Raw genomic sequence first — 57671 nt, 5'->3', positions numbered from 1 at the left:
GTTGCCGCCGTGGGTCTGCACGGCCTGGTCGACCGCGCGGATGGCGACCTCGGCGGCGGCGTACTTCGCCATGTTCGCCGACTCGCCCGCGCCGAAGTCGTCGCCGGAGTCGTAGAGCGACGCGGCCTTCTGCGTCATGAGCTTGGCCAGTTCCAGTTCGATCTTGATCTCGGCCAGCGGATGCGCGAGACCCTGGTGGGTGCCGATCGGCGCGCCCCACACCTTGCGCTCGTTGGCGTAGCCGACGGCCTTGCCCAGCGCGTACCGGGCGATGCCGAGCGAGAACGACGCGCCCATGATGCGTTCGGGGTTGAGCCCGGCGAACAGCTGGGCGATCGCCGCGTCCTCCTCGCCGACCAGCGCGTCGGCGGGCAGGTGGACGTCGTCGAGGAACAGGCCGAACTGCTTCTCCGGCGAGACGATGTCCATGTCGATCTGCTTGTACTCGAAGCCGGGCGTGTCGGTCGGGACGGTGAACAGCGCGGGCTTGAGCTTGCCGGTCTTCGCGTCCTCGGTACGGCCGACGACCAGGACGGCGTCCGCCTCGTCGACACCGGAGATGAAGACCTTCCGTCCACTGAGGACCCAGCCGTCGCCGTCGCGTTTCGCGGTGGTGGTGATCTTGTGCGAGTTCGACCCGGCGTCCGGTTCGGTGATCGCGAAGACCATCCGCCCGCTGCCGTCGGCGATCCCTGGCAGCCAGCGCTTCTTCTGCTCCTCGGTGCCGAACCGCGAGATCACCGTGCCGCAGATCGCCGGCGAGACGACCATGAGCAGCAGCGGACAGCCCGCCGCGGCGAGTTCTTCGAGCACCGCGGCGAGATCCGCGATCCCCGCTCCCCCGCCGCCGTACTCCTCGGGCAGGTTCACGCCGAGGTAGCCGAGCCGTCCGGCCTCGGCCCACAGCTCGTCGGTCTTGAGCCCGGCACGGGCCTGTTTCGCGTAGTACTCGTACCCGTACTTCTTGCCGAGTTCGGCGACCGCTGCCCGCAGCGCGACGCGCTCCTCGGGCTCGGTGAAGTTCATCGCGTTCATTCGTCGTCTCCTACCACCGCGAGGATCGTGCCCACTTCGACCTGTTGTCCGACCACCACCGGGAGTTCCGTCACGACGCCGTCGGCGGGCGCCGCGATCCGGTGTTCCATCTTCATCGCTTCGAGCCACAGCAACGGATCGCCGGTCTTGACGGTGTCGCCCGCCTCGACCGCGAGCCGGACCACCGTGCCCGGCATCGGCGCCACGAGCGATCCGGCCGCGAGCGCCGCGTCGGGATCGGTGTACCTCGGCACCACGACCAGTTCGACGGAGCCCTCCGGCGAATCGACGTACACCGTCTCGCCGTACCGGGCGACGGCGAACTTCCGCCGCACCCCGGAGACTTCCAGGACGACATCGCCGCTTTCGGCGGAGATCAGTTCGACGCCTTCGAAACCGTCGGCGCGCAGACCGTCCCGGCCGAGGCTGTAGACGACCTCGATCTCGTCGTCACCTTGGCGGAAGCGTTTGCGCTGCCCCTGGGAGCGGACGTTGCGCCAGCCGCTCGGCAGCCGCCGCTGCACCCGCGCGTCCGAGCGGTTCGCCGCCGCCCCCGCCAAAGCGGCGGCCAGCGCCGAAATCCGTACAGTGTCCACAGTGGCCAGTGGACGGGCCAGGTTTTCGAGTCCGTGCCGGTCGAAGAACGCGGTGTCGGTCTCGCCGTCGAGGAAGGCCTGGTGGCGCAGGACGTTCACCAGCAGATCGCGGTTGGTCACCACGCCGTGGATCTCCGCACCGGCCAAGGCTCCCGCCAGTGCCCGTGCGGCGCTACGGCGATCCGGGGCGTAGGCGATGACCTTGGCGAGCATCGGGTCGTAGTATACTCCGACGGCCTGTCCGCTGACGAAACCGGAATCCAGCCGGACACCAGGGCCGACTTCGAATTCCCGTTGTACGGCGGGTACTTCGAAGCGGTGCAAGGTGCCGCTCTGTGGCTGCCACCCCGCGGCCGGGTCCTCGGCGTAGAGCCGGACCTCGATCGCGTGACCGCGCGTCTCCGGCTCGTCGATCGGGAGGTGCTCGCCCTCCGCGATCCGCAACTGCAGCGAAACGAGGTCGAGCCCGGTCGTGGCCTCGGTGACCGGATGTTCCACCTGGAGCCGGGTGTTCATCTCCAGGAAGTAGAACCGCCCGTCCGGTCCGGCGAGGAACTCCACCGTCCCGGCGCCGACGTAATCGATCGCCTGCGCGGCCTTGCGCGCGGCGTCGAACAACGCCTCCCTCATGGCCTCGTCGACGAACAGTGACGGCGCCTCTTCGACGACCTTCTGGTGACGGCGCTGGATCGAGCATTCGCGCTCCCCCACCGCCCACACCGTGCCGTGGGTGTCGGCGAGCACCTGGACCTCGATGTGACGGCCGGTCTCCAGGTACCGCTCGCAGAACACGGTCGGGTCGCCGAACGCCGAAGCGGCCTCCGCGCTCGCGCCCTCGACGGCCTCGGCGAGTTCGCCGAGCGAGCGCACGACCCGCATCCCGCGTCCGCCACCCCCGGCGGAAGCCTTGACCAGCAACGGAAGGTCGGCCTCGGTGACCTCGGCCGGGTCCAATTCGGACAGGATCGGGACACCCGCCTCGGCCATCATCCGCTTGGACTCGACCTTGGAGCCCATGCTCTCGATGGCTTCCGGCGGCGGGCCGACCCAGGTCAGCCCGGCGTCGATCACGGCGCGGGCGAAGGCGGCGTTCTCGGACAGGAAACCGTAACCGGGGTGGATCGCGTCGGCGCCTGTCTCGACGGCCGCCTTGATCAGCAGCTCGGCTCGGAGGTACGTGTCAGCGGGCGCGTTGCCCGGCAGACGGACGGCGATATCCGCCTCGGCGGTGTGTGGCGCGTCGGCGTCCGCGTCGGAGAACACCGCGACCGTGCCGATCCCGGCGTCGCGACAGGTGCGGAACACGCGGCGGGCGATCTCACCGCGGTTGGCGACCAGAAGTTTCTCGATCATGCCGCTCACATCCTGAAGACGCCGAAGCCTTCGGCGCCCTTCACTGGTCCATTGTGGATCACGGACAGGCTGAGCCCGAGCACCGTGCGGGTGTCACGAGGATCGATGATCCCGTCGTCGTAGAGCATCCCGGAGAGGAACATCGGCATCGACTCGGCCTCGATCTGCCCCTCCACCATGGCGCGCATGGCGGCGTCGTGCTCCTCGTTGTACTCCTGCCCGCGCGACGCGGCGGCGGCACGGGCCACGATGGAGAGCACGCCAGCCAGCTGCTGCGGCCCCATGACCGCGGATTTCGCACTGGGCCAGGCGAAGAGGAAACGGGGATCGTAGGCACGGCCGCACATCCCGTAATGCCCGGCGCCGTACGAGGCACCCATGAGCACCGACAGATGCGGCACCTTCGAGTTCGACACGGCGTTGATCATCATCGCGCCGTGTTTGATGATGCCGCTCTGCTCGTACTCCTTGCCGACCATGTAGCCGGTGGTGTTGTGCAGGAAGACCAGCGGCGTGTCGATCTGGTTGGCGAGCTGGATGAACTGCGCGGCCTTCTGCGACTCCTCGCCGAACAGCACGCCCTGCGCGTTGGCGAGGATGCCGACCGGGTAGCCGTGGATACTCGCCCAGCCGGTGGCGAGACTGCTGCCGTACAAGGGTTTGAACTCGTCGAAGTCCGAGCCGTCGGCGACCCTGGCGATCACCTCGCGCGGGTCGAACGGCACCTTGAGGTCGGTGGGCACGATGCCGAGCAGGTCTTCCACGGAATACAGCGGCTCGGCGTAGTCCGGTTTCGGCGTCGGCCCCTGTTTGGTCCAGTTGAGCCGTTTGACGATACTGCGGCCGAGCCGGATCGCGTCCTCTTCGTCCGCCGCGAGGTAGTCGGCCAGACCGGACGTGCGAGCGTGCATCTCGGCGCCGCCGAGCGATTCGTCGTCGGACTCCTCACCGGTGGCCATCTTGACCAGCGGTGGCCCACCGAGGAAGACCTTCGCCCGTTCCTTGACCATCACGACGTAGTCCGACATGCCGGGCAGATACGCGCCACCCGCGGTCGAGTTGCCGAACACCAGCGCGATCGTCGGCACCTTCGCCGCCGAAGACCGGGTGAGGTCACGGAAGATCCGGCCGCCGGGAATGAAGATCTCTTTCTGTGTCGGCAGATCCGCCCCGCCGGACTCGACGAGGTTGATCACCGGCAGGCGGTTCTGCGCGGCGATGTCCGCGGCGCGGTAGCTCTTCTTGGCCGTCCACGGGTTGCTCGCCCCGCCTTTGACCGTCGGGTCGCTCGCCGAGATCATGCATTCGACACCTTCGACGACGCCGATCCCGGTGATCACGCTGGCGCCGACCTGGTAATCCGAACCCCAGGCCGCCAGCGGCGACAGCTCCAGGAACGGTGAGTCCTCATCTAGGAGGAGTTCGATCCGTTCGCGGGCCAGCAGTTTGCCGCGTTTGCGGTGGCGGGCGACGTACTTCTCGCCGCCGCCCGCGATCGCCTTGGCGTGCTCGCCGTCGATCTCGGCCAGCTTGCCGAGCATGGACTCGCGGTTGGCGGCGAACTCCTCGCTCCGCGTGTCCACAGTGGACCTGATCGTGCTCATGCGGTGTATCCCAATCGCTTCGCGGCCAAGCCGGTGAGGATCTCGTTGGTCCCGCCGCCGATGCCGAGGATGCGCACGTCACGGTAGTGACGCTCCACTTCGGACTCGCGCATGTAGCCGAGTCCGCCGTGCAGCTGCACGGCCTCGTTGACCACCCATTCGGCGGTCTCGACGGCGGTGTTCTTCGCGAAACAGGCTTCGGCGATGACCTCTTCGCCCGCGACGTGCCGCTGGGCGACCTGCCGGGTGTAGGTGCGGGCGACGTCGATCTTGCGCGCCATCTCGGTGAGTTTGTGCTGCACCAGCTGGCGGGAAATCAGCGGGCGGCCGAAGGTCTCGCGCAAGCGGCACCAGTCCAGCGTCAGGTCGAGTGCTCGCTGAGCATGCGCGTAGCCCTGCACCGCCAGCGACACCCGCTCGGTGACGAACTGGGTGGCGACCTGCGCGAATCCGCTGTTCTCGGCGCCGATCAGGTTCTCCGCGGGTACGCGTACGTCCACATAGGACAGCTCCGCGGTGTCCGAGCAGAGCCAGCCCATCTTCTCCAGTTTGCGGGAGACGGTGAAGCCCGGCGTACCGCGTTCGACCACGATGAGCGAGATCCCGTGGGCGCCCGCCTCGCCGGTGCGGACCACGGTGGTCACGAAGTCGGCGCGGCAACCGGAGGTGATGAAGGTTTTGGCCCCGTTGATGACGTACTCGTCGCCCTCGCGCACCGCGGTGGTGCGGATCCCGGCGACGTCGGAGCCGCCGTCGGGTTCGGTGACCGCGAGCGAGCCGATCTTGTGGCCCTCCAGGGTCGGCCGGACCCAGCGTTCGATCTGCACCGGATCGCCTGCCGCCGCGATATGCGGGACGGCGATGCCGCAGGTGAACAGCGAGGCGAAGAGCCCGCCGGAGCCACCCGCGTAGTGCAGTTCCTCGGCGATGACCACCGCGTCGAGGTAGTCGCCGCCGCCACCGCCGACCTCCTCGGGGAAGCCGACGCCGAGCAGTCCGAGCTCCCCGGCCTTGCGGTGCAGGTCGCGGGGCAGTTCGCCCTCGCGTTCCCAGTCTTCGAGGTGGGGCAGGATCTCGGTTTCGGCGAACCGCCGCACGGTCTTGCGCAGTTCGTCGCGTTCCGGCGTGGCGAAGGGGTCGGTCACAGGAGGGCCTCCGGGATGTCGATCTCGCGGGAGCGCAGCCATTCCCCGAGTGCCTTCGCCTGCGGGTCGAACCGCGCCTGCGACGCGACACCCTCGCCGAGGATGCCTTCGACGACGAAGTTGAGCGCCCGCAGGTTCGGCAGGAGATGCCGCCGGACCTCGAGGTCCGCGGTCTCCGGGAGCAGCAGTTTGAACTCGGTGACGGTGAGCCGGTGCGCGAGCCAGCGCCACGCCTCATCGGAACGCGCCCAGACGCCGACGTTCGCGTTGCCGCCCTTGTCCCCGCTGCGGGCGCCGACCACCCTGCCGAGCGGCGCGCGGCGAACCCGCGCCTGGGTGAACGGCGCGGGCAGCCGGTCGTCGTCCACATCGGACAGTGGCAGGGTTTCGGCGGCGGGTGCGATGTCGCGGCGCGTTCCGTCCGGAAGGACGGCGACGTGCGGCACCTCGTGCGCGTCGACGAAAGCGGGCCGGTACACGCCGTAGGGCGAAGCGGCCGAGGGCGGCGCGGTGACGTGGAAGCCCGGGTAGCTCGCCAACGCGAGTTCGATCGCCGCGCCGCTGAACGCGCGCCCGGCGACCTCAGGATCGGCGTCCTTCACCGCGACGTGCAGCAGCGCGCTCGCCTGCTGCTCGGTTTCGGCGTCCGGCCGGTCGGTGCGGGCCAAGGTCCACTGGACGTCCGCCGGCGGCCTGGCCTTGAGCGCGCCTTCGAGTTGTTCCTTGACCAGTGCGGCTTTCTCCTCGATGTCGAGTCCGGTGAGGACGAACGTCGTCTCGTTGCGGAAACCACCGAGCCCGTTCAGACAGACCTTGAGGGTCGGTGGCGGCGGCTCACCGGTCACGCCGCTGATCCGGACGCGGTCCGGGCCGTCCTCGGAAAGCGTCAGCGTGTCGAACCGCGCGGTGACGTCCGGCCCGGCGTACCGGGCGCCGGTGATCTCGTAGAGCAGTTGCGCCGTAACGGTTCCCGCGGTCACCACGCCGCCGGTGCCGGGGTGTTTGGTGATCACGCTGGAGCCGTCGGCGGAGATCTCGGCGATCGGGAACCCCGGGACGCCGATCTCGTGCTCGGTGAAGAAGGCGTAGTTGCCTCCGGTGGCCTGCGTGCCGCATTCGATCACGTGCCCGGCGGCGACCGCGCCCGCCAGCGCGTCGTAGTCGTCGCGTGCCCAGCCGAAATGCGCGGCGGCCGGGCCGACGATCACCGACGCGTCGGTGACCCGCCCGGTCACCACGATGTCGGCACCCGCGTTCAGGCATTCCGCGATCCCCCACGCCCCGAGGTAGGCGTTGGCGGTCAACGTCTTGCCGAAGCCGAGTTCTTCGGCGCGCTGGACGAGGTCGTCCCCCTCGACGTGCGCGATGGCGACGTCGACGCCGAGTTTCGCGGCCAGTTCGCGAAGGGCGTCCCCGAGACCGGCGGGGTTGAGCCCACCGGCGTTCGCCACGATCTTGACGCCCTTTTCCTTCACCAGCGCGAGATTCTGGTCCATCTGGCGCAGGAAGGTCTTGGCGTACCCGCGGTTCGGGTCCTTCATCCGGTCCCGGCCGAGGATGAGCATGGTCAACTCGGCGAGGTAGTCGCCGGTCAGCACGTCGAGCGGGCCGCCGGTGAGCATCTCGTGGACCGCGGAGAACCGGTCGCCGTAGAACCCGGACGCGTTGCCGATCCTGATCGGAGCCTGGGTCATGCGAACTGCCCCGGTTTCCGCCCGGCGCCGGGCGGCCCGGCGAAGGCCTGCGCGATCCCGAGCCATTCCTCGACGTCCTTGCCGGTGGCGACCAGGTCGGTGTCCGCCGGGTGACGGCGCTGGGTGATGACGAGACAGAAGTCGGCGGCGCTGCCGGTGAGCCGCTGCCCCGCGTCCTCGGGCCCGAACGCCCAGGTGGTGCCGTCAGGCGCGGTCAGTTCGACACGGAATTCCTCGGCGGGCGGGGAAAGCGAATTGAGTTTGTAGGCGAAGTCGCGGGTGCGGGTGCCGAACCGGGCGATATGCCAGATCCTGGCCGTGTTCTCCCGCTTGACACCGAGCGCGTCGTAGATGTCCTGTCCGTGCGCCCAGGTCTCCATGAGGCGCGCCGTCACCATGGACGCGGCGCTCATCGGCGGGCCGTACCAGGGGATCTTCTGCCCGTCGGGCACCGCCGCGAGTGCGTCGGCGAGTTTCGCGCGGCCGGCGCGCCACTCCGCCAGCAGTTCACGCGGCGGCGTCTTCGCACCCTCGGCCGCGCCGTCGTCGACGTAGGACTCGCCCGTCGCGAGCAATCCTTCGATCTCGGCCTGCCACTCGGCCTCGGAGCCGCGCGCCGCGATCAGCGCCTTCTTGTCCGTCCAGGCCAGATGAGCGATCTGATGGGCGATCGTCCAGCCTTCGGCCGGGGTCCGCCGCGCCCACTCCGACGCGGGCAGATCCGCCACCACGTCGTCGATGGCCTGCGATTCCGCCGCGAGATCCCCAAGGATCACGCCAAGGTCAGCCATGCCCGCCTCCTCGCGTCCCCCTCAGGCTGGCACCCCGCGTCGGAAAAATCAAGCACGCCTGATTGTTTTTATCCTGCCGGACGCTCAAGTACATGAAGGCCCCCTTCCTGTACCTAGGCGCAAGGAAGGGGGCCTTCATGTACTTCGGCGGCCGTTTGTGACTGGTGGTGCTGCTGGGGCGCAAGTGGCGGCGAGCGACCCTACTTCCCCGCCCGCTCGAACTCCCGGATCAGCACCGGGTACTGCTCTCCCCCGTGCCCGGCGGCGATCGCGCGGTCGGCCATCGCCTTGAACAGCTTCGGCATCTCAGCGTTCACGCCCAGCGCTTCACATTCCTCGACGAGATGGGCCATGGCCCGCGCGTCGGTCTCCAGCGCGGCGACCTCGGCCGGGAAGGAATCCTTGTCGACCTGTTCGGCGTACCCGGGCAGCCAGCCCGCCACCCCGACGGCGAGCTGCTGCGCGAAGGGCGCGTACGTCGCGGCGTCGACACCGGCCGTCTTGAGCATCGCGGTCCCCTGGAGCCATGCGTTCAGGACGCTCCACATCATCGTCAGGCCGGCGACGTCGTACAGAGACGCGAGCCCGTGGTCCTCGCCGAGGTAGCTGATCGTACCGAGCGCGCCGAGCTCGAAGTCCGGCCGCGACCCGCTCAGCAGGATCACCGCGTCGGCGGTCCCGATCGTCGACGGGATGGCCATGATCGCGCCGTCCACGTACCGGGCACCCTGTTTTTCCGCCCAGGCGGCGGTTTCCCGCGCCTGGGCGGAGTCGCCCGAGGTCAGGTTGACCAGTTTCGTGCCCTCCAGCGCGACGTCGCCGAGCAGTTCACGGACGGCGGAGTAGTCGGTGAGGCACAGAATCGTGACGCCGCCCGAGCCGAGCGCGTCGCCGATCGTGGGCGCGAGTCGCGCCCCTTCGGCCACGAGCGCGTCCGCCTTGGCGGCCGTCCGGTTCCACACGTTCGTGGGATGCCCCGCCTTCAGGAACGCGCGGGCGAGCGCGGTGCCCATGAGACCGAGGCCGACGACGGAAATCGGAGTGTTCGTGTTGTCTGTCATGGCACGATCGTCAACGTTGATACCGGTATGAAGGTCAAGTGGGGAAAGCGATGAAGATCGGTGAACTGAGTCACCGGACGGGCGTCAACGCCCACCAGTTGCGCTACTACGAGGCACAAGGCCTCTTGGAGGCGAGCCGCGGCGCGAACGGCTACCGCGAATACGACGAGTCGGCGTTGCTGCGGGTGAAGCAGATCCGTCATCTGCTCGCCGCCGGCCTGTCGTCCGAAGACATCGCGTACCTGCTCCCCTGCGCGATCGGCGAGGAACCCGAGCTGATCGGCTGTCCCGAACTGCTGGCCGCGATGCGCGAGCGACTCGGCCGCCTGGACGAGCAGCTGGCCAAGCTGACCCGGTCGCGCGACGCGCTGGCCGAGTACATCGTCGTGGCCGAACGCGTCGGCGGCGAGACCTACCCGCCCTTCGACGGCGCCGTCGCGTGAACGAGGCGATCCGACTGCGGGAGCAGGGCACCGATGAGGCACGTCGGCGGCTGATCGACCTGGCCGGGCGGAACCCGCGGGACGCCGTGATCGCCTACCAAACGGCCTGGGCCCACGATTCCGCCGGGCTGGAGGCCGAAGCGGCCTCGTTCTACGAACAGGCACTCGCGGGCGAAGGTCTGTCCACAGAGGACAGGCACGGCGTGTTCGTGGGACTCGGCAGCACGTATCGCGTCCTCGGCCGGTACGACGAGTCGCTCGCGACCTTGCGGCGCGGCCTCGGCGAGTTCCCGGACGACCCGGCACTGCGGACGTTCCTCGCGATGGCGCTCTACAACGTCGGCGAGGCGCGCGAGGCGGCGGGAACCCTGTTGAAGGTGCTCGCGGCGACCAGCGCGGACGACGGGGTCCAGCGGTACCGGCGAGCGGTCGAGTACTACGCGGACCATCTGGACGACGTCGATTGAGTCTTATTGACACCTTGTCAACGTAGCCTTACTTTCACGTCATGAGCGCGTACGCCGAAATCACCTACGAGGTCGCCGACCGCATCGCGACCGTCACGCTCAACCGGCCGGAGGCCCGCAACGGCTACACCATCCGGATGGCCGACGAACTCGGCGACGCGATGGACCGGGCCGACCGCGACGAGGACGTCCGGGTGGTCATCCTGACCGGCAACGGCAAGGATTTCTCGGTGGGCGCCGATCTCACGCAGGGCGGCTTCGACTTCGACCCGGAGACCGGTCCGGACGCGGCCTGGCAGGAGCCGGCGGGACGCTGCTCGAAACGGATCTTCACGATGAACAAGCCGGTGATCGCGGCCCTGCGGGGCGCGGCCGTCGGCGGCGGCGTCACGATCACGCTGTCGTGCGACTACCGGCTGGCGTCCACGGATTCCCGGTTCGGTTTCGTCTTCGTCCGCCGCGGGATCTACCCCGAAGGCGCGTCCGCGTGGTTCCTGCCACGGCTCGTCGGGATGGGCACGGCACTCGACTGGATGGTCAGCGGGCGCGTCTTCGGTGCCGAGGAAGCGAAAACCGCCGGGCTGGTCCACAGTGTTCATGAGCCCGAAGAAGTGCTCGGCAAGGCTCGCGAACTGGCCATCGAGATCGCCACGACCACGTCGCCGGTGTCGGTCGCGGTGACCCGGCAGCTGCTGTACCGGATGGCCAGCGCGGAATCGCCGTTCCCCGTGCACGAACTGGACTCCAAGCTGATCGGCGGCCTGGGCTCCAGTCCGGACGCCGTCGAAGGCGTCGTGTCCTTCCTGCAGAAACGACCACCGGAGTTCTCCATGCGCGTCGACACCGACCAGCCGGCCTGCCTGCCGTGGCGGAACTCGTGACCGCCTATCCCCCGGAGCCCTGGAACCTGGCGGGTCAGGCATACCTGTCGATCTGGCGTGTCCCGGTGAACGAACTGCCCGAACTGCCCAGCGGCGCCGAGCCGATCACACTGGGCGGCCGCGCCCAAGTGTTCACCGCGTGGATCGACTACCAGGAGCCCGGGCAGCTCCAGTACCACGAACTGCTGGCGACCGTCGCGGTCCGCGGCGAACGTCTCTCCAGCTCCATCACCGACATCTGGGTCGACAGCGAGGTCTCCCTCGCCGGCGGACGCGCGCTGTGGGGCATCCCCAAGGATCTCGCCGCGCTCGACTTCACGCACGGGCGGACCTTCACGGCCTCGGCGGCCACCCACGAAGACTGGATCGCGACGGCGGCGTTCACCCCCCGTCCGAGCCTTCCGGTGCGGATGCCCGCGGCCTTCGACGTCGTCCAAATGCTGGACGGACGTCTCAAAAGAAGCCCCGTCCGAGCGACGGCGAACCCGCGTCCCGCGGCCGCCGATTGGCGGATCAACGAGTCCGGCCCATTCGGCTTCCTCGCCGGTCAGCGGCCCGCGCTGAGCGCCTGCCTGCGCGACTTCAAGATCGTTTTCGGCGGCTGACCGGCCGCTCAGCGTGATCGTCTAACCCGCCAGGGTGAGCCGACGACACGCCACCCATTGGGGCACGTGCAGCCTCCGACCCCTACATGTAGTCTCTGGGGACCGGTACCGCCCAGCGACGGGGAGACCGCTCGGGAGCGGTTGCCGGACAGCTTTGTGAACGTGCAGCGCACGGCCTTATGCGGCCTTGTGGTGCTTCAACGCGCCTTTTTTAAGAGACACAGTGGAGACGACGCATGTCATTGGAAACCGGTCAGCGGCCGCCCTCGTCCTCGGACACCACGCCCGCGACCGTGCGAGTCATCCGGCGGGACGGCAGCGTGTCCCCCTTCGACGCGAACAAGATCTCGGTCGCCGTGACCAAGGCCTTCCTCGCCGTCGAGGGCGGTGACGCGGCCGCCTCGTCGCGGATCCACCACCTGGTCAAGGAACTGACCGAGCAGATCGAGACCACCCTGCTCCGCCACGCGGGTCCCGAGACCGCGCTGCACATCGAGCAGATCCAGGACATCGTCGAGCTCGCGCTGATGCGCGGCGAGCACCACAAGGTCGCCCGCGCGTACGTCCTGTACCGCGATGAGCGCGCGAAGGCCCGCGAGGCCGAGAAGCCCGCGTCATCCGACGTCGCCATCAGCGTCAAGACGGCCGACGGCTCGCTCCGTCCGCTCGACTGGGCCCGCGTCTCGCACGTGGTCGGCGAGGCCGTCGCCGGGCTCGAGGACGTTTCCGCCGAGCCGGTGCTGGCCGAGGCCAAGCGCAACCTCTACGACGGCATCAGCGCCGACGAACTCGCCCTCGCCCAGATCATGGCCGCGCGCGTGCTCGTCGAGCAGGAGCCGAACTACTCCTACGTCAGTGCCCGGCTGCTCGCGGACAAGCTCCGCGGCGAGGCGCTCAGCTACCTCGCGGGCGTGCCGCAGCAGGCCAGCCAGGACGAAATGACCGCGCGGTACCCGCAGTACTTCCGGGACTACCTCAAGCGCGCCATCGAGCTTGAGCTGGTCAACCCCGAGCTCCAGACCTTCGACCTGGACAAGATCACCGCGGCCATCCGCGCCGAGCGCGACCTCGACTTCGGCTTCCTCGGCCTGCAGACCCTGTACGACCGGTACTTCCAGCACCACGACGGTGTCCGCTTCGAGCTGCCGCAGGCGTTCTTCATGCGCGTCGCGATGGGCCTGGCGATCCGCGAGGACGACCGGGAAGCCCGCGCCATCGAGTTCTACGAGCTGCTCTCGACGTTCCACTTCATGGCGTCCACCCCGACGCTGTTCAACTCGGGCACCACTCGCCCGCAGCTGTCGTCCTGCTTCCTGACCACGGTCGACGACGACCTGGACTCGATCTTCCAGGCGTACAAGAACAACGCGCTGCTGGCGAAGTACTCGGGCGGTCTCGGCAACGACTGGACCCCGGTCCGCGGCCTCGGCGCGCACATCAAGGGCACCAACGGCCAGTCGCAGGGTGTCGTGCCGTTCCTCAAGATCGCCAACGACACCGCGGTCGCGGTGAACCAGGGCGGCAAGCGCAAGGGCGCGGCCTGCGCGTACCTCGAGACCTGGCACGTGGACATCGAGGAATTCCTCGACCTGCGCAAGAACACCGGTGACGACCGTCGCCGCACGCACGACATGAACACCGCGAACTGGGTGCCGGACGAGTTCCTGCGCCGCGTCGAGGCCGACGCGCAGTGGACGCTGTTCTCGCCGAACGAGACCCCGGATCTGCACGACCTCTACGGCAACGCGTTCGCCGAGCGCTACCGCGAGTACGAGGCCGCCGCCGAGCGCGGCGAGCTGAAGGTGTTCCGCAAGGTCCGCGCGGTCGACCTGTGGCGCCGCATGCTGACCATGCTGTTCGAGACCGGCCACCCGTGGATCACCTTCAAGGACCCGTGCAACCTGCGTTCGCCGCAGCAGCACGTGGGTGTCGTGCACTCGTCCAACCTGTGCACCGAGATCACCCTGAACACCACCACCGACGAGGTCGCGGTCTGCAACCTCGGCTCGGTGAACCTGCTCAAGCACGTCACCCCCGAGGGCTTGGACACCAAGCGCCTCGAGAAGACCGTGCGCACCGCGGTCCGCATGCTCGACAACGTGATCGACATCAACTTCTACACGATCCCGGAGGCGCGCCGCTCCAACCTGCGTCACCGCCCGATCGGCCTCGGCCTGATGGGCTTCCAGGACGCGCTGTTCGAGATCGGTGTGCCGCTGTCCTCGGACGAGGCCGTGCAGTTCGCGGACACCAGCATGGAGCACATCAGCTACTACGCGATCTCTGCGTCGACCGACCTCGCCGAGGAGCGCGGCCAGTACCAGACGTTCGAGGGTTCCTTGTGGAGCAAGGGAATCCTGCCGATCGACTCGATGCAGCTGCTGATCGACGCGCGCCAGGGCGACGCGCTCGACGTCGACACCTCGTCCACTTTGGACTGGGCGCCGCTGCGCGAGCGGGTCAAGACCGTCGGCATGCGCAACTCCAACGTGATGGCGATCGCGCCGACCGCGACGATCTCCAACATCTGCGGCGTCGGGCAGTCGATCGAGCCGCTGTTCCAGAACCTGTTCGTCAAGTCGAACATGTCCGGTGACTTCACCGTGGTGAACCCGCACCTGGTCCGCTCGCTCAAGGAGCGCGGGCTGTGGGACGAGGTCATGGTGTCGGACCTGAAGTACTTCGACGGCAGCCTCGGTCAGATCGACCGCGTGCCGGACGACCTGAAGGCGCTGTACGCGACCGCGTTCGAGATCGAGTCCAAGTGGCTGGTGGACGCCGGTTCGCGGCGCCAGAAGTGGATCGACCAGGCTCAGTCGCTGAACCTGTACATCGCTGCACCCAGCGGCCGTAAGCTCGACGAGCTGTACCGCTACGCCTGGCACAAGGGCCTCAAGACCACGTACTACCTGCGGGCGCGGTCCGCGACCCACGTGGAGAAGAGCACCCTGCGCGGCACCGACGGCAAGCTGAACGCGGTTTCGGCCACCCCGGCCCCGGCCGCACCCAAGGCCGCCGCCCCGGCGCCGGCTCCCGCCGCTTCGCCCGCGCCGTCGGCTTCCGCCGCGGTCCCGGCCGTCCCGGTGACCGCCCCGGCACCGGCCGCCAAGCCGGAGCCGAAGGAGATGCCGAAGGTCTCGGACGTCGACTTCGTCGCCACCGACGGCGCCGCCTGCCGGATCGACGACCCCGACTGCGAAGCCTGCCAGTAAACATCCTCGTGAGTGGTAAGGCCGGTTCTAACCGTCCTTACCACTCACGACGCCTCTTGGAGCCTTTATGACCACCTTTGACCCCGCCACCGACGCCACCGGCCTCGGTGAGATCGAAGTCGGCGCCGCCCGGATCAACGTCGACGACAAGCGGATGATCAACGCCCGCGCCGACGTCAACCAGCTGCTGCCGATGAAGTACACCTGGGCGTGGGAGAAGTACCTCGCCGGCTGCAACAACCACTGGATGCCGACCGAGGTCGCCATGCAGGCCGACATCGCGCTGTGGAAGTCGCCCGACGGCCTCACCGAGGACGAGCGCACCATGCTCAAGCGCAACCTCGGTTTCTTCGCCACCGCGGAATCCCTGGTGGCCAACAACATCGTGCTCGCGGTGTACCGGCAGATCACCAACCCCGAATGCCGCCAGTACCTGCTGCGCCAGGCGTTCGAGGAGGCCGTGCACACGCACACCTTCCAGTACATCTGCGAGAGCCTCGGCCTGGTCGAGGGCGAGCTGTTCAACATGTACCGCGAGGTCCCGTCCATCTCGGACAAGGACGCGTGGGCGCTGAAGTACACGCAGAACCTGGAGAACCCGGACTTCGAGACCGGCACGCCGGAAGCCGACCAGGCCTTCCTGCGCGACCTCGTCGCCTTCTACGTGATCTTCGAGGGCATGTGGTTCTACACCGGCTTCGCGCAGATCCTCTCGCTCGGCCGCCGGAACAAGATGGTCGGTATCGCCGAGCAGTACCAGTACATCCTGCGTGACGAGTCGATCCACCTGAACTTCGGCATCGACTGCATCAACCAGATCAAGATCGAGAACCCGCACCTGTGGACCGAGGAGTTCCAGGCCGAGGTCCGCACCATGCTCACCGAGGCGTGCGAACTCGAGGTCGCCTACGCCCGCGACACCATGCCGCGCGGCATGCTCGGGCTCTCGGCCGAGCTGATCGAGCAGTACATGCACTTCATCACCGACCGGCGGGCGCAGCAGATCGGTCTCGCGCCGATCTTCGGCGAGACGGAGAACCCGTTCCCGTGGATGTCGGAGGCGATGGACCTCAAGAAGGAGAAGAACTTCTTCGAGACCCGCGTCATCGAGTACCAGTCGGGCGGAGCCCTCGACTGGGACTGACCCCCCACACGCAACTCGCGTGCTCGAACACGTAACTCGCGTGTTCAGACACGTAACTCACGTGATTGAGCGGCGAACTCGCGTGATCAGACGGACGACACGCCGGGCGGCCTCCGCCCGGCGTGTTCCGTTTCCAGACACGCGAGTTACGCCCTCAATCACCCGAGTTACGCCCCCGATCACGCGAGTTCGCCGTTCAATCACGCGTGTCGTCCATCTGATCACGCGTGTCGTCCGTCTGGTCACGCGTGGCGTCCGGTTCGTCACATGTCCAGCGGGCCACTAGCGCCCCTCGGTACGCTCCGGAGTGCTACTGGTTCGCCCGGCTTCCCGGCCGGTCGAGGTAACAGGGAACCCGGTGTGAATCCGGGACTGCCCCGCAGCGGTATGTGGGAACGAAAGCCGTCACCGTGCGAGACACGGTAAAGCACTGGGACATGGCGCCCCGGGAAGCGACGGCCGGTAGGAACGAGCGAGTCGCCCACGAGTCCGAAGACCTGCCCGTGGTACGCGCGCCGACGGCGTGCGTGAGTCCGGGCCTCGTGGGATGGGCGCGACCGAACGGCGGTCACTCCTGCGCGCTCCGGGCTCGCCCGACAAGCTCGCGAGGAGAGAGCTGTGACCGAAATCGGCACGACAGTGCTGGGCTATCCCCGGATCGGACCGGACAGGGAACTCAAGCGTTCAGTCGAACGCTACTGGGCGGGCAAGATCGACGAGGCCGAACTGCTCGGCACCGGCCGCGCGCTGCGCACCAGGACCTGGCGCGAACTCCAGGACGCGGGGCTGGATTCCATCCCCTGCAACACCTTCTCCCACTACGACCAGGTGCTCGACACCGCCGAGCTGTTCGGCGCGCTGCCAGAGCGCTTCACGACACTCGGTCTCTCGCCGCTCGACACGTACTTCGCCGCCGCACGCGGGGTGCAGGACGCGCCGGCGATGGAGATGACGAAGTGGTTCGACACGAACTACCACTACATCGTCCCCGAACTCGGCCCGGACACGACGTTCTCGCTCACCGGCACCAAACCGCTCGACGAGTACCGCGAAGCCCGCGCGGTCGGCGTCGAGACCAGGCCCGTGCTGGTGGGCCCGGTGACGTTCCTGCTGCTGGCGAAGCCGTCCGAGACCGCCCCGGAGGGCTTCCGCCCGCTGGACCTGCTCGACAACCTTCTCGACGGCTACGTCGAGCTGCTAAGGCGTCTGCACGACGAAGGCGTCGAATGGGTCCAGTTCGACGAACCCGCCTTCGCCGCGGACCGCACCGAGCGGGAACTCAACGCGCTCATCCGCGCCTACCACCGGCTCGCGAAGGAGACCGCGCGACCGAAGATCCTGGTCGCCGGGTACTTCGGCGGTCTCGGTCGCGGCTTGGGCGTGCTCGCCCGTTCCCCGATCGACGCGATCGCCGTCGACCTCGTCACCGATGAGTCCTTTGTGGACGCTGTCGCCGCCGAGCCCGCCTTGCGGGACAAGGAGGTACTGGCTGGCGTCGTGGACGGGCGCAACGTGTGGCGCACCGATCCGGCCCGCGCGCTCAGCCGGGCGGCGACGTTGCTCGGCACCGCCAGGTCGGTCAGTGTGTCGACGTCCTGCTCGTTGCTGCACGTGCCCTACGACGTCGAGCGGGAGGACGGGCTCCACCCACGCCTCAAGGGCTGGCTCGCCTTCGCCAAGCAGAAGGTCGACGAGGTCGTCCTGCTCGGGCGCGCACTGAAGGAAGAGGGGGTCGACCTCTCCGCCGCCCGTGCCGCGGCCGCGGATCGCGCGGCGGCCGCCGATCTGGCCGACTCCGGGGTGCGCGCCCGGCTGGAGGCGCTGCGGCCGGAGGACACCGTCCGCTCCCCCTACGCCCGGCGCGCGGCGGCGCAGCAGGCCGCGCTGGAGCTGCCGCCGTTGCCGAGCACCACGATCGGTTCGTTCCCGCAGACCACCGAGGTCCGCAAAGCGCGGGCGGCGCGCAAGGCGGGTTCGCTGGACGACGCGGGCTACGAGGCCGCGATGAAGGCCGAGATCCAGCGCGTCATCCGGCTGCAGGAAGACCTCGGCCTGGACGTGCTGGTGCACGGCGAGCCCGAGCGCAACGACATGGTGCAGTACTTCGCCGAGCGGCTGGCGGGCTTCGCGGCCACCGACTTCGGCTGGGTGCAGTCCTACGGTTCGCGCTGCGTCCGGCCGCCGATCCTGTACGGCGACGTCTCGCGTCCGGAACCAATGACCGTCGAATGGGCGCGCTACGCGCAAAGCCTGACCGGCAAGCCCGTGAAGGGCATGCTGACCGGCCCGGTCACGATCCTGGCGTGGTCCTTCGTCCGCGACGACCAGCCGTTGGGTGAGACCGCCCGCCAGGTGGCGCTGGCCATCCGCGACGAGGTGCACGATCTGCAGGCGGCGGGCATCCGCGTCATCCAGGTGGATGAGCCGGCGTTGCGGGAGCTGCTCCCGCTGCGCGCGGCGGCGCACGAGGCGTACTACGGGTGGGCCGTTTCGTCGTTCCGGCTCGCGACCTCCGGGATCGACGACGCGACGCAGATCCACACGCATATGTGCTACTCGGAATTCGGCGACGTGGTCAAGGCGATCGACGCGCTCGACGCCGACGTCACCAGCATCGAGGCCGCGCGGTCGAAGATGGAGGTCGTCACGGACCTCGGCGCGGCGGGCTTCGGCCGCGGCGTCGGGCCGGGCGTCTACGACATTCACTCGCCGCGTGTCCCCGGCGTCGACGAGGTCTGCGGGCTCCTGCGAACCGCCGTCGGCGCCGTGCCCGCCGAGCGGATCTGGGTCAACCCGGACTGCGGCCTGAAGACACGCGGGTACGCCGAGGTCGAACCGGCCCTGCGGAACCTCGTCGCGGCCGCCCGCACGGTCCGCGCCGAACTCGCCTGACCGGTCCGTGAAGGCCTCCTTGAGGGACTCTGGGTCCCTCAAGGAGGCCTTCACGGAACTCCACCGAGGTATTGTCAAGGCGTCAATAAGGGTGCGATGGTGGAGTGGCAACCGGTCTCAGCGGGGAGATGGTCACCATGGCGAACGCCGTCGAAAAGGTCACCGGGGCACTGCGCGAGCGGGTCCCGCCGCTCACCTCGATCCCCCTGCCACGTTCGGTCGACCAGCGCTGGCTCGGCGCGACGTGGCCGGTCCGCGAACTCGCGCCCGCTCCTCCCGGCCTCAAACCCGTCCTCGGCGACGAGGGCCCGCCGGTCATCGGCCACGCGCTGGACTTCATGCGTTTCGGCATCGAGTTCGGCCTGAAACGCTACGAGACCTACGGCCCCGTCTCGTGGATGGGCGCGTTCGGCCGCCGCATCGTCGCGCTCACGGGCCCGGAGGCGACGCAGATCGCGTTGGTGAACAAGGACAAGGCCTTCTCCCAGGAGGGCTGGAAGTTCTTCATCGAGCAGTTCTTCGACCGCGGCCTGATGCTGCTCGACTTCGGCGAGCACCACCTGCACCGCCGGATCATGCAGGCGGCGTTCACCCGGCAGCGGCTCACCGGCTACGTCGACCAGATGGGACCGGCCCTGCGCGAGGGCGTCGCCGCGTGGGCGGACCGGCCGAACCCGCGGATCTACTGGTCCCTCAAGCAACTCACGCTCGACGTCGCGACGCGTGTGTTCATGGGCATGCGGTCCGGCGACGACGCGGCCGCGATCAACCGCGCGTTCGTGAACTCCGTGCGCGCGGGCACGGCCATCGTCCGCATTCCCGTTCCCGGCGGCCGATGGGCGGCGGGGCTGCACGGCCGCAAGGTCCTCGAACGCTACTTTTCGGCGAACCTGCCCGCGAAACGGGCGGGCGACGGCGACGACCTCTTCACCGCGTTGTGCCACGCCACGACCGAAGACGGTGACCGCTTCACCGACTCCGACGTCGTCAACCACATGATCTTCCTGATGATGGCCGCACACGACACGTCGACCATCACCAGCGCCGCCGCCGTCTACCACCTCGCCAAGAACCCCGAATGGCAGGAACGCGCGCGCCGGGAGTCGCTCGCGCTCGGCGACGACGTGCCGGACATCGAGGCACTGGAGACCCTGACGACGCTGGACCTGGTGATCAAGGAATCCCTGCGGCTGGTGGCCCCGGTTCCTTCCCTGGCGAGGAAGACCGTGAAGGACACCGAGGTTCTCGGGCATTTCATCCCCGAAGGGACACTCGTCGGGGTTTCCCCCACCGTCAACCACTTCTCGCCGGACCACTGGACCGACCCGATGCGGTTCGACCCGGACCGCTTCGGCGAAGCACGCCGCGAGGACAAGTCGCACCGCTACGCGTGGATGCCGTTCGGCGGGGGCGCGCACAAGTGCATCGGCCTGCATTTCGGGACGTTCGAGGTGAAGGCGCTGCTGCACGAGATGCTGCGGGCGTATCGGTGGTCGGTACCGGAGAACTACACCGCACGCTGGGACTACGTCTCGCTGCCCGTGCCGGCCGACGGCCTGCCGATCCGCCTGACGCCCCGCTGAAGCCGGACCAATCGGACAACCACGATCGAGTACTCTTGGTAACTTCCGGTCACCACTCGTGTAGCAGCGATCACCCTTTCAGCCGGTAGACACCCCGGATCGCGCATGATGCCGTGGCACTACACCCGGCCGGCTCATACCTAGTGTGGGCCCATGGGCTCGGACACCCGGTCTGAGCTGGCCATCAACCGCGCATGAAGAGGTGAAGTGTGCCCGAACCTGGTTCCGCGCCAGGGTTGGTGGACGTCGCTCGGAGATGGGCCGAGACGCTCGCTGACACTAAAGGAGTATCGCTTCCCAAGGAGCAACTCGAACAGCTGCTGCTCGGTGTCGCCCAGGACGCCGTCTTGGCCGAGCCCGACCATCAGCCCGCCGTGCTGCGCTTCTCCAAGCTCTACTCCGCGTCTCCTGTCGGGATCGCCCTCGCCGACGCCAATGGCACCATCGTGGAGGCGAACGCCGCACTCGGCCGCCTTCTAGGCAGTCGTCCCGCGTCGCTGCGCGGCCGGGAGATCCCCGATCTCGGCTCCGCCGAACACGACGTCGCCCGCCTGCGGAACGCACTCGCGCAGCTCATGACGCACGGCCAGCCGACGCAGGAGGAACGCCTGCTGCTGGACCACAGCGAGGAAGGACCGCTCTGGGTCGACGTGACCCTGACCGACCTCCCCGGTGACCGGCCCGGTTCGACCTATCCGGTGCTGATGGTCTCCGACGCCAACGAAATCCACCTGTTGCAGGAACAACTGCGGCACCAGAACGTGCACGACCCGCTGACCGGACTGCCCAACGCCACCGCGTTCGGCAACGCCCTCGAAGCCGCGCTGGCCGGGTCCGGCGGCGAGCAGGTCGCGCTCGTGTACCTCGACGTCGACGGCTTCAAGGTGATCAACGACGGTCTCGGGGCCGGCGTGGGCGATCAGGTGCTGCGCGGGGTCGCGAAGAAGCTCACGGCCGTCTTCACCGGCAGGCACGGCGGTTCGGTCGCCCGGCTGTCCGGCGACGGGTTCGCCGTCCTGCTGCGCGGCGACTTCACCTCGCCCGAGGTGATCGCGCTGGTCGAGCAGGCCTTGGAGGAACTGGTCGAGCCGATCTACCTCGGCGGGCACGGGATCGGGGTCAGCGCGAGCGCGGGCATCGTCGTCCGCCCGGTCGCCGAGGGCGGACCCGAAGACCTGCTTCGCGCCGCGGAAATCGCCCTGCACCGCGCCAAGGAGGCGGGCAAGGCGCAGTGGATGCTGTTCGATCCGGAACTCGACGCGCGTGACCGTGGCCGCTACCAGCTCGGCGCGGTCATCGCGGGCGCGCTGGAGAACGGCGAGTTCTCCCTGATCTACCAGCCGACGGTGAAGCTCGCGAATCCCGACCAGCTCGCGGCGGTCAACGCCGGACTGCGCTGGAGCCATCCGGAGAAGGGCGAACTCGACTCGGACGAGTTCTACCCGCTCGCGCAGATCACCGGGATGACCATCCCGCTCGGCCGATGGCTGCTGGCCGAATCGCTCGCCGCCACCGCGAGGTGGCGGAACAGGTTCGGCGAGGCCGCTCCCGACGTCTGCGTGCGGCTGCCGAACCGGCTGGCCATCGAGCCCGATCTGGTCCTGCTGGTCAAGGAACAGCTCGACCGGCACAACCTGCCCGCCCAGGCGCTGCGGCTGTGCACCGACCGCGAATCCATCCTCGACGAAGGCGGCGAGGTGCTCGACTCCTTCGCCGTACTGGCCGATCTGGGCGCCCAGCTGGTGCTGACCATCTCCGGTTCGGACGATCTGGAGCTGATCCCGCGGCACGGGCTTCCGGTCCGCCACGTGATCCTGTCCGGCGCGGTCGTCGACGCGCTGGCCGACGGCGAGGACGAGGCCGACGTCCGCCACCTGTGCCAGCTCGTCGCCAGGGCCAAGGAGCTGAAACTGCGCATCGGCGCGGAGGGCGTCCGGAGTCACGAACAGGCCGAACGGCTGCGGCGGTACGGCGTGCTCGCGGCACGTGGTTCGTTCGTGGCGGATTCGGCGACCGGGGACGAGGTCGACGAGCTGATCGAACGCCACGCCCACTGACGTGGCAGGATCCGTCCATGGACCAAGGTGACATCGCCCCGGACTTCACCCTGCCCGACGACAAGGGCGACGAGCGCACGCTGTCGGACTTCCTTGCGTCCGGCCCGGTCGTGCTGTTCTTCTACCCCGCCGCGATGACGAGCGGCTGCACCGCGGAAAGCTGCCACTTCCGCGACCTGGCCGCCGAATTCGCCGAGGTGGGCGCGCACCGCGTCGGCATCAGCCCGGACGCCGTCGCCAAGCAACAGGAGTTCTCGGCCAAACACGGTTTCGACTATCCACTGCTGTCCGATGTGGACGGCGTGGTGGCGAAACAGTTCGGCGTATGGCGCAAGTTCAGCCCGCTGCACGCCAAACGGCACACCTTCGTCATCGACACCGACCGCAAGGTGCTCGAAGTGATCAAGAGCGAGCTGAAGTTCACCGTGCACGCCGACAAGGCGCTCGCGGCGTTGCGCCGGCGCGAGACTAAGGACGCTTGAGCCGCCAAATCCTGGTGACACCCGCGCAGGCGGGGGCGAGCGGCGGTTCGGTGACCTCGTCGCCGATCATCGTGAACCCCAGCCGCGCGGGCACGGCGCCGCTCGCGCGGTTCTTCTCGTCGTGCCGGATCTCGACCTCCGGCGCGCCGAGCCGGAAGGCCTCGGCGGTCAGCAGCCGCGCGGCCCGGGTCACGTAGCCGCGGCCGGTGTGGTGGCGGCCGAGCCAGTAGCCGATCTCGATCCGGTCCGGACGGGTGATCATGCCCGTACCGCCCACGAGTTCGTCCTCGACGAGGATCGCGAAGTCATAGGTCCTGCCCTCGGCCCAGTTCTTCGCGGTGTTCTCCAGGAAGTCGGCGGCTTCGCGGCGGCCGTAACCGTAGGTGGCCCAGAGCATCCACGCGCCGAGATGCGCGTCCGAATCCCCCGCGACGGCGGCGAGGGTTTCGAGCTGCTCCGGCTTCCAGCGGCGCAGGGTGACGACTTCGTCGGCGAGGGTCTCGGCGGGCGCTTCCATCCGCCCATGGTGACTCGCCGTCGCTCCGGGCGCCTCCCGTTTTCGGGCGCCGGGCCGCTCCCCCAACGCCATGAAAGGTCCTTTCCTTGCGAAATTTGCAAGGAAAGGACCTTTCATGGCGCGCGAGAAGGCCGGCGGGTCAGGTCAGAATCGCGCTGTCCGGGATCTCCGTGTCGTTCTTCAGCGCGTCGAAGAGCAGCTTCGACTTCGTCTTGTCCCAGTTCTCCGCCGAACCGCTGGTCACCGGCACCGTCGTGGTGACGACGCCGCCCGAGGAGATCCCGCGCATCGCCAGCGCCAGCCCCACCAGGTTGTGCACGTGGTCGCCGGTGTCCATCGTCAGCGCGTCGGGTCCCGTCGACAGCAGCGGGAACAGCGAGAACGGGTTCAACAGGGTGCCGGGGCTGCCGATCTCGCTGACCAGCGCGCCGATGAACTTCCGCTGGTTGGCGACGCGGTCGAGGTCCGAACGCGGGGTGGCCTCGCTGTGCCGCATGCGGACGAACCCGAGCGCCTGCGGCCCCTGGAGGTCCTGGCAACCGGCGGGGATCTTGATCTTGGTGAGCGTGTCCTCCATCGGCTTCTCGACGCACATGTGGACCCCGCCGATCGCGTCGACGATCTTGGCGAACCCGCCGAAGCCGATCTCGGCGTAGTGGTCCATGCGCAGGCCGGTGGCGCCCTCGACGGTCTGCGCGAGCAGCGCCGGGCCGCCGATCGAGAACGCGGCGTTGATCTTGTTCTTGCCGTGCCCCGGGATGGTCACCTGCGAGTCGCGCGGAAGGCTCAGCAAGGTCGGTTTGGTGCTGTTGGACGGGACGTGCGCGATCATGATGGTGTCGGTCCGCTTGCCACCGCCCGCGGCCTTGCTGTCCCCGGTGACGAGCTTCTCCTGCTCTTCGGGGGTCAGCCCGTCGCGGCTGTCGGAGCCCACGATCAGCCAGTTGGTGCCTTCGGCCGCGACGGGGCGGCCGGAGTAGTCGGCCAGGGCGTCGACGCGGTTGATGGAGAACTCCAGGTACACCCACACGCCGGCGAGGAACACCACGAACACGGTCAGCAAGGTGAGCAGCACCTTGCCGAAGCCCCAGCGCTTACGCCGCCGCGGCGGGCGCGCGTCGTCCATCGGGCGCCCCGGAGGGGGCTGCGGCGGGCCTGGACGGCGCGGTGGCGGGCCGGCGGGCCGTTCCTGGCCGCCGTGCCCCATGGGCTTCGTCCGCTCGTCGTACGGGCTGCTCCCCCGGCCCGGCAGCGGCATCATCTGCGCGGGCTGATGCCGCCGGGGGCGGCCGGACGGCGGCCGTTGCGGCGGCGGCATCCGTCGCCCTCGGTCGTCGCCTCCATACGTCATGCCGAATCACCCGTCCCGATCTCGCGTGTGGGCCCAGTCAACCGCAGACCCTAGGTGAAGGACGTCCGGCACCCCGCATCGGTTGGGTGGACCTCACCGTCCGTTTTCGGCGAATCCGAACTGATGGACCTTGAGGTACCCCGAGCGGAACCCCGCTTCGGAGTACGCCAGGTAGAACTCCCACATCCGCTTGAAGACGTCGTCGAAGCCCAGTTCGGTGATTTCTTCCCACCGCTGGGTGAACCTCTCCCGCCACAACCGCAACGTCCGGGCGTAGTCCTGGCCGAACTCGCGCACGCCCTGCAGTTTCAGCCGGGTGTGCGCCAGCACACCCTGTTCGACCGAAGTGGTCGACGGGATGAGCCCGCCGGGGAAGATGTACTTGTGCATCCAGGTGTAGGACCTGGCCGCGGCGAGCATGCGTTCGTGGTCCATGGTGATGGCCTGGAGCCCCAGCCTTCCGCCCGGTTTCAGCCGCTTCCCGATGGTCTCGAAGAACGTCGGCCAATACTCCTGTCCGACCGCTTCGATCATCTCGACGCTGACCACGGCGTCGTACTCGCCGGTGGAATCGCGGTAGTCGCACAGCCGGACGTCGACGCGGTCGGCGAAACCCGCCGCCGCGATGCGTTCGGTCGCCAGCGCCGCCTGCTCGTGGGAAATGGTCAGTGACGTGACCCTGGCTCCGCGTGCGGCTGCCCGGATCGAGAGTTCGCCCCAGCCGGTGCCGATCTCGAGCACGGTGCTGCCTTCGCGGACCCCGGCGTAGTCGAGGACGCTGTCGATCTTGCGGTGCTGGGCGGCGGTGAGGTCGCCGTCCGGGCCGAACAACGCCGACGAGTACATCATCGACGGATCCAGGAACGCGCCGAACAGGTCGTTGGACAGGTCGTAGTGGCGATGGATGTTCGCCCGCGCGCCCTCGACGGTGTTCTCCTCGCCCGCGGGGTGGCCGCGGTCGACGAACCGGCGGAACCGTTGCAGCAGCGGCGGGATGAGCGTCGCCATCCGCTCCGCGAACGGGGTCAGCACCTCGGCGAGCGCGTCGCTCGTCCAGTCGCCGACCATGTAGGCCTCGCCGAAGCCGATCTTCGCGTCCACGCCGAGACGGTGGAAGAAGGCGGCGGGGCGGTCGAGCCGCATCTCGGGCGCGTCCGGCCCGCCCGCGCCGAGCCGGGAGCCGTCGGGCATGCGCACGCGGACGTTCAGCGGGCGCACCGCGTGCCGGAACAACTGCTCGGCGATCCGTGCCCGGAACGGGGAATGCGGCGGGGTGGCCAGCCCCGGCCACCGGTTTTCGTCGGGGGCGGGCAGGCCGGACGAACCGGCCGTCCGATCGACGCTCGACGTGGACATGAGTACTCCCTCCCGCCCGGTCTAGACCGGGATCCGCAGCCGTTCCGAGCGCGGCCGCCCCCAGGCGCCGCTCAGCGTTTCGTCAGTTCCCCCGGCTTCGATCAGCTCGAGGGTGAAAGCCCGTACGAGACGGTTCCAGACGCGGGACCTTCGTAGCATCGCGTGCCCTTCGCCGCCTATTTCAAATCGTGCCGACCGCGATGTCACCTTTTCGGCGCGTTCCGCGAAAGCGTGTGATGCCACCGGATCGGTCATCCGGTCCTTGGTCCCGTGCGCGATGAGCACGGCACGGCCGCCGACGGCGTCGATGGGTTCACCCGGTGGTGTCCACGGCGCCAGCGCGCAGACGCCGATGACGGCCGGATCGTCGGCGACGCGCAGGGCGACCCGCCCGCCCATCGAATGACCGACGAGGACCACTGGAACACCGGGATGGTCTTCGCGGACGCGTTCCAGTGCCCAGCGCGCGTCGGCGAGGGCGTCGGTGCCGTGATCGTTCCAGCCGTAGATCCGGTTGCGCAGGAGCCGCACCTCTGCCCCGTGCGCCCGGCCCGCCCGATGGACGTCCCTCGCCAGCGGCACCATCCGCTGGTACGCCAGCCGCCATGGCGCGACGCGGGCATGACTGTGCTCCGCGCCGCCGTGCAGGACCAGCACCACGCCTTTCACCCGGCCACGTGCTCGCCAGGTACGCACCGCGGGATCAGCCTCGCTCACCCTGGATCCTCCAGTCTCCGAAACCCCGGCCGCAGTGATCGGGTCAACCTCGATCATGACCCGATGTATTCCACTTCGGCCATTGGTCCACGCGATACATTCGTCGCTGATCTCCAGACGGAAGGGCGGATGTGGTGAGCACCACCGAACGTTGTGCAGGCGTCGCCGAACGGCTCGCTGAGGCCGAACGGGGTAACGCGGAGCAGATCCGGAAGTCGGCCGAGCTGATCCTGGGGGTCATCCGGGCGGACGCCCTGGTGTTCACCGCCGGGGCCGGGCATTCACTGGCCGCGGTCGCCGAGACCTTCTACCGAGCGGGCGGGCTCGCCTGCGTGTACCCGGTCTACCACCCCGAACTGCTGCCGCTGCACGGCGCGCAGCACAGCACCAAGACCGAGCGCCGCTCCGGGCTGGCCGAAGAGGTGCTGGCCGAGCGCGCGCCGGGCCCGGACGACGTGCTGGTGGTGTTCTCGACCTCGGGGGTCAACCCGTACCCGGTCGAACTGGCCGCCGGTGCCAGGAAGCGCGGGGCGTCGGTCATCGCGGTGAGTTCGGCCGCGTCGGTGGCCAAGGCGCCCAAACGCGCGGCCACGACGCTGCTCGAAGAGGCGAGCATCGTGCTCGACTCCCACGTCCGTCCCGGTGACGCGAGCTACCCGCCGGACGCGCCGCGGACCGCGCCGCTGTCCACGGTGATCAACGCGTTCCTGTGGAACCTCGTGCTCGCCGAGGTCGTCGACCTCGGTGCGGCGCAGGGCGTCGACATCCCGCTGTGGCGCAGTTCCAACGTGGACGGCGGCGACGAGGCCAACGCCGCGCTGCTGGCCAAGTACGGCGCGCGGGTCCCGGCGCTGCGGTAGCTCCGCGTCCACGCGGATGACGAGCGCACCGCCGCCGGGCCCCCTCCCGCGCGCTATGAAAGGTCCTTTCCTGGCAAATTTTGCAAGGAAAGGACCTTTCATAGCATCCGGTCACGCGGCCGCGGGTTCCTCCGAGAACTGCGTCAGGTACAGCGCCGCGTAGCGCCCTTCCCGCGCGAGAAGCTCTTCGTGCGTCCCCCGCTCGACGATCTCCCCGTGCTCGATCACCAGGATCTGGTCGGCCGCCCGGACCGTCGACAACCGGTGCGCGATGACCAGAGCGGTCCGCCCGTCGAGCGCGTCGGTCAGCGCCTCGCCCACGGCCGCCTCGGACTGCGAGTCCAGATGCGCGGTCGCCTCGTCGAGGACGACGACTCTCGGCTGCGCCAGCAGCAGCCGGGCGATGGTCAGCCGCTGCCGCTCCCCGCCGGAGAGCCGGTAACCCCGCTCCCCCACCACGGTCTCCAGCCCGTCCGGCAGTTCCCGGAGCAAGTCGGCCAGCCGCGCCTTCTCCAGCGCCGCCCAGATCTCGGCGTCGGTGACCCCGGGCCGCGCGTACTCGAGGTTCGCGCGGATCGTGTCGTGGAAGAGGTGCCCGTCCTGGGTCACCACGCCGACGGTTTCCCGCAGCGAGGCGAACCCGAGGTCGCGAACGTCCACATCGGACAGCTTGACCGATCCGGCGTCGACGTCGTAGAGCCGCGGCAGCAGTGAGGCGATCGTCGACTTGCCCGCGCCCGACGAACCGACCAACGCCACCATCTGCCCGGGTTCGGCGCGGAAGCTGATGCCGTGCAGCACCTCCTCACCGCCCCGGTGGTCCAAAGTGGACACATCCTCCAGCGACGCCAGCGAGTACCGATCCGCCGCGGGATAGCCGAAGCGGACGCCGGAGAACTCCACCGAAACCGGGCCTTCGGGAACGCGGCGCGGCTCCGGCTTCTCTTCGATCATCGGCTTGAGGTCGAGCACCTCGAAGACCCGCTCGAACGACACCAGCGCGGTCATCACGTCCACCCGGACGTTCGCCAGCGCGGTCAGTGGCGAGTACAGCCTGGTCAGCAGCAACGCCAGCGCCACCACGGTGCCCGGCGCGAGCGCCCCGGTCAGCGCGAGGTAGCCGCCCAAACCGTAGACCAGCGCCTGCGCGAGCGCGGAAACCGTGGTCAGGCTGGTGAGGAACCAGCGTGTCAGCATCGCCGTGCGCACGCCGATGTCGCGCACCCGCCCGGCCCGCGCCGCGAATTCACCCGCCTCGCGCGCGGGGTCGCCGAACAGCTTGACCAGCGTCGCGCCCGGCGCGGAGAACCGTTCGGTCATCTGCGTGGTCATCGACGCGTTGAGCTGACCGGCCTCCCGCTGCAGCGCGGCCATCCGCCGCCCGAGCCGCCGCGTCGGCAGGATGAACACCGGCAGCAGGACCAGCGCCAGGAGGGTGACCTGCCAGGACAGCGTCATCATCACCACGAGCGACAGCGCGAGCTGGATCACGTTGGTGACCAAACCGGACAGTGTCGCGGTGAACGTCCGCTGCGCGCCGATGACGTCGTTGTTGAGCCTGCTCACCAGCGCGCCGGTGCGGGTGCGGGTGAAGAACGCGACCGGCATCCGCTGCACGTGGCGGTACACCGCGAGCCGCAGGTCGAGGATGATCCCCTCGCCGATCCTCGACGACTGCGCTCGTTCGGCCAGCCCGAGCCCGGCGTCGACCAGCGCCAGCGCCGCGATCACGACGGCGAGCCACACCACCAGCGAGACGTCGTGCCCGCCGACGATCGCGTCGACCACCTTCCCGGCCAGCACCGGAGTGCTCACCGCCAGCACCGCCGAGACGACGGTGAGCCCCAGGAATATCAGCAGTCTCCGCCAATGCGGCCTGGCGAACCGCGTGATGCGGCGGAGCGTGCCCTTGTGCAGTCCCTTCGGAACGTCGGCCGACTTCATCGCCGAGTTCATCAGCGACCAAGTGTTGTCCATGAGAACCCTCTCTTGCCCCCAGAACCTCGATATTAGTCGAGGGTTTTCCCGGATATACGCATGACCAACGCCCGGGCACACCGGATGCTTCCCGGTTTCCGCGTCCTCTTTCGGGCAGGCCCCGCCACGTCGGTAGCCTGAGCCGGTGACCATGGACCCGGACCGGCGACGACTGACCATAGACCTGGTCTTCTACACGGGCTGCCTGATCTTCGCGGTCGTGAACACGGCCGTCGCGGAGTTCTACGGTTATCGCGTGTGGGCGAACTTCGCCGTAGCGGGTTACGGCCTCGCCGTGGTCCACACCGGCTGGCTGACGATCGCCGCCCGGCGCGGCGAACCGCTGCCCGGCGCGCTCGGTTCGCGGTGGATCGGTATCGGGGCGATCGGCCTGTTCGCCATGATCCTTCCCTTGGGAATGCTCGTCATTCGCCGCCTGACCGGAGTGGACTGGCTCGTCACGCCGAACTCCTGGGCCGCGCAACCCGAGGTCTGGGTGATCGAACGGTCGGCGAAACTCCTTCTGGAGAACGGAACCCCGTACGTCGACGTCACCGCGCTCGGTCGCGCGGTGGAAGTAAACGATTACACACCATACGGTCCGGTGATGACCGTCTTCGGTCTGCCGCGCGCCCTCTTCGGCGGCGGCCCGGTCGCGGACGCCCTCACCGACGCGCGCTGGATGTTCGCGCTGGCCGCCGTCGCGTGCGTGCTGCTGACGCTGCGGCTGCTGAAATGGCCGAAAATCCCGGTCAGCGCCGCGCAACTCGCGCTCGCCTGCCCGCTGACGGCACTGACCTGGGCGGTCGCCGGCCCGGATCTGGCCATCGTCGGGCTGCTGGTGCTGTCCTTCGCACTGGCCGCGACCGGCCGCACGGTCCTGTCAGGTCTGGTGCTGGCGCTGGTGGTCAGCGCGAAACTCATCGTCGCGCCCGCGATCGTGGTGCTGGGTGTCCTGGTGATCACGCGTCGTGGTCATCGCGCACTCGGCGGATTCACCGCGGCACTCGTGGTGACGACCCTCGTCCTGCACGTCCCCGTCTACCTGGTCGGCCCCAAGGCGTTCGTCGAGCACGTCTTCCGGTTCCCGCTGGGAATCGGCGTGATCAAGTCACCGGCGGCGAGCCCGTTGCCCGGCCACCTCATCGCTTCGCTCGGCCCGGCGGGCACGGCGGTTTCCTTCGCCCTGCTCGGGATCGCCGCCGTCGCGATCCTGCTCTGGCTCCTGCGCCGTCCTCCCGCGACCGGTTCGGACGCGCTGCTGCGCATGGCCGTCGGACTCGTCGCGCTGATCATGCTCACACCGGCGACGAGGTACGGCTACCTGGTGTATCCGCTGGTCCTGCTCGGTGCCAGGCTGGCCTTCCTGGCCGCGGAAACCCGTGAAACAGCGGTCCCTGGAAAGGGAACTGCGCCCCCCGCGCAGCAGTCCGCTACTTCCTCGTGACTACTTCTTCTTGACCCTGGTGGCACCGCCACGGCCGCGCAACTGGACGCCGGACTCCGAGAGGACCCGGTGCACGAACCCGTACGACCGACCCGTGGACTCCGCGAGAGCGCGGATGCTCGAGCCCTTCTCGTACTTCTTCTTCAGGTCAGCGGCCAGCTTGTCACGCGTGTTGCCGGTGATCCGCGCGCCTTTCTTGAGATCAGCCACGTCGATCGCCTTCCCGCCGAGAGTGTTCTGGGCCACATAACGGCCCCTGTCGCCGCAATGATCGAACACTGAGCGCCGGAATGCCAGACGACGAGCGCAAAACTGCTGAAACCGCGATCACATTGGGCCATTTCAGTGGCCGGATGGCATCGATCAAGCACCCGAACGGACGCAGGCTCACGCAAGCTGGACAAGTTCCAGATAATCCGCCGACCAATGGTCCTCGGTGCCGTCCGGCAGGAGGATCACGCGTTCCGGCTCCAGCGCCTCGACCGCGCCCGGGTCGTGCGTCACCAGGACGACGGCTCCGGCGAAGCTGCGCAAAGCGTCCAGGACCTGGGCGCGGCTGGCCGGATCCAGGTTGTTCGTCGGCTCGTCGAGCAGCAGAACGTTGGCAGCGCTGGACACCAGCCCGGCGAGCGCGAGCCGGGTCTTCTCGCCGCCGGAGAGCGTGCCCGCGGGCTGATCGAGCTGCTCGCCGGTGAACAGGAACGAACCCAGAAGGTTCCGCAACTCCTGTGCACCGGTGTCCGGCGCCAGATGACGGATATTTTCCCACACGGACGCGTCGTGGTCGAGGGTTTCATGTTCCTGTGCGTAATAGCCCAGACGCAATCCGTGACCCGGAATGGTCTCGCCGGTATCCGGAGTTTCCATTCCACCGAGCAGCCGGAGCAATGTCGTCTTTCCGGCACCGTTCAATCCGAGCACGACGACCTTCGACCCGCGGTCGATGGCGAGGTCGACTCCGGTGAAGATCTCGAGCGAACCGTAGGACTTCGAGAGCCCCTCCGCGGTGAGCGGCGTCCGGCCACAGGGAGCGGGCTCGGGGAACTTGATCCGGGCGACCTTGTCGGCCTGCCGGGTCTCGTCGAGCGCCGAGAGCATCTGCTCGGCACGGCGGGCCATGTTCTTGGCGGCCACGGCCTTCGTCGCCTTGGCGCCCAGTTTGGCGGCCTGCTGCTGCAGCGCGGACGCCTTCTTCTCGGCGTTCGCGCGCTCGCGGCGGCGACGCTTCTCGTCGGTGGCGCGCGCGTCGAGGTAGCGCTGCCAGCCCATGTTGTAGAGGTCGAGTTCGCCGCGGGTCGCGTCGAGGAACCACACCTTGTTGACGACGTCCGCCAGCAGTTCGACGTCGTGGCTGATGACCACGAGACCGCCGTCGTGCTGCTTCAGGAAACCGCGAAGCCAGTTGATGGAGTCGGCGTCGAGGTGGTTGGTGGGCTCGTCGAGCAGCAGGATCGTCTCGGATTTGCCGCCGGCGCCCGCCTCGGCGGCGGCGAACAGGATCCGGGCCAGCTCGACACGGCGGCGCTGACCACCCGAAAGCGTCTGCAGCGTCTGTTCGAGCACCCTGTCGGCCAGGCCGAGATTGGAACAGATCCGCGCTGCCTCGCTCTCGGCGGCGTAACCCCCGAGGGAAGCGAAGCGCTCTTCGAGACGGCTGTAGCGGTTGACCGCCTTGTCGCGTTCCTTCTCGTCCGCCAGCTCCGACATCGCGGTCTGCGCCTTTTCCATGTTGCGCAGCAAGGTGTCGAGGCCGCGCGCGGAGAGCACGCGGTCCTTCGCGGTGACGGACAGATCGCCCTCACGCGGGTCCTGCGGGAGGTAGCCGAGCTCGCCGCTGCGGCGAACCTCGCCCGCGTACGGCTCACCCTCCCCCGCCAGCACCTTGAGCGAGGTGGTCTTGCCGGCGCCGTTGCGGCCGACCAGGCCGATCCGGTCGCCCTGCTGGATGCGGACGTTGGTGTCGTCGAGCAGAATGCGCGAGCCGGCGCGCAGCTGCAGGCCAGAGGCCGTGATCACGGGAACTCCCGGTAAAAGGTGGATGAGCGGACAGCTTCGACTCGTCTGCCGTCGGGCAGACGAGGAGCTCACTCCAAGAGGATGTCCACGCGATCAGTGTACGGGCCGGTGTCGAACGGTTTTATCCGACCGTGCCCGACGTCACGGCCCGGACAGGGTGATTTCGACCGCGACAGCCCGCTCCGCGGCGTCTTCGAGCACCGTGCGGCGAGGTTCGGCGATGTCGAGGACGCGGGCCTCGGCACGCTGGAACAACGGCGCGAGACGTTTGTCCTCGCGCAGGGATTCCAGGGCGCGGCGGTCACCGCCGAGCACGACAGCGTCCACTTCGGACAGTTGCGGGACGAGCACCTCGAACGCGTCGTCCGCGGCGGACCGAAGCGCTGAGCGCGCTTGCCCTTCCCGCCGCCGCGCGAACCGCTGCTGAGACCAGCCGCCCGCGGCCGAACGGCCCTGGACGAGGTGGCGGTCCGTCCTGGACTGTACGACCACTCCCCCGCGCGCGATCCCGACACTGTGCCCGCCGCGGCGCACCAGCAGGAGCGCGATCCTTCGCGAGATCAGCGCGTGTTCGATGAGCGGGCCGACGGCGAGCCCTGGAACGGTTCCTTCGGCATCCAGCGGTCCGAAAGGGACGGTCGCGACGGCGACTACGCCGTTGTCCGCGACGACCGTGACGGTGTCCGGCTTCAGCTCTGTCGAACGGACGCCATCGTTGCGGACGGCGAAGCGGGCGTACCAGCCTTCGAGGCGATCCGGCGTCACCTCGACCGCCCGTCCCCCGCCCGCTACCTGCCGCTCCCTCGCCATGGGTCCAACGTACGGGTCCCGGCCCGGTCCGGCAGCCGGTGCCAACTCCGCACTCGCGTGATCGGGCGCGTAACTCGCGTGATTGAAGACGTAACTCGCGAGTCGCGCCTTCAATCACGCGAGTTACGTCTCTGATCACGCGAGTTACGCCTTCACGCGCGAGCCGAAAGGACTAGACCGGCTTCACCGGTCCGCGCCCCACCGACTTCCCGACACCCGCGGGCCGCTCCGCCACCCCGGGCGGAACGAAACCGTTGATGTGCAAGGAAATCGCACGGATCGACCCGGTGTCGCCACCGGCGACGTCCACCGCGGTGAACTTCCAGATGCCGTCGGCGACACCGGCCAGGCCGCCGAGCGCCTGCGCCGGCTTGTAGGTGCCGGTGAACGGCGCGTTCGCCGCGCTCACCGAGCTGAACGCGGTGGCCGCGTTGTCGGCGAAGACGACCTGGCACAGGTTGTTGCCCGAGCCGCCGCTGCGCTGGAACACGGTCGCCTTCGCACCCGACGGCGACGTCAGCGTGCCGACCAGGTCACCGACGTACGAGTGGTTGATGCCCACCGTCGCCGAGGTCTGGTCGGTGCCGCAGGTCGCCCCGTCCACCGAGAACGTCAGCTTCGACGCGCGCCCGACGCCGCTCACCGTGATCGGCACGGTGACACCGGTCGGGTCACTGTCCGGGATGGCCACGGCGTCACCGGCGTACGCGAAGTTCTGCGTCACCGGCGACGGAGTGCCGACCGGCAGCGAGAACGTGGACGTCGTCGGCGAGTACGAACCCGCGAAGGTCACGCGCGCGTTCAGCACCACCGGCACCCCGAGTTCCTGCGTGGCGGGAACGGTGATCGTGAAGTCGTTCACGCCGGTCTGCCCGGGGCTGATCGTGCCGTACGACTTCGACCGCGGCGCCACCGTGACACCGGGGGTCGGGCTGGAGAGCACGACGCTGGTGGACGTCGCGGTGCCGTCGCCGCGGTTGGTCACCGGCAGGGTCACCTTGGCGGTGTCGCCAGGGTCGAGCGCGGAGCCGCCGTCGGCCGGGGTGACCGTCGGCTGTCCCGCGGACGCGAGCGGCTGCGGGCTGGCACCGGTGTAGGCGAGCACCTTGTCGGCGAGGACGACGCCCGCGCCGCTGGAGTTGTCGCGGCCAGGGGCCAGGATGTCGACGGCGGTGTTGATCAGCGCCTCGCGCACCTCGGCCGGGGGCAGCCCCGGGTTGCCCGAGAGCACCAGGCCCGCGATCGCGGCGGCGTGCGGCGCGGCGGCCGACGTGCCGTAGAACGTGGTGAAACCGGTGACACTGGTCGAGACGCCGTCGGCCGCGGTGATGTCCGGCTTGGCGCGGACCTCACCACCGGTCCCGGACACGTTGCCCGGGGTGATCGGCGTGCCGTCGGCCTGGTAGAACATCCGCCGCGGACCGTCCGAAGTGAACCGTTCGACCTTCGTGGCCGCGCCGAAGGCACCGGGGAACGGGCCCGCCGGGTTGGCCGGGTCGCCCGGTTCGAGGGCACGGGGGAACGCCTTGGCCGCCGGTGCCGCCGCGACACTGAACGCGTCCCGCGCGGCCGAGTGGCCGACGGTCACGCCGGGGCTGGTGTAGGCCTTGAGGCCGTCGGCCGAGTCGGAGAACCGGCCGCGCAGCGCGGACAGCGAAAGGTAGCGGCCTTCACCGGAGAACTTGACGATGGCCAGGCGCAGTCCGGCGACGCCGGTGGTGTCCACCCGTTCGTAGGCGTCCTGAGTTCCGCTCTGGACGTCCTGGCTGAAGTCGACGACGTTGCCCGCAGCGTTCAGCAGGTACAGGTCGTAGTCGTTGTTCGAGGCGCCCAGCGGGTCGGACCAGAACAACGTGACCGGCACCCGGCCCGACGCGTTCGAGAGCGGCTGGAAGATCTGGTTGCCGTCGGCACCGGCGAAGTTGTGCGCGGTACCGGCGTATTTGCCGACGCTCTTGCCGGAGTCGACGAAGTCGCCTTCCCAGTGGCCCGAGGTGCCGTCGGTGACGTTGCCTTCGTTACCGGCCGAGGAGAAGTACAGCGCGCCGTCGGCGGTCACGTCGTTCACGGCCTGGGCGATGATCCAGTCCTGGAACGGCGATTCCTTGAAGTACAGGACGTCGTCGACGATGACGTCGCAGCCCGCGTCGAACCGCAGTTTGCGGATGTTGTCGGCGAAACTGGCGTCGGAGTTGAACGCGCTGGCGAAACCGAGCGACGCGTTCGGCGCGAGATCGTGGATGATCTCGAGCATCGCGGTGCCCTCGTCGCCGTCGCCTTCCTGGCCGGGGATCACGTCGACGCCCGCCGGGAGTTCGCCGCGTGCCTGCGAGGTCGCGAGCGAGTCGATACCATCGGACAGCGCGCAGATCTTCGTGCCGACGCCGGTGACGCCGAACTGCTGGCGCGCGGTGTCGGCGTTGTGCGCGCGGTCGCCCTCGCTGTTGACCGGTCCGGCGGCGATACCCGGCTGTCCCTTGGCGTCGACGGCCTTCTTCAGCTCGTCCGCGATCCGGGCGGCCTTCTCTTCCTTGCTTTCCCGCTTGCCCGCGGTGGCGGGCTCGGCGAGCTGGCGGGCGGTGAACGCCTCGTTGGCGGTCTCGACCTTCTTGACGTCGGCACGGGCCGCGATCGCCGGGACCGCGTTCAGCGGAATCTCGGCGCGCACGCTGCCGTACCGTTCGGACACCGCACGAATCCCCGCACCGGATTCACGCAGTCCCTTGAGGAGTTCTTCCGAGACCTGGCCCCGGATGTCCACGAGAACGGTGCCGGCCGCGGAGACATTCGCCCCAGACCCCAGTGCGGGAACCGCGGAGGCCGACATCCGCTGCGCGCGGAGTTTCTGTTCGACGAGCAGTCGGCTGTCCACTTTGGACTCGCCGACGCTCTGGCTCTTCTTGAGCGACTGCAGCGCCTCGATCTGCCGGACGGTGTTCGCCGAGAACGCGTCCGGGGACGATCCGCTTTCCGCCGCCGCGACGGGCGGGCTCACCAGGCCGAGCGCGGTGACGAGGGCAGCGGTGCCCGCGGTCAGGATCGTTCTTCTTCTCCTGCTAGAACGGGTTGGACGCACGTGCGCCTCCGATTCCTAGGCGCGTGCCCCGACTCACGCTGACCGACGCCGGCGATCACCGGCTCGATCAAGCTAAGTACCGGGCGCGCACCGGCGGCAGGAGCCGTTCGGGTGACGTCGGAGGGAGATTTTCCGGATTCGGCCGCAGGTCGTGGGCCGTTCAGGGTAATCGCGTCGTCACAGGACGAACGAGTCCGACCAGGGCTGCGAAGCACGGCCCGACAAGGCGTCCAAAAGGGTCACCGCCTGCTTGTCCGTCAGCGACGCCACGAAGTCGACGACCGCCCGCCCGCGCGCCAGACCGCGAACGGCGTCGGCACCGGTGACCGGTTCCCCGGTCGCTCCGATGAGCAGTTCCGGCGAGGTCCGCGCGAGCGCGGAGAACTCGGACTGCGCCAATTCCACCAAGTCGTGCAGCCGTCGCGGGAGCCGGTAGAACTCGTCGCGATCGAGCAGCCACGCGTCGAGCGCGTCGACCAGCGTGGTCACCAGGCTCGCCTGTCCGCGTTGGTGCAGCGCGAGTTCCGGGCGCAGCAGCACGAACCGCCGGTGCACGAATTTCAGCACCTGAACCTCGTGCCACTGGGCGGGACGCAACGTGAGATGCCCTGTCCGGGTCGAAGGCGAAGCCACCACCTGGACGCCGTCGACGAGCCGCGCGGTCCATTTCGAGGAGAAGGCGGCGGTGGCCTGCTCGGCCTCGATGGAGCCGTCGAAGCCGGTGGCGAGCAGGCCGTCGACGAGTTCGGCGCGGACACGGGCGACGGCACTGGTGAAGGCGTCGTCGTCGACGATCCAGCCGTCCTTGGCGTGCATCCGGCGGCGCAGCCGTTCCAGCGAGCGGCCGGGCAGGCGCCGTTCCGCGGTCAGGGTCGCCTCGTCCAGCGCGGCCAGCTCCAGCGCGTGGTCGACCCAGCCGGAGAACTCGGCGGCGACCGGAGCGTGCTGCAGGACCCCGATCCGATGGAAGTCCTGGAGGTCGTGGATGGCGTAGGCGATGTCGTCGGCGGTGTCCATCACGGACGCTTCGACGGTCTGCTGCCAGGGTTCGATCCGGCCGTCGAACGGCGCCCGCGCCTGGGTGAAGTCGTCGAGTTCGGTGCTGTAGGCGGAGAACTTGCTCGCACCGGTGCCAGGCGCGTCGGCGGGCTCGGCCGCGCCGCGCGGCTGGACGGGCATCGACGTCGGATGCGGGTCGGGCACGTGCAACCGCGCCCACGGGTACTTCAGCACCGCTGCGCGCACCGCCGTGGTGAGGTCCAGCCCGGAGGCGGACGGGCCGCGCACGTCGGTGGTGGTGATGATCCGGAACGACTGCGCGTTGCCTTCGAAACCGTCGGCGAGGCCGAAGCGGTGGCGGGCGATCCGGTCCAGGGTCTGCTCGCCGAGATGCCCGAACGGCGGATGTCCCAGATCGTGCGCGAGCGAGGCGGCCTCGGCGACGTCCGGATCACAGCCGCCCAGTTTCGCGGCGAGTTCAGCGGAGTCGCCGCTCGCGTTGATCCGCTCGGCGATGGCGCGCGCCACCTGCGCGACCTTGAGGCTGTGCGTGAGCCGGTTGTGCAGCAACCCGGCTCCCCCGGCGCTGACGACCTGGGTCACGCCGCCGAGCCTGGCGAAGAACGGCGAAGCGGCGATCCGGTCCCGGTCGATCCGGAACGGGCTCGTGGCGAGGTCGCTGAACCCGGCGTTCGCGCTCTCCGGATCGCGCCGCCACGCCCTCGGGTCCGTCTGTTCCATGCGTCACACGGTATCTGTCGGGGCTTTGAGAGACACTGCCCAGGTGGCGGACGTGGTGATCGCGGGCGGCGGCCCGGCCGGGCGGGCGCTGGCGCGTGCCTGCGCCCGGCGCGGCCTGGAAACGACCCTCATCGACCCCGCTCCTGGTCGGCGCTGGCGGGCGACCTACGGGTTGTTCGCCGACGAACTGCCCGCGCTGCCCGGGAGCGCCATCGCGTGCGCGCCTTCGACCACCCTCGCCTTCGGAACCAGGCCGCACGTCCTGGATCGCCGCTACCTGGTGACGGACAACGCAGGCCTGCGCCGGTGGCTCGACGGTGGCTACGACGTCGTCGCCGGGACGGTGTCCGGTGTGGACCACGGCAGGCAGGGTTCGTCCGTGCGCCTCGATGACGGACGAACCCTCGCGACCGGCCTGTACGTCGACGCGTCCGGTGTCCGGCCGCGAGGCGACCGGTACGAACAGACGGCGTTCGGCGCCGTCCTCCCGGCCGAGGACGCGCTGCGACTGGTGGACGACCTGGACACCGCCGTGTTCATGGACTGGCGGGAGACCGAGTCCGGATTCCTCTATGTACTGCCGCTCGGCGACGGCACCGTCCTGGTCGAGGAGACCTCGCTGGCCCGCCGACCCGGCCTGCCGCTCGACGTCCTGGCGGCGCGGCTGCGAGCCCGCCTGAGGGCCATCGGGCTGGCTCCGCGGGGCCGCGAGGAACGGGTTCGGATCGTGCTCGACGTGCCGGTGCCGCGACGCGGCCGGACCGTGCCGTTCGGGACCGCCGCCGCCCTGGTGCATCCGGCGACCGGGTACAGCGTCGCGACGTCGATCCGGCTCGCGGATCCGGTGGCCGACGCCGTCGTCCGGGCTTGGGATCGAGGTCCGGCCGCGGTGGCGTCGGCCGCGCACCGCGCGCTGTGGCCGTCCTCGGCACGCACAGTGCACGGACTGCGGCGGCACGGGCTGCGGGCGCTGTGCGGGATGCCGCCCGATCTGGTCCCGGTGTTCTTCGATTTGTTCTTCGCGTTGCCCATCTCGCTCCAGCGGGCATTCACCAGCGGCCGCGAAGATGTTTCGGATACCACCGAAGCGATGTCGGCACTTTTCCGGATGTCACCATGGCCAGTAAGAAAACACCTGATCGGGTGGCGTGCGTTACGCCGTTCTAGGTAACCCAGGTGCCTTCGCGATGAACATCAGTTGACACGTATTTCGTTTCGTGCCGCCACCGGCGAATATTCGCTTGTGACGTTGCAGATCGCTGTCCGCTTCGCCTATCAGCCGTTGTACAGCCTGCACACCGGTGGCGTCGTCGCGTTCGAAGCACTGGCACGGCCAGGCCGCGGCACCGCCCACGAACTGCTCGCCGACGCCCGGCGCAGCGGCAGGCTGGCCGAGGTCGACGTCGGCCTGGCCGCCGAGGCCGTCCGGCAGCTGGGCGAACCGCAGGCCACCCTCCCCCTGCACCTGAACCTGTCCGCGCGGACGGTCGCGGCACCGCCGGTGCAGTTCGACCCGCTGACCGACGCGCTCAGCCTGGCGGGCCGCCGCACCAGGGACGTCGTGCTGGAGATCGGGCCGCCGTTCACGCAGATCCCCGCAGACCTGCTGCTCACCGGCATGCGACGGCTGACCGAAGTCGGTTTCCGGCTCGCGCTCGACGGCCTCGGCCGCGGCGACCTCCCGCTCACGCTGCTCGCTTCGGCGCCCGTCGACCTGGTGAAACTGGACCGCACCGTGCTGCGCGGCCTGCCGCACGACCCGGCCGCCGTCGCGGTGGTCGAGGCGGTGCTGCACTTCGCGTCGCGCACCGACAACCGCCTGGTCGCGACCGGCCTCGAAACCACCGAGCAGCTGGAGTCCGCGCGGCGGCTCGGCGTGCGGATCGCACAGGGCAACCTGCTCGCCCCGCCGGACGGCGACCACGCGCCGCTGCCCGCGCCCGACGCGCCCGGACCATTCATCCCCGGCACCGCCCGCGCCCGCCGCGTCGGCGACTTCCTCCGGCCCGCGAACACACTGCCGGAAGACGCGACGTGCGACGACGTGCGCGAGGTGCTGGCCGCCGCCGACGGGCCGAGCGGCATCGTCGGCATCGACGACCGGCACCGTCCACAGTGGTCGATCGACCGGACACGGTTCCTGGTCGCGGTCACCGGGTTGTACGGCCATGCCCTGCACGCCAAACGGCCGGCGTCGCGGCTCGCCGACCGGCCGCACACGATCCACGCCGACGCGAGCGCGCTCGAATTCCTCGAACTGGTCACCGACGCGGACTGGGGCCGGACCGGTGACGACGTCGTGGTGGTCGACGACCGCGGCCGGTGTGTCGGCGTGGTGCTGGTGAACGAGGTCGTCCGCGGGGTCGCGGAGGCGAAGGTCGAGGAGGCGGTCTCGCTGAGCCCGCTGACTCGCCTGCCCGGCAGCGACGCCGTCGCCAGGGACGTCGACCGCCGGATCAACGCGCGGGAGCCGTTCGTCGCGGCCTGGCTGGACGTCGATTCGTTCAAGACGGTCAACGACACCGCCGGGTTCGCCGCGGGCGACGACCTGATCCGCACGCTCGGCCGGACCCTCACCGATCTGGAGGCCCGGCTGCGCCGGATGCGCGTCAGCCACGTCGGCGGGGACGACTTCCTGATCGCCTGCGACGTCGACGAGATCGGCACGGTCGCCGCCGCGCTGCTGGACACGGCGTGGTCGGCCGACGGGCTGCCGGTGACGGTTTCGCTGGCGACCCTGGTGTGCGGGCACGGCGCGATCCGGTCCTACAAGGATGCTTCCCGGCTCTTGGCGCCGCTGAAGAAGCGGGCCAAGGAGGTCCCGGGGTCGAGCTGGGTGCTCGGGCGGCCGGGTTCGGACCGCGTCGAGGTCCTGCGTGGGATCACGACGCGCGGCCTCCCCTCGCAACGCGCGGCCGCGGGCTTCTGACCTCCCGCATTTCGTAGGACTGAATGCAGGGAGTCAGAGGGCGTAGGCGGCGTGGTAGGCCGAGAAGCGTTCGTCGACTTCGCCCTCGGTGAGCCCGAAGTCCGCGAGGTCGTACCGGTGCACGGGTTTCCTTTCCCCGGAACGGCTTTCGGCGTGCACCACGGTCATCGCCTCGCGGGCGGCTTCGCTCAGCGGCAGCCCGAAATGCCGGTAGACGCCCTCGACCGTACCGATCGGGTCGGCGACGAAATCCTCGTACCGGACATCGCAGAACCTCGCCGGGTCGTGCCGTTTCCTTGCCTCCAAAGCCTTTTCCGCACCGCGCGCCCAGAGATCCAGCTGGCTGCGGCCGATCACCTCCCCGCGGAAGACGTCGGACCAGCCCACCGACGCCTGCTCGTTCAAACTGCACACCGACGCGACGATCGTGCTCGGCGCGCGATGGGTCTGGACGATCAGCGCGTCCGGATAGACCTCCAGCAGCGCGTCGAGCGCGAAGAGATGGCTCGGGTTCTTGAGCACCCAACGGCGTCCTGCGTCCGGCAAGCCGATGAGCTGCAGGTTGCGCCGATGCCTGCGATAGGCGTCGGTCCAGCTCTGGCCGTCCAGCCAGCGCGAGTAGGACGGCACGTGCGCGAGGCATTCGTAGGACACCGATTTCAGCGACTGCCGCAGGAGCTGCCAGCATTCCTCGACCTGGTCGGCGGACATGTGGTGCAGGCCCATGAACTCGGGATGTTCGACGTGGTGTTTCTCGTAACCCGCCTGGATCCCTTGGAAGACCGGGTTCTCCGCCCAGGTCCCGCGCGGCGGGCGCGGTTGCGGCACCTCGGTCAGCCAGACTTCCAGCCCCTGGTGCGCCGGGTCCTCGGTGAGCAGCCGGTGGAGTGCCGTGGTCCCCGTGCGCGGCAGGCCGGTGACGAAGATCGGCCGCTCGATGGGAACTTCGGCGTATTCCGGATTCTGCTTCCACGAGGCCTCGCTCAACGACCTCGCCACCAGGGCGCCGCGCAGGAACGCGCGATGGATCTTGTTGCCGTACGGCGTCAGCCCCGCCTCGCCTGCGTACGAATCCAGCAGCACGCGGAGACCTTCGAGATGATCGTCGCCGCCGAAGTCGTCCAACCCGGTGAGTTTCGCCGCCGACGCGTGCAGATCCTCCATGGTGCCGACGTTTTCCCGCCCTGGCAGCATGTTCTCCCTCTCAGTGGTGGTATTCGCCGGCGTTGACGTCGAGGCACTGACCGGTGACACACCGGGCGAGCGACGAGGCCAGGAACACGACGGTGTCGGCGATCTCGTCCGGTTCCGGCAGGCGGCGCAGGTCGATCGTCTCCGCCGTCTCGGCGTACACCTGCTCCGGCGGCACCCCGCGTTCCTTGGCCAGATAAGCGAAGTACCACTTCAGCGAATCCGCCCAGATGTAACCCGGCGCCACGGAATTGACCCGGATCCCGCGCGGCCCGAGTTCCGACGCGAGGCTCTGTGCGAGCGCGAGCAGGCTCGCCTTCGCCATCTTGTACGCGCCGAACGTCCGTCGGGAATGCCGCAGCACGGCCGAATTGATCATCACCACCGAACCGCCGCTCTCGGCGAGCGCGGGCGTGAACAGGCGCGTGAGCCGCAGTGCGGCGAGCACGTTGGTCTCGAAGCCCGCCCGTACGTCGGCGAGGTCGACTTCGGCGAGATCCATGATCGGCGGGATCGCGAAAGCGTTGTTCACCAAGGCGTCCACCCGGCCGAATGCCTCCAGCGCGGCCTCGGTGAGGTTCGCCGCCGAAGTGTCGTCGGTGATGTCGGTGGGCACGGCGACCGCGCGGCGGCCGAGCGCGTCGACCTCCTTGGCGACCTCGGCGAGCCGGGACTCGGTGCGGGCCGCGAGGACGACGTCGGCGCCCGCCGCGGCACAGCGCACGGCGATCGACCGGCCGAGGCCCGGGCCGACCCCGGAGACCACGATCACCTTGTCCCGCAAGAGATCCGTCATCCCAGCATCCTCGCCGCGACGGCCTGCTGACGGGCCGAGATCCGGTCCGCCCACTCTTGTGGGGTCACGCACGCGTCGTCGTAGAAGGGCAACCGATCGGCGAGTTCGCCGAACTTCACCACCTCGACCTCGGGCCCGTCGGCCTTCTCGAACGCGCGGGACAGGCGCTGCCACCGGATCTGGACGTAGCCGCGGTCGTGTCCGGTGCGTTCGAGCCAGTTCGCCAGGCCGGGGTCGCGTTCGCTGATCACGAAGCGGATCTTGCCGTCCGGGTCGACCCGCGCCTGGTCGGCGGTGAGGCTCGTCTGATGGTTGATGTAGTCCAGCGAGAGATACCAGACGCTGCCGAGCTGGATGCCCTGGTACGGCGCGTCCGAACGCGGCACCGTCACGATCATGACCTCTTCGTCGCCGAGTTCGTAGTGCCCGGCCGACGAGTACTGCGTGGTCAGGCCGCCCGGCGTCGGCCGCGGCTCGGTCATCGTGTTCACCGGCAGGTTCAGGTAGAACCACTTCGGGAAGGCGAGGAAGGTGCGGAGCCTGCTCAGCAGGATCTTGCCGGTCACGCCGTAACGTTTGGCCAGCCCGTCGCGGGTGAGCGGCGCGGGCGCGCCACCCGCGGTGTCGGCGCACTGGATCTGGATCGTGCCGCGGCGTTCGGTGGCCCAGTCGCTGTAGACCTCACGCACCACGAGCATCGACGAACCAGGGCCGAGGACGAAGTAGTTCGGTCCCGGGTCGGGTTTCGGCGGCCCGAAGCGGAGTTCGAACGAGCCGTCCTCGGCGATCTCGATCTCGCGGTCGTCGAAGGCGGCCAGACTGTCGGGCACCTCGACGGGCGAGTAATCGCCGTTGAGGACCTGGAAACTGACGTCGGCCGTGCTCCCCCGCGTCCCGGTGACGACGTATTCGCGGTCCTCGCGGATGTTCGCGTTGAAGTACAGCGTGTCCGGGTTGTCGAGGCCCATCTTCGTGTACGGCCCGGTGGACTGGGTGAAGAACGGATAGTCCCGTTCGTAGGCCCACGCCATCTGCAGGGAAGCGCGGATGCTGCCGGCGAGATAGTCGTATCCCTCGACCAGATCCTGTTCGGTCCGGATATGCGGCGCCTCCGCGATGATCTTCTCGGCTTCGACGATCGCGTCCGCGAACGGTTGAGTGAGCACCGGCGACTCCTCATACTGGTACAAATATGTACCGACTTGGTACGTTCTTCGTGCCATCAGACTAGAACGCGTTCTAAGGATGGGTCAATGACCCGGCGCTCACCGCCCACCGAGCGAGTCGTGCGGCTGCTCGACTTCTTCGCCGCGCACCCAGGCCGTCGCTTCGGCCTGTCGGAACTCGCCCGCGAGCTGGACCTGGCCAAACCGACCTGTCTCGGCATCGTCACCGAGCTGACGGCGGGCGGCTACCTGGTCCGGGACCCTCAGCCGGTCACGTACCGGCTCGGCCCGGCGATGGTCGCCGCCGGCCGCGTCGCGAGCGAGGGATTCGGCGCGAGCGAGGTCGCGCGCCGTCATCTGGAGGAGCTGAGCAGGCGATACGGCGCCACGTGCACGGCGTCGGCCGTGGTCGGCGACCGGATCCTGATGCTGCAGAGCGCCGGTCCCGGCCGGATCAAACTGGGCGAGACCTACCCGTTCGCGCCACCGGTCGGCCTGATGTACGTGCTGTGGGATTCCGACACCGCGTTCGACGCGTGGCTCACCAAACCCCCGGCGGTGCCGGTGCGGCTGGACGAAGCGCACCTGCGTCGCGTCGTCGCCGAATGCCGGGAACACGGATACCTGGTGGAGAGCCTGACTTCCGCGGGGCGGCGGCTCTACGCGCTGATGGCGGGCGTCGGCGCCGAGGAACTCCCGCCGGAAGTGCGGGGCCTGGTGGGAGAACTCGTCTCGAGCCTCGGCGAGCGCGTCTACCTCAGCGCCGACCTGGAGCCGCGTCGCAAGCACGCCGTGAGCCTGCTCGCCGCGCCGACGTTCGACGCTTCGGGGCGACAGGAACTGGTGCTCACGCTTTCGGTCGGCGAACCGATCACCGGCGCGGAGATCGCGAGGCGGGGCGCGGCGCTGGTCGCCACCGCCGACGCCGTCACCGCCGAATCCGGGGGCCGCCACCCCCGCGTTTAGTCCTCTGAATGCGGTCGTTGCACGCGCAAGGACCGCGTCCAGAGGACCAATGCGCAGATCGTGTCTTCCGGCCCCAGACACGCGTGATCGGAGGCGTAACACACCCGAGCCGGGATCGGCATTGTCTTCCGGCCCCAGACACGCGAGTTACGGCTTCAAGCACGCATGTTCCGGGTTCGTGCGTCAGGAAGACCAGCGGTTCGCGGTGAGCTTCAGGCTCGGCACGTCGTCCATCGACATCATCGTCTCGTACAGCCGGTCGTACTGGGTCGAGGCGGTCAGCCATACGCCGTCCACCCGCCGGTAGGTGTCCTCGTAGTACGCGGCGCCCTCGATGATCACCCGGTGTTCGGGCACGATCACCTTGTCCCGCATCAGCCACGTGCCCGTCGCGGTGTCGCCGTCGACGTCGATCTCCGGCTGCCCGGCGAAGTGCACCGTCGTGATGCCGGGGCCGACAGCGTTCCGAAAGAACTCGACGATCGCTTCGCGGCTTTCGAAGGTCAGCGGTTTGCCGTACGACGGCGTGCCGTAGCGCGCGTGCGCGTCGGCGGTCAGGGTTCCGGCCATCTCGTCCCACAGCTTGAGGTCGAGACAGCGGAGGTAGCGGGCTTTGAGGCGACGGATCTCTTCGAGCGCGACCAGGTCCATGCCGACAGCGTCCCCCAGCCCTTGACCAAGCACAAGAACTTGTTCTACTTTTCTGGTCTCGAACCACGGAGGTCACGATGGCGTCCCCGGCATACGAGCTCACCCAACTCGAAGCACTGGAAGCCGAAGCCGTGCACATCTTCCGCGAGGTCGCGGCGACCTTCGAACGGCCGGTGCTGCTGTTCTCCGGCGGCAAGGACTCGATGGTGATGCTCCATGTGGCGGCCAAGGCGTTCTGGCCGTCACCGCCGCCGTTCCCGGTGATGCACGTCGACACCGGGCACAACTTCGACGAGGTCATCGAGTTCCGTGACCGCACGGTCGACACGTATGGGCTCAGGCTGATCGTGTCCAGCGTCCAGGACGACATCGACGCGGGCCGGGTCGTCGAAGACCCGAAAGCCGGCCGCAACCGTCTCCAGACCACCGCCCTGCTCCGGGGAATCCGCGAGCATTCCTTCGACGCGGTCTTCGGCGGCGCCCGGCGCGACGAGGAGAAGGCCCGCGCGAAGGAGCGCGTGTTCAGCTTCCGCGACGAGTTCGGCCAATGGGACCCGCGCGATCAGCGGCCGGAACTCTGGAACCTCTACAACGGCAGGCACCGCAAGGGCGAGCACATCCGCGTCTTCCCGCTGTCGAACTGGACCGAACTCGACATCTGGCGGTACATCGAAGCCGAGAACGTCGACCTGCCGTCGATCTACTACTCGCACCGGCGCCCGGTCGTCCAGCGGGACGGCATGCTGCTCGCGCACACCCGGTTCCTCACCTTGAACGAAGGTGAAAGTCCTTACGAGGCAACGGTTCGCTTCCGTACCGTCGGCGACGCGACCTACACCGGCTGCGTCGAGTCGACCGCGACGTCGCCGAGTGAAGTGGTCGCCGAGGTGGCGGTCAGCAGGCTCACCGAACGCGGCGCCACCCGCGCCGACGACCGGATCTCCGAGGCGGGCATGGAAGACCGGAAGAAGGAAGGTTACTTCTGATGAGCGCTTCGCTGGTCCGCCTCGCGACCGCGGGCAGTGTCGACGACGGGAAGTCGACCCTGATCGGCCGTCTGCTCTTCGATTCGAAGACGGTGTTCACCGACCAGCTCGAAGCCATCGAACGTGCCGGCCGCGACCGCGGCGAGGCGTACCCGAACCTCGCGCTGCTGACCGACGGTCTCCGCGCGGAACGCGAACAAGGCATCACCATCGACGTCGCCCACCGCTACTTCGCCACGCCTCGGCGGAAGTTCATCATCGCCGACACGCCGGGGCACGTGCAGTACACCCGGAACATGGTCACCGGCGCGTCCACCGCGGATCTCGCGCTGATCCTGATCGACGCCCGCAAAGGCGTGCTCGAACAGTCGCGGCGGCACGCGTTCCTGGCCAGCCTGCTGGGCATCCCGCATCTGGTGTTGTGCGTCAACAAGATGGACCTGGTCGGCTGGTCGCGGGAACGCTTCGAGGAGATCCGCGAGGAGTTCCGCCGCTTCGCCATGAAACTCCAAGTGCACGACCTCACCTTCGTGCCCATGTCGGCGCTGCACGGCGACAACGTCGTGCACCGGGGCGCCAGTATGCCTTGGTACGAAGGCACTTCCCTGCTGCACCACCTCGAACAGGTGCACGTCGCCTCGGATCGCAACCTCATCGACGCGCGATTCCCCGTGCAGTACGTGATCCGGGAGCACAGCCGCGACTTCCGCGGCTACGCGGGCACCGTCGCGGGCGGGGTGTTCAAACCCGGTGACGAGGTCGCCGTGCTGCCGTCCGGCTTCACCACGACGGTGCGCGCGATCTGGGGCCCGGGTGGCACCACGGTCACCGAAGCCTTCGCCTCGCAGGCCGTCACGATCGAACTCGAAGACGACCTCGACCTCGGCCGCGGCGATCTGATCTGCCGCCCCGGCAACCGGCCCCACACCGGCCGCGACGTCGACGCGATGGTGTGCTGGTTCTCCGAACAGAGCTCACTGACACCCGGCTCCACCTACGTCGTGCGGCACACCACCAGGGAGACCAAGGCCGAGATCCGCGACCTGGACTATCGGCTCGACGTCACCACCCTGCACCGCGACGAGACCGCGGAATCGTTGTCACTCAACGAAATCGGCCGGATCCGGCTGCGCGCACGGCAGCCGCTGCTGTTCGATGCCTACCGCCGCAACCGCTCCACCGGCGGCTTCCTCCTCGTCGATGAGCACTCCGGGGCGACGGTCGCGGCGGGCATGATCACCGGCCCGAGCGTGACCGCGTCGAACGTCGTCTGGCATACCGCCGCGGTCAGCAGGGCGGAACGGGCGACCCGCGGGCTCACCGTCTGGCTCACCGGGCTTTCCGCGTCGGGCAAGTCGAGCGTGGCCGTGGAACTGGAGCGGCGGCTGGTCGCGTCCGGCAGGCCCGCGTACCTGCTGGACGGCGACAACCTCCGGCACGGGCTGAACGGGAACCTCGGCTTCAGCCCCGCCGACCGCGCCGAGAACGTCCGACGTGTCGCCGAGGTCGCGAAGCTGTTCGCCGACGCCGGGGTGGTGTCGGTGGTCTCCCTGATCAGTCCGTACCGGGCCGACCGCGAACTCGCCCGCGCCGCGCACGAGGCGGCGGGGCTGCCGTTCCTGGAAGTCTTCGTCGACACCCCGCTCGAAGTCTGCGAAGACCGCGACCCCAAGGGGATGTACGCGAAGGCGAGGGCGGGCGAGATCAGCGGGTTCACCGGGGTCGACGCTCCCTACGAGCAGCCGGAGAGCCCGGATCTGCTGCTGCGCCCGGAAAACGGGGATCCGGCCGCGATGGCCGCACTGATCCTCGACGCCCTGGAGTAGCTGAAGGACGCTTTCCCCGCATCACATGCGACGAAAGCGCCCTTCACCGCGTCCTATGCGGTGAAGGCGTCCTTCAGCCGCCGTTGGTCGCCCGATACGGGGCGGTCACGTAGGTGCGCGCGGTGGCGGCCGTCAGTTTCTCGACCGAACGGAACATCGTCTTCCCGAGCTTCGCCCGCGCCTTCAACGCCGGATGCGTCGCGGCGTAGTCGTCCTTGTTCACCGCGGGATCGCCCGCGAACTCGCCGGAGGCGAACAGCGAATAGGTCAAGACCGGTTTGCCGTCCGCGCTGAACATCACCCCGGCCTCGTTGCGGCCGTCGTTGAACCAGCCCGCCTTCGTGGCGACTCGCAGCCGCTCGGCCGAGGTCAGGCCGAGCCGCACGCCGTCGGTGAACGCGCTCAGCGAACGCAGGATGTTCAGCAGGTACTCGGTGGACTTCGCCGAAAGCAGCGTCCCACCGACCAGTTTCCGCAGCAGCGTATGCGTTTCGGCCGGAGTCGTCTTGCCGAGGAAGAACCGGTTCGGGTTCGCCACCGGAACGACCTGCGTGTGCACGAATCCCTTGCCGCGCAAGATCTCGTTGAGTTCCGCGGCCGGGCAGACCAGCCCGCACAGCCGGACGGCCGTGTTGTCGGACAGCGTCAGCAGCGCGGCCATCGCGTGCCCGAGCGTCACCGAACTCGGGTACGCGCCGTCGAGGGCGAAGATGCCGTCGGTGTCCTTGATGACGATGTCGGCCGTGACGTCGACGCGCTGGTCCAAGGTGAGCAGCCCGCGGTCGACCTTGTCGAGCACCGCGGCGGCGACGGCGATCTTGTTGACGCTGTACGCCTCGACGACCTCGTCTGCCCGCTCGGACACGGCGGGCACCAGGTTCCCGGCTGAATCCGCGACGCTGACGTAGGACGACCAGGTACCGCCCGCCTTCGCGGTTTCCCGGGCGTACACCTGGGAAATCCGGCGCGCGGCGGCCGAAGCGTCGGCGGCGGGTGTGTCTGATTCGGACTCTTCGGCGGCCTGAGCGATCTGCGCCGTTCCGAGCACAACGCCCGCGGCGGCGACCGTGCCCAGCCCCAGCAGGCGACGGCGATTGACGTTGGTGTCCACTCGGGAACCCTACCGCGTTCAGCCCGCCGGTGTGACGAATCCGGTGTCGTAGGCCTTGATCACCGCTTGCGTCCGGTCCCGCGCGCCGAGTTTCGCGAGCACGTTCCCGACGTGCGTCTTGACCGTCTGCACCCCGAGGTACAGCTCGCCCGCGATCTCCACATTGGACAGTCCGCCCGCCATCAGCCGCAGCACCTCGCTCTCGCGTTCGGTGAGCCCGGCGCCGGCGAGACCGTCCTGCGTGCCCCGGTTCGCCTGCTGCGCGGCCAGCCGCCGGATCGCGGCCGGGAACAGCAGCGACTCCCCCGCCGCCACCGTCCGGATCGCCGCGACGATCTCCTCGGGCCTGGCCCGCTTCAGCAGGAAGCCACTCGCGCCGGCGAGCAGGGCGTCGTAGACGTAGTCGTCGTTTTCGAAGGTGGTCACCACGATCACCTTCGGCGGGTTGTCCATAGTGGACATCAGATGCGTGGTCGCGCGGATCCCGTCGACCGAGGGCATCCGGACGTCCATCAGCACGACGTCGGGCCGGAACCGCGAGACCAGCCCCGGCACCTCGGCGCCGTCGGACGCTTCGCCCACGACCTCCAGGTCGGGCTCGGAGGCGACGATCGCCCGCAGCCCCGCCCGGATGAGCTGTTCGTCGTCGACCAGCAGCACCCTGATGCTCATCGCCGTTTCCCCCATGGCACCGCCACCTCGACCTTCCAGAATCCGTCCGCGCGGCCCGCGGTGATCGTGCCCCCGAGCACTTCCACCCGTTCCGTCATTCCCCGCAGCCCCCGGCCGCCCCCGTCGCGCGATGGCTCCGCGGCGCCGAGCGGGTTGGACACCCGCAAGCGCAACAGCTCCGTTCCGGCGTCGACGAGGACCGTCACCGGAACCTTACCGGCGTGCCGCAGCGCGTTCGTCAGGCATTCCTGCAAGATCCGGTACGCCTCACGGGAGACGACCGGCGGCACCGAGGACGGTTCACCCCGCACCTCCGCCGCCACCTCGGCGCCCGCCAGCCGGGTCGCTTCGACCAGCGCGGGCAGCTCCGCCAGCCCCGACTGCGGAGTCTTCGACGACGCCTCGTCACGCAGCAGCCCGAGCACGTGGTCGAGGTCCTCCAGCGCGGCGCGGGCGGAGTCCTCGATGGCGGTGAGCGCCTGCTCGGTGAAATCGGGATCCGACCTCAGCGTCCGGCGCGCGGCGCCGGCCTGGATGGTCACGACGCTCAGCGCGTGCCCGACCGAGTCGTGCAGTTCGCGCGCGAGCCGGTTGCGTTCGGCGAGTTGTTCGGTGCGCTTCTCCAGCTGGGCGATCCGCTCCGCGGCCGAGATCCCCAGCAGGCTCCTGGCGCAGCGGGTCAGCAGCGCGCCCACTCCCCACACGACATAGGCGAGCACGACGACACCGAGCAGGAACGCCAGCGGGATCCACGCGCTCGCCCAGCCCTTCGGCACCTCGATCGGGTCCTCGGCGGACAGTGCGATCCGGCCGGTGAACGGGGCCGCGATCGTGAATCCGAACGCGACCGGGACGACCAGGCTCACCAGGCTGACGACGCAGCCGGTGCTCACGTGCAGCAGGAACATCGCGGTCGACCGCAGCCGGACGGGCCAACTCGACGCGGGCCCGAACGTCACGCCGGGGACGGGATCGTCCAGAAGTTCCCGCACGGCCGCCCCCTCCAGCACCCGGACGGCGGGAATGAACGACGACGCGACCATCACCAGGACGACGGTGATCATCGCGACGACGATGCCGCGTTCCACCGTCACGACGAGGGGAAGCAACGACGGCACCACGATGGCGGCGAAGAGGATGTACGGCACGCTCAGCGCGCCGCCGAGGATCAAGTACACCCACCGGCGGTAGGTCGCCCGGTCGACGAGCGGGCCGAAAAGTCGCATGCGCTCTTTCTAGCGTGCGCCGGCTCCGCGCGTATCCCTCACGAGTATCTCCGCGATCTCCCTCGCCAGCGTGACGCGGTGCGCGTCCCCGTCGATACCGGTGTGCGCGACAGCGCCCTCGAGCAGGAGGAAGAGCTGCTCCGCGAGCCGCTCCGGATCGGCCGCGGCGGGAGCGTCCTCACGGAGGAGGTCGGCGAACTTCGCCCGGACCGCCGCCTTGTGCCGCCGGATCACGTCGAGTCCCGGATGCCCGGCGGGCAGTTCGGCGGCCGCGTTGAGGAACGCGCACCCCCGGTCGCTGCCGAGCTTTGGGTGATCGACGTAGGCGTCGAAGACCACGAGCGCCCGAGGACGCCCGGCTTCGGCCAGCCGCTCTTCGAGGTACGCCCACCAGACGTCGTGACGACGTCGCAAGTACGCGACGGTGAGCTCTGTCTTCGATCCGAAACACGCGTACAGGGTCTTTTTCGTGACGCCGGCGGCTTCGGCCACCGCCGCGACACCGACCGCGTTGAGGCCCTCTCGGTAGAAGAGCTCACTCGCGGCGCTCAGGACGCGTTCGCCGGCTGGGGTCAGCATGGTTCCGAGTATACCGATCGGTTGACCTGAGCGCGAAAGGCGGGAACACTCCAGGACTATACCGATCGGTATACATATGGAGGAGAGCAGCTGGTGTCTTCATACAAACGCGAACTGACCCTCACCGCGGCCGGGTTGTCGCTGATCGCGGTCTCCTACGGACTCGCGAGGTACGCGTACGGCCTCTTCGCGCCTACCCTCCGGACGGAGTTCGACCTCGGCGGCAGCGCTCTCGGCGCCATCGCGGCGGGAAGCTACGTCGCGTACTGCCTCGCCGTCGCCGCTTCGACCGCCATCACGACCCGCTGGGGCGCGCGGGCGGGTGCGCTCGCCGCCGGAACGACGGCCACGGCGGGGACCGCGTTGATCGCGGCCGCCCCGAACGCCGGCGTGCTCGCGCTCGGTGTCGTCCTCGCCGGCGCCAGCACAGGCTTGGCCTCCCCTTCGCTCGCCGACGCGGTCTCCCGTGTCGTCCGGGCGACCCGCCGTGACCGCGCCCAGTCCGTGGTGAACGCGGGGACCGGGCTCGGCGTGCTGATCTCCGGCCCGGTCTCCCTGCTCGCCATCGGCGACTGGCGACTGGCGTGGTGGGCCTTCGCCGCGGCCTCTGCGCTCGTGACCTTGTGGATCGCCCGGGTCGTGCCGCCGGTCAAGGAGGACCGCGCTCGGGGGCTGCCGGTGCCGCTCTTCCCGCCCGCCACCGGACGGCTGCTGCCCGCCGCCGCGACGCTCGGCCTGGCCAGCGCCGCGATCTGGACCTTCGGCCGGGACATCGCCGTGAGCGTCGGCGGGCTCGGCGAGACCGCTTCGACGGTGGTGTGGATCGTGCTCGGCGCGGTCGGCCTGGCAGGCGCGTTCACCGCCGAACTGACCTCGCGGGCAGGACTGCGGCGGGCCTGGTCGGCGGGGATGGTCCTGTGCGCCGCCGCCACGGCGCTCTTCGCCATCGCCACCCGGTCGCTGCCCGCGCTCCTCGTCGCGGCCGCGCTCTTCGGAGCCGTCTACATCGGACTGACCGGCGTACTGATCCTCTGGGGCACCAGGGCTTATCCGGCGGCGCCCGCGTTCGGTGTCGGCGTGGCCTTCCTGGCGCTGGCACTCGGCCAGGCCGCCGGGGCGCCGCTCATCGGTCTGCTCGGCGATCTCCTCGGTCTTCGTGCCGGCTTCCTCGCGGCGGCGGCGATGGCCGTCGTCGGCGTCCTGTTCGCGCCCGGGGAGGCGATCACTACCTACAACTTCGGGGTCCGCTCCCTCTCGAGGGTGAGTACCGTCCCGCCGGAGCGGGAATCCCGCGTGGACTGCGCGTGATGTGCTCTTCGGCATGAACCTGCTGCTCGGCCTGCTCACCCTGCCCGTCTACGCGCTGATGCTGTGGCCTCTGGTGGTCGCCGCCCGCCGCGTGCTGGGTGTGCGGATCGGCGTGATCCGCGCGTTCTGCGCCGCCGGGTTCGGCTGGCTGGTCGCGGGCGGCATCCTCAGCGCGTTCCCCTCTCCGATGTACACGGGCGGGGCCTTCGCCGGGCTGGTCATCCCGGTGGCGGGCGGCGCTTTCCTGGCGACGCTGATCTTCCTGTTCGTCGCGGAGCTCGCGCTGCCGTCCGGTTCGGGGCTCGGCCTGATCGGCAGGATCCGGTCGGTGCGGCGCCGCGTGGCCCGGACGCGGCGCTACTCGCAGATCACCCGGATCGCGATCAAGCACGGCCTCGGCCGGTACCTCACCGGCCGCCGCGAACCCGGCCTCGCCCAGGTCCGGCACGCCAAACTGGCGCGATCGCTGCGCCGCGCGCTGGAGGAGGGCGGCGTGACGTTCGTGAAACTCGGCCAGCTCCTCTCGACGCGCTCCGATCTGCTCCCGCCGGTGTTCGTCGACGAACTCAGCAAACTCCAGGACCAGGTCGCCTTCGCCGACGCCGACGAGGTCGCGACGGTGCTGAGGGAGGAACTGGGCGGGAATCCGAACGAGATCTTCGCCGAGTTCGACCCGGAACCGATCGCCGCCGCGTCGATCGCGCAGGTCTACCGGGCGAAGCTGCGCGGCGGGCAGGAGGTGGTGGTCAAGGTGCAGCGGCCCGGTGTGCAGGCGCTGGTCGACCGGGACCTCGACATCGTCCGCCGCGTGGCGGCCGCGCTGGACCAGCGCGCGGGCTGGGCGCGTTCGCTCGGCGTCGTCGACCTCGCCGAAGGATTCGCCGACGCACTCGTCGAAGAGCTCGATTTCCGCACCGAAGCCAGGAACATCGAAGCGGTCGCGGCGGCCTACCCCGGCACCGAGGTCGCCCTGCCGACCGTCCACAAAGAACTGTCCACCGAGCGGGTCCTGGTGATGCGGCGCCTCGAAGGCAAACCGCTCGCCGCCGCGCGGGACCAGGTCCCGGCCGCGGAACGGGCCGGGCTCGCGCGGTCGATGCTGCGGTGCGTACTCGGCCAGGTGATGGGCAGCGGCGTCTTCCACGCCGACCCGCATCCCGGCAACGTCCTGCTGCTCACCGACGGCAGGCTCGGCCTGCTCGACTTCGGCTCCGTCGGACGGCTCGACTCGGGCCTGCGCGGCGGGCTGCAGAACCTCATTCTCGCCCTGGACCGCGGCGACCCGGCCGCGTTGCGCGACGGTCTGCTGGAGATCGTCGACCAGCCGGACGAAATCGACGAGCGTCGCCTGGAACGAGCACTGGGTTCCCTGGTGGCCAAGCATTTCAACCACGGGCAGGCACCCGATCTCGACATGTTCACCGACCTGTTCCGGGTGATCGCCGACTTCCGGCTCAGCGTGCCCCCGCCGATCGCGGCGGTGTTCCGCGCACTGGCCACTTTGGAGGGAACGCTGGCCGCGCTGGCGCCGGGATTCAACATCGTCGTCGAATCCCGCGCCTACGCCGCCGAGCAGGTAGGTGCCGGATTGCGACCGGAATCGCTGCGGTCCACGGCCACCAACGAATTGATGGCGCTCCTGCCGGTGCTGCGGCGGCTGCCGCGCCGCGTCGACCGGATCGGCAACGCGCTGGAGCAGGGCAGGCTTTCGGTCAACGTCCGGCTGTTCTCCGACGAACGCGACCGCGACGTGGTCACCGGACTGGTGCACGAGATCCTGCTGGCGTTCGTCGGTGTGGCCACCGGGCTGATGGCCGTGCTGCTGCTGGGCAGCGCGACCGGCCCGGAGGTGCTGGACGGGGTCACGCTGCACCAGATGTTCGGCTACAACCTGCTGGTGGTCAGTGCGCTGGTGGGATTGCGGCTGCTCTTCGTCGTTTTCCGGCGGAGCGGACAACGGTCACGATCGCCCCGATGACACCGAGGACGACGAGCCCGGCGCCGGCGAACGCGAGGTTCCGCGAGCTACGGAACCCGGTGTCGGACACGGGATCCCCGGGAAGTCCGGCCTCGACGAAAGCCGTGGTCTGCGGAAAGGGCTCGGCACCGAGGGTGCTCCCTCTGCCGACGACCACTCCGTGCACCTTCGACAGCGGCACGGCGCCGTCGCCCGGCATGCCGACGTAGATCCGCGAGTCCCGCGAGTTGTTCCGTTGATCGCCCGCGACGAAGACCGCGCCAGGCGGAACCTGGACGGTGAAGGGCATGTACTCCTTGCGGCCGTACCCGTTCTCGTCGTCGGTGTACGGCTCTTTGACCGGCTTCCCGTTGACGGTGATCAGGTTGTCGGGCGTGCAACAGACGACCTGATCCCCACCGGTACCGATCACCCGCTTGACGATCCGGCCGTCTCCCGGAGCCGAGTCAGGGAACGCGGAAAGATCCATGAGGACGACCGCTCCGCGAGGGATCTCGGGGAGCGGGGTCCAGCGGTACAGCACGACCGCCCCCGGTTGGATCGTGGGCGACATCCCGCCGCTGGGGACGCTCACCATGCGGTAGCTCATGAGGGTCCAGAACCCGTATCCCCCGGTGCCCACACCGGCGACCGCCACCAGGATCATCACCAACAGGAGCGGGGAGAATCTTCGCTTCGGCCCGGGTCTGTCAGCAGGCGGAGCGGGGAAATCCGTTACGGTCACAGCGCAGAATAGCGCCGGTCGCTCAACCTCGGGGCGAGTACATGATTACCCCGACCCCGGCGAGACAGATCAAGGCGCCGATGACGTCGTAGCGGTCCGGCCGGTAGCCGTCGGCGACCATTCCCCACACCAGTGAACCCGCGACGAACACTCCGCCGTACGCGGCGAGGATGCGGCCGAAGTTCGCGTCGGGCTGGAGTGTCGCGACGAAGCCGTAGAGCCCGAGCGCCACGACGCCCGCGCCGATCCAGAGGTAGCCGCGGTGTTCCCGGACGCCTTGCCAGATCAGCCAGGCGCCGCCGATCTCCAGGAGCGCGGCGAGCGCGAACAGCGCGATGGACCGGACGATCATGTCGGCAGCTTATTGCGGCACGGTCCGACCCTCGTGTCATGAAGGGTCCCTTCATGACACGAGGTTTCACGTGCTTGACCGGACGACTCGCGTGATCGGGCGGACGACACGCGTGTCTGGATGGACGACACGCGCCCGGCCGAGTTTCGCCGCGTGTCGTCCGCCGGATCACGCGGGTCGTCCATCCAGACACACGAAACGGCCATTCTCACACAGGCAAAGCCGTATAGACCGTTATACGATCCGGTACCACAGCGCGTGAAGGCCTCCTTCCCCTCGGCTGAGCCGAGGGGAAGGA

General features: G+C 69.1%; 46 protein-coding genes and 1 riboswitch (1 of these 47 running past the window's edge). Of the genes, 19 read left to right on the top strand and 27 right to left on the bottom strand.

Annotation, left to right across the window (positions count from 1 at the left end; genetic code table 11):
- The 7 genes from ACFVM3_RS14425 to ACFVM3_RS14395 all read right to left on the bottom strand — a co-directional run.
- On the bottom strand, positions 1–1035 hold the 5' portion of the coding sequence (locus ACFVM3_RS14425) for an acyl-CoA dehydrogenase family protein (protein ID WP_378438787.1). The gene continues 132 nt to the left of window position 1, outside the view; 1035 of the gene's 1167 nt are visible here — the first part of the coding sequence; its start codon is at positions 1033–1035; its stop codon lies off the left edge, out of view.
- Positions 1032–2984 carry a biotin carboxylase N-terminal domain-containing protein gene (locus ACFVM3_RS14420; RefSeq protein WP_378438785.1) on the bottom strand — a complete coding sequence of 651 codons (1953 nt, stop codon included), beginning with the start codon at positions 2982–2984 and terminating at the stop codon, positions 1032–1034. The genes ACFVM3_RS14425 and ACFVM3_RS14420 overlap by 4 nt, the downstream gene beginning before the upstream one ends.
- 5 nt (positions 2985–2989) lie before the next feature.
- Positions 2990–4588 (bottom strand): acyl-CoA carboxylase subunit beta, encoded by a 1599-nt coding sequence (locus tag ACFVM3_RS14415; protein WP_378438783.1) that lies wholly within the window; start codon positions 4586–4588, stop codon positions 2990–2992.
- Positions 4585–5733 (bottom strand): acyl-CoA dehydrogenase family protein, encoded by a 1149-nt coding sequence (locus tag ACFVM3_RS14410; protein ID WP_378438781.1) that lies wholly within the window; start codon positions 5731–5733, stop codon positions 4585–4587. The genes ACFVM3_RS14415 and ACFVM3_RS14410 overlap by 4 nt, the downstream gene beginning before the upstream one ends.
- Complete coding sequence (locus ACFVM3_RS14405; protein ID WP_378438779.1) at positions 5730–7427, bottom strand: acyclic terpene utilization AtuA family protein; 1698 nt, start codon at positions 7425–7427, stop codon at positions 5730–5732. The genes ACFVM3_RS14410 and ACFVM3_RS14405 overlap by 4 nt, the downstream gene beginning before the upstream one ends.
- Positions 7424–8218 carry a TIGR03084 family metal-binding protein gene (locus ACFVM3_RS14400; protein WP_378438777.1) on the bottom strand — a complete coding sequence of 265 codons (795 nt, stop codon included), beginning with the start codon at positions 8216–8218 and terminating at the stop codon, positions 7424–7426. Before ACFVM3_RS14400 ends, ACFVM3_RS14405 begins: the two co-directional genes overlap by 4 nt.
- A 200-nt stretch (positions 8219–8418) precedes the next feature.
- A complete protein-coding gene (locus ACFVM3_RS14395; protein ID WP_378438775.1) occupies positions 8419–9279 on the bottom strand; it encodes an NAD(P)-dependent oxidoreductase in 861 nt (286 codons plus the stop codon).
- A 50-nt stretch (positions 9280–9329) separates the two neighbouring features.
- Between ACFVM3_RS14395 and ACFVM3_RS14390 the strand changes: the two genes are divergently transcribed.
- From ACFVM3_RS14390 to ACFVM3_RS14345, 10 genes are all read left to right on the top strand, one after another.
- Entirely contained in the window at positions 9330–9722 is a 393-nt protein-coding gene (locus ACFVM3_RS14390) for a MerR family transcriptional regulator (RefSeq protein WP_378438773.1), read from the top strand.
- Positions 9719–10189, top strand: a complete 471-nt coding sequence (locus tag ACFVM3_RS14385; protein ID WP_378438771.1) for a tetratricopeptide repeat protein — start codon at positions 9719–9721, stop codon at positions 10187–10189. Before ACFVM3_RS14390 ends, ACFVM3_RS14385 begins: the two co-directional genes overlap by 4 nt.
- A 41-nt stretch (positions 10190–10230) precedes the next feature.
- The gene (locus ACFVM3_RS14380) at positions 10231–11070 is read left to right on the top strand and encodes an enoyl-CoA hydratase-related protein (protein WP_378438769.1); all 840 of its coding nucleotides are present in this window, start codon (positions 10231–10233) and stop codon (positions 11068–11070) included.
- Positions 11067–11675: an acetoacetate decarboxylase family protein gene (locus ACFVM3_RS14375; RefSeq protein ID WP_378438768.1), complete on the top strand. Its 609-nt coding sequence runs from the start codon at positions 11067–11069 to the stop codon at positions 11673–11675. The genes ACFVM3_RS14380 and ACFVM3_RS14375 overlap by 4 nt, the downstream gene beginning before the upstream one ends.
- 236 nt (positions 11676–11911) lie before the next feature.
- Entirely contained in the window at positions 11912–14887 is a 2976-nt protein-coding gene (locus ACFVM3_RS14370; RefSeq protein WP_378438766.1) for a ribonucleoside-diphosphate reductase subunit alpha, read from the top strand.
- A gap of 67 nt (positions 14888–14954) precedes the next feature.
- The gene (locus ACFVM3_RS14365) at positions 14955–16031 is read left to right on the top strand and encodes a ribonucleotide-diphosphate reductase subunit beta (RefSeq protein ID WP_378438764.1); all 1077 of its coding nucleotides are present in this window, start codon (positions 14955–14957) and stop codon (positions 16029–16031) included.
- 297 nt (positions 16032–16328) lie between these two features.
- A riboswitch (cobalamin riboswitch) is annotated at positions 16329–16551 on the top strand.
- 98 nt (positions 16552–16649) lie between these two features.
- Positions 16650–18923, top strand: a complete 2274-nt coding sequence (gene metE / locus ACFVM3_RS14360; protein WP_378438763.1) for a 5-methyltetrahydropteroyltriglutamate--homocysteine S-methyltransferase — start codon at positions 16650–16652, stop codon at positions 18921–18923.
- A 137-nt stretch (positions 18924–19060) separates the two neighbouring features.
- The gene (locus tag ACFVM3_RS14355; RefSeq protein WP_378438852.1) at positions 19061–20506 is read left to right on the top strand and encodes a cytochrome P450; all 1446 of its coding nucleotides are present in this window, start codon (positions 19061–19063) and stop codon (positions 20504–20506) included.
- A 209-nt stretch (positions 20507–20715) separates the two neighbouring features.
- Entirely contained in the window at positions 20716–22563 is a 1848-nt protein-coding gene (locus ACFVM3_RS14350) for a putative bifunctional diguanylate cyclase/phosphodiesterase (RefSeq protein ID WP_378438761.1), read from the top strand.
- 17 nt (positions 22564–22580) lie between these two features.
- Positions 22581–23045 (top strand): peroxiredoxin, encoded by a 465-nt coding sequence (locus ACFVM3_RS14345; RefSeq protein ID WP_378438759.1) that lies wholly within the window; start codon positions 22581–22583, stop codon positions 23043–23045.
- Here the strand turns inward: ACFVM3_RS14345 and ACFVM3_RS14340 are convergent.
- The 4 genes from ACFVM3_RS14340 to ACFVM3_RS14325 form a co-directional block, all read right to left on the bottom strand.
- Entirely contained in the window at positions 23032–23562 is a 531-nt protein-coding gene (locus ACFVM3_RS14340; protein ID WP_378438850.1) for a GNAT family N-acetyltransferase, read from the bottom strand. The two genes, ACFVM3_RS14345 and ACFVM3_RS14340, sit on opposite strands and share 14 nt — an antisense overlap.
- Positions 23563–23701: 139 nt before the next feature.
- Positions 23702–24913 carry an LCP family protein gene (locus tag ACFVM3_RS14335; protein WP_378438757.1) on the bottom strand — a complete coding sequence of 404 codons (1212 nt, stop codon included), beginning with the start codon at positions 24911–24913 and terminating at the stop codon, positions 23702–23704.
- Between the two features lie 93 nt (positions 24914–25006).
- On the bottom strand, positions 25007–26269 hold the full coding sequence (locus ACFVM3_RS14330; RefSeq protein ID WP_378438755.1) for a class I SAM-dependent methyltransferase: 1263 nt from the start codon (positions 26267–26269) through the stop codon (positions 25007–25009).
- A 21-nt stretch (positions 26270–26290) separates the two neighbouring features.
- Positions 26291–26986, bottom strand: coding sequence for an alpha/beta hydrolase (locus tag ACFVM3_RS14325; protein ID WP_378438753.1), 696 nt, complete (start codon positions 26984–26986; stop codon positions 26291–26293).
- Positions 26987–27117: 131 nt separating this feature from the next.
- Between ACFVM3_RS14325 and ACFVM3_RS14320 the strand changes: the two genes are divergently transcribed.
- A complete protein-coding gene (locus ACFVM3_RS14320; RefSeq protein WP_378438751.1) occupies positions 27118–27846 on the top strand; it encodes an SIS domain-containing protein in 729 nt (242 codons plus the stop codon).
- 111 nt (positions 27847–27957) lie between these two features.
- On the opposite strand, the gene ACFVM3_RS14315 is transcribed toward ACFVM3_RS14320, so the two are convergent.
- Positions 27958–29823: an ABC transporter ATP-binding protein gene (locus ACFVM3_RS14315; protein ID WP_378438749.1), complete on the bottom strand. Its 1866-nt coding sequence runs from the start codon at positions 29821–29823 to the stop codon at positions 27958–27960.
- A gap of 145 nt (positions 29824–29968) precedes the next feature.
- On the opposite strand from ACFVM3_RS14315, the gene ACFVM3_RS14310 reads away from it, so the two are divergent.
- On the top strand, positions 29969–31270 hold the full coding sequence (locus ACFVM3_RS14310; RefSeq protein ID WP_378438747.1) for a glycosyltransferase family 87 protein: 1302 nt from the start codon (positions 29969–29971) through the stop codon (positions 31268–31270).
- Here the strand turns inward: ACFVM3_RS14310 and ACFVM3_RS14305 are convergent, their stop codons facing one another.
- From ACFVM3_RS14305 to ACFVM3_RS14285, 5 genes are all read right to left on the bottom strand, one after another.
- Positions 31271–31480, bottom strand: a complete 210-nt coding sequence (locus tag ACFVM3_RS14305; protein WP_003071237.1) for a helix-turn-helix domain-containing protein — start codon at positions 31478–31480, stop codon at positions 31271–31273.
- 177 nt (positions 31481–31657) lie between these two features.
- A complete protein-coding gene (locus ACFVM3_RS14300) occupies positions 31658–33286 on the bottom strand; it encodes an ABC-F family ATP-binding cassette domain-containing protein (RefSeq protein ID WP_034311834.1) in 1629 nt (542 codons plus the stop codon).
- A 141-nt stretch (positions 33287–33427) separates the two neighbouring features.
- Entirely contained in the window at positions 33428–34096 is a 669-nt protein-coding gene (locus tag ACFVM3_RS14295) for an acVLRF1 family peptidyl-tRNA hydrolase (RefSeq protein WP_378438745.1), read from the bottom strand.
- Between the two features lie 172 nt (positions 34097–34268).
- Positions 34269–37136, bottom strand: coding sequence for a S8 family serine peptidase (locus tag ACFVM3_RS14290; RefSeq protein WP_378438848.1), 2868 nt, complete (start codon positions 37134–37136; stop codon positions 34269–34271).
- Between the two features lie 213 nt (positions 37137–37349).
- Positions 37350–38912: a deoxyguanosinetriphosphate triphosphohydrolase family protein gene (locus ACFVM3_RS14285; protein WP_378438743.1), complete on the bottom strand. Its 1563-nt coding sequence runs from the start codon at positions 38910–38912 to the stop codon at positions 37350–37352.
- Between the two features lie 43 nt (positions 38913–38955).
- Here ACFVM3_RS14285 and ACFVM3_RS14280 point away from each other — a divergent pair, with 43 nt between their 5' ends.
- Both ACFVM3_RS14280 and ACFVM3_RS14275 read left to right on the top strand, forming a co-directional pair.
- Entirely contained in the window at positions 38956–40083 is a 1128-nt protein-coding gene (locus ACFVM3_RS14280) for a lycopene cyclase family protein (RefSeq protein ID WP_378438742.1), read from the top strand.
- A gap of 72 nt (positions 40084–40155) precedes the next feature.
- Positions 40156–41841: an EAL domain-containing protein gene (locus tag ACFVM3_RS14275; protein WP_378438740.1), complete on the top strand. Its 1686-nt coding sequence runs from the start codon at positions 40156–40158 to the stop codon at positions 41839–41841.
- A 33-nt stretch (positions 41842–41874) separates the two neighbouring features.
- On the opposite strand, the gene ACFVM3_RS14270 is transcribed toward ACFVM3_RS14275, so the two are convergent.
- Genes ACFVM3_RS14270 through ACFVM3_RS14260 form a run of 3 tightly spaced genes read right to left on the bottom strand, consistent with a single transcriptional unit; the run spans position 41875 to position 44994 of the window.
- The gene (locus ACFVM3_RS14270) at positions 41875–43035 is read right to left on the bottom strand and encodes a sulfotransferase family protein (protein ID WP_378438738.1); all 1161 of its coding nucleotides are present in this window, start codon (positions 43033–43035) and stop codon (positions 41875–41877) included.
- 10 nt (positions 43036–43045) lie between these two features.
- The gene (locus ACFVM3_RS14265; protein WP_378438736.1) at positions 43046–43828 is read right to left on the bottom strand and encodes an SDR family oxidoreductase; all 783 of its coding nucleotides are present in this window, start codon (positions 43826–43828) and stop codon (positions 43046–43048) included.
- Positions 43825–44994, bottom strand: coding sequence for a hypothetical protein (locus ACFVM3_RS14260; RefSeq protein ID WP_378438734.1), 1170 nt, complete (start codon positions 44992–44994; stop codon positions 43825–43827). The genes ACFVM3_RS14265 and ACFVM3_RS14260 overlap by 4 nt, the downstream gene beginning before the upstream one ends.
- 87 nt (positions 44995–45081) lie before the next feature.
- Between ACFVM3_RS14260 and ACFVM3_RS14255 the strand changes: the two genes are divergently transcribed.
- Positions 45082–45960 (top strand): IclR family transcriptional regulator, encoded by an 879-nt coding sequence (locus ACFVM3_RS14255; RefSeq protein ID WP_378438732.1) that lies wholly within the window; start codon positions 45082–45084, stop codon positions 45958–45960.
- A 183-nt stretch (positions 45961–46143) separates the two neighbouring features.
- On the opposite strand, the gene ACFVM3_RS14250 is transcribed toward ACFVM3_RS14255, so the two are convergent.
- Positions 46144–46611, bottom strand: a complete 468-nt coding sequence (locus ACFVM3_RS14250; RefSeq protein WP_378438731.1) for a nuclear transport factor 2 family protein — start codon at positions 46609–46611, stop codon at positions 46144–46146.
- Positions 46612–46688: 77 nt separating this feature from the next.
- Here ACFVM3_RS14250 and cysD point away from each other — a divergent pair, with 77 nt between their 5' ends.
- Both cysD and cysC read left to right on the top strand, forming a co-directional pair.
- The gene (gene cysD, locus ACFVM3_RS14245; RefSeq protein ID WP_378438729.1) at positions 46689–47597 is read left to right on the top strand and encodes a sulfate adenylyltransferase subunit CysD; all 909 of its coding nucleotides are present in this window, start codon (positions 46689–46691) and stop codon (positions 47595–47597) included.
- A complete protein-coding gene (cysC, locus tag ACFVM3_RS14240) occupies positions 47597–49423 on the top strand; it encodes an adenylyl-sulfate kinase (protein WP_378438727.1) in 1827 nt (608 codons plus the stop codon). The genes cysD and cysC overlap by 1 nt, the downstream gene beginning before the upstream one ends.
- A gap of 73 nt (positions 49424–49496) precedes the next feature.
- Here the strand turns inward: cysC and ACFVM3_RS14235 are convergent, their stop codons facing one another.
- From ACFVM3_RS14235 to ACFVM3_RS14220, 4 genes are read right to left on the bottom strand one after another with little or no spacing between them, the layout of a single operon-like run.
- Entirely contained in the window at positions 49497–50534 is a 1038-nt protein-coding gene (locus tag ACFVM3_RS14235) for a serine hydrolase (RefSeq protein WP_378438725.1), read from the bottom strand.
- Positions 50535–50552: 18 nt separating this feature from the next.
- On the bottom strand, positions 50553–51206 hold the full coding sequence (locus ACFVM3_RS14230; RefSeq protein ID WP_378438723.1) for a response regulator: 654 nt from the start codon (positions 51204–51206) through the stop codon (positions 50553–50555).
- The gene (locus tag ACFVM3_RS14225; protein ID WP_378438721.1) at positions 51203–52432 is read right to left on the bottom strand and encodes a sensor histidine kinase; all 1230 of its coding nucleotides are present in this window, start codon (positions 52430–52432) and stop codon (positions 51203–51205) included. The genes ACFVM3_RS14230 and ACFVM3_RS14225 overlap by 4 nt, the downstream gene beginning before the upstream one ends.
- Before the next feature lie 9 nt (positions 52433–52441).
- Entirely contained in the window at positions 52442–53011 is a 570-nt protein-coding gene (locus tag ACFVM3_RS14220) for a TetR/AcrR family transcriptional regulator (protein ID WP_378438719.1), read from the bottom strand.
- A gap of 93 nt (positions 53012–53104) precedes the next feature.
- Between ACFVM3_RS14220 and ACFVM3_RS14215 the strand changes: the two genes are divergently transcribed.
- Together ACFVM3_RS14215 and ACFVM3_RS14210 are read left to right on the top strand one after the other, a co-directional pair.
- Positions 53105–54319 (top strand): MFS transporter, encoded by a 1215-nt coding sequence (locus tag ACFVM3_RS14215; protein ID WP_378438717.1) that lies wholly within the window; start codon positions 53105–53107, stop codon positions 54317–54319.
- Positions 54320–54332: 13 nt separating this feature from the next.
- Positions 54333–56297, top strand: a complete 1965-nt coding sequence (locus ACFVM3_RS14210; RefSeq protein WP_378438715.1) for an ABC1 kinase family protein — start codon at positions 54333–54335, stop codon at positions 56295–56297.
- Here the strand turns inward: ACFVM3_RS14210 and lepB are convergent.
- Together lepB and ACFVM3_RS14200 are read right to left on the bottom strand one after the other, a co-directional pair.
- The gene (lepB, locus tag ACFVM3_RS14205; protein ID WP_378438713.1) at positions 56221–56943 is read right to left on the bottom strand and encodes a signal peptidase I; all 723 of its coding nucleotides are present in this window, start codon (positions 56941–56943) and stop codon (positions 56221–56223) included. The genes ACFVM3_RS14210 and lepB overlap by 77 nt on opposite strands.
- 100 nt (positions 56944–57043) lie before the next feature.
- The gene (locus ACFVM3_RS14200) at positions 57044–57373 is read right to left on the bottom strand and encodes a YnfA family protein (RefSeq protein ID WP_378438711.1); all 330 of its coding nucleotides are present in this window, start codon (positions 57371–57373) and stop codon (positions 57044–57046) included.
- Between the last annotated feature and the right edge of the window lie 298 nt (positions 57374–57671).

Origin of the sequence: Amycolatopsis sp. NPDC057786 (assembly GCF_042797905.1) — a bacterium.
In the GTDB taxonomy this organism is placed as follows: Bacteria; Actinomycetota; Actinomycetes; order Mycobacteriales; family Pseudonocardiaceae; genus Amycolatopsis.
This window is presented reverse-complemented; position numbering and strand designations above follow the sequence as displayed.

What these genes read in the sequence shown, in the direction of transcription:
- ACFVM3_RS14420 (WP_378438785.1), bottom strand. Translation starts at nt 2,984, where the DNA reads ATGATCGAGAAACTTCTGGTCGCCAACCGCGGTGAGATCGCCCGCCGC.
- ACFVM3_RS14415 (WP_378438783.1), bottom strand. Translation starts at nt 4,588, where the DNA reads ATGAGCACGATCAGGTCCACTGTGGACACGCGGAGCGAGGAGTTCGCC.
- ACFVM3_RS14405 (WP_378438779.1), bottom strand. Translation starts at nt 7,427, where the DNA reads ATGACCCAGGCTCCGATCAGGATCGGCAACGCGTCCGGGTTCTACGGC.
- ACFVM3_RS14400 (WP_378438777.1), bottom strand. Translation starts at nt 8,218, where the DNA reads ATGGCTGACCTTGGCGTGATCCTTGGGGATCTCGCGGCGGAATCGCAG.
- ACFVM3_RS14395 (WP_378438775.1), bottom strand. Translation starts at nt 9,279, where the DNA reads ATGACAGACAACACGAACACTCCGATTTCCGTCGTCGGCCTCGGTCTC.
- ACFVM3_RS14390 (WP_378438773.1), top strand. Translation starts at nt 9,330, where the DNA reads ATGAAGATCGGTGAACTGAGTCACCGGACGGGCGTCAACGCCCACCAG.
- ACFVM3_RS14380 (WP_378438769.1), top strand. Translation starts at nt 10,231, where the DNA reads ATGAGCGCGTACGCCGAAATCACCTACGAGGTCGCCGACCGCATCGCG.
- ACFVM3_RS14370 (WP_378438766.1), top strand. Translation starts at nt 11,912, where the DNA reads ATGTCATTGGAAACCGGTCAGCGGCCGCCCTCGTCCTCGGACACCACG.
- ACFVM3_RS14365 (WP_378438764.1), top strand. Translation starts at nt 14,955, where the DNA reads ATGACCACCTTTGACCCCGCCACCGACGCCACCGGCCTCGGTGAGATC.
- ACFVM3_RS14355 (WP_378438852.1), top strand. Translation starts at nt 19,061, where the DNA reads ATGGCGAACGCCGTCGAAAAGGTCACCGGGGCACTGCGCGAGCGGGTC.
- ACFVM3_RS14345 (WP_378438759.1), top strand. Translation starts at nt 22,581, where the DNA reads ATGGACCAAGGTGACATCGCCCCGGACTTCACCCTGCCCGACGACAAG.
- ACFVM3_RS14340 (WP_378438850.1), bottom strand. Translation starts at nt 23,562, where the DNA reads ATGGAAGCGCCCGCCGAGACCCTCGCCGACGAAGTCGTCACCCTGCGC.
- ACFVM3_RS14335 (WP_378438757.1), bottom strand. Translation starts at nt 24,913, where the DNA reads ATGACGTATGGAGGCGACGACCGAGGGCGACGGATGCCGCCGCCGCAA.
- ACFVM3_RS14330 (WP_378438755.1), bottom strand. Translation starts at nt 26,269, where the DNA reads ATGTCCACGTCGAGCGTCGATCGGACGGCCGGTTCGTCCGGCCTGCCC.
- ACFVM3_RS14315 (WP_378438749.1), bottom strand. Translation starts at nt 29,823, where the DNA reads ATGGACAACACTTGGTCGCTGATGAACTCGGCGATGAAGTCGGCCGAC.
- ACFVM3_RS14295 (WP_378438745.1), bottom strand. Translation starts at nt 34,096, where the DNA reads ATGGCGAGGGAGCGGCAGGTAGCGGGCGGGGGACGGGCGGTCGAGGTG.
- ACFVM3_RS14285 (WP_378438743.1), bottom strand. Translation starts at nt 38,912, where the DNA reads ATGGAACAGACGGACCCGAGGGCGTGGCGGCGCGATCCGGAGAGCGCG.
- ACFVM3_RS14270 (WP_378438738.1), bottom strand. Translation starts at nt 43,035, where the DNA reads ATGCTGCCAGGGCGGGAAAACGTCGGCACCATGGAGGATCTGCACGCG.
- ACFVM3_RS14265 (WP_378438736.1), bottom strand. Translation starts at nt 43,828, where the DNA reads ATGACGGATCTCTTGCGGGACAAGGTGATCGTGGTCTCCGGGGTCGGC.
- ACFVM3_RS14255 (WP_378438732.1), top strand. Translation starts at nt 45,082, where the DNA reads ATGACCCGGCGCTCACCGCCCACCGAGCGAGTCGTGCGGCTGCTCGAC.
- ACFVM3_RS14250 (WP_378438731.1), bottom strand. Translation starts at nt 46,611, where the DNA reads ATGGACCTGGTCGCGCTCGAAGAGATCCGTCGCCTCAAAGCCCGCTAC.
- cysD (WP_378438729.1), top strand. Translation starts at nt 46,689, where the DNA reads ATGGCGTCCCCGGCATACGAGCTCACCCAACTCGAAGCACTGGAAGCC.
- cysC (WP_378438727.1), top strand. Translation starts at nt 47,597, where the DNA reads ATGAGCGCTTCGCTGGTCCGCCTCGCGACCGCGGGCAGTGTCGACGAC.
- ACFVM3_RS14230 (WP_378438723.1), bottom strand. Translation starts at nt 51,206, where the DNA reads ATGAGCATCAGGGTGCTGCTGGTCGACGACGAACAGCTCATCCGGGCG.
- ACFVM3_RS14225 (WP_378438721.1), bottom strand. Translation starts at nt 52,432, where the DNA reads ATGCGACTTTTCGGCCCGCTCGTCGACCGGGCGACCTACCGCCGGTGG.
- ACFVM3_RS14220 (WP_378438719.1), bottom strand. Translation starts at nt 53,011, where the DNA reads ATGCTGACCCCAGCCGGCGAACGCGTCCTGAGCGCCGCGAGTGAGCTC.
- ACFVM3_RS14210 (WP_378438715.1), top strand. Translation starts at nt 54,333, where the DNA reads ATGAACCTGCTGCTCGGCCTGCTCACCCTGCCCGTCTACGCGCTGATG.
- lepB (WP_378438713.1), bottom strand. Translation starts at nt 56,943, where the DNA reads ATGATCCTGGTGGCGGTCGCCGGTGTGGGCACCGGGGGATACGGGTTC.
- ACFVM3_RS14200 (WP_378438711.1), bottom strand. Translation starts at nt 57,373, where the DNA reads ATGATCGTCCGGTCCATCGCGCTGTTCGCGCTCGCCGCGCTCCTGGAG.